Below are 57,671 nucleotides of genomic sequence, written 5' to 3' on the forward strand. Positions count from 1 at the left end.
TCTGCCTTTCCTCCTTTACTTTTTAAGTAAGCATTGTTTAACCTTATCGGTCACATGCTTGCTGGAAAGTTCATATTTATCAAGCAATGCATCATTTGCACCCGATTGTAAATTTTTATCCTGAACCCCTACGCGAAGCACGGGCACCGGGCAATGCTCAACAACCACTTCCGCGACCGCACTGCCCAAGCCGCCAATGATGCTGTGATCCTCCGCGGTAACAATAGCCCCTGTAGTCCGTGCGGCCTCAACAATCGCTTCTACGTCCAGAGGTTTAATTGAAGGCATATGCAGTACTGCTGCCGAGATGCCTTCCTCCTCCATATCTAATGCCGATTGCAGCGATCGGCCGGTTTGCGAGCCGGTAGAAATGATGGTGATATCAGTGCCTTCCTTCAGCGTAACTGCTTTGCCTAAACTAAACTTATAATCTTGGGTAAAAAGAGGAACTACGGGATCGCGGGTTAAGCGGATATATACGGGTCCCTTATATTCGTTAGCAAAATGAATCATTTGCTCCACTTCATACGAATCTCCCGGTGCAAGTACAACCATGTTGGGCAAGCTTCTCATGATCGCAATGTCTTCGATAGCTTGGTGAGTTTTCCCCGCGCAGCCGTTCAAAACCCCGGAGTAAGCTCCAAGCAGCTTCACATCCAGCCCCGGCTGTGCTACAACTACAGATATTTGATCCAAGCAGCGCTTCGTGAGAAAAGCGGCGAACGTCGAGGTCCACGGCTGCAAGCCCACCGTGGCCAAACCTGCGGCAACTCCTATCATGTTCTGTTCGGCAATGCCCATCTGGAGAAACTTGTGAGGCAATTGCTCAGCTACCGTATTGATTTTGGTAGAATTCGCAAGATCACCATCCAACACATAGACCTTCGAATCCTTCCTGGCAAGCTCCAAGATGACATCGCCAAGGATATCACGCATCGATTTCTGCTCAAGCATAAGTTTAGCCATTATAGGGCCACCTCCGCAGCGATTTCATTTAAGGCTTGTTCCAGTTCCAGCTTTGTAGGCACTTTGGAATGCCATAAGTAAGCGTTCTCCATAAAACTGATTCCTTTTCCTTTTACCGTGTTAGCGATAACAATCGTTGGTTTGCCTTCATTCGACTTGGCTTCACCGCAAGCCCGGACGATTTCTTCAAAATCGTGCCCGTCTATCGTTATAACAATCCACCCAAATGCCTCCCACTTGTTTTCCGGCGATTGAACTGGGCACTCCCGGCTCTTATCTCCTGCTTCCCACCCATATTGCTGCAGCTTATTGTAATCCATAAAAACAACCAGATTATCCAACCTGTAACGAGCAGCTACATCTGCTGCCTCCCATACTTGACCTTCCTGAGATTCCCCGTCACCGATGATGCAATATGTTGTAAAGGATTGTCCTGTCAGCTTGGCCCCCAATGCCATTCCGACAGCCGTCGAAATTCCTTGGCCTAAAGATCCTGTAGACATATCAAGCCCTGGCAGCACGTTCATATCCGGATGAGCCTGCAGTTTGGAATCGATTTTGTCGAACGTTTCCAGCTCTTCAACAGGCAGGTATCCTCGCAATGCCATGACCGTGTACAGCGCAATAGCTGAGTGTCCTTTGGAGAGAACAAAACGATCTCTATTTGCATGAAACGGTTGGTCGGGACGAATATTCATAACTTCAAAATATAGCGCGACCAGAAGATCCGTCACCGAAAGCGGACCTCCTACGTGTCCGGCATTGGCGAAATGTACGGTCTCCACAATTAATCTTCTTGCAGATGCTGCGGTCTGTTTTAACTTATTCAGCTGTGCTTCGGTAAGCTGCATATTCATTTAGAATTACCTCCTTCAATTGCCATTTGTATGCGTTATTATTTATGGTAAAAAACCTGTGCTTACTTATCCAGCCGGTACTTATTAATGACATCCCAGTTCAATCTTACTCCAAAACCAGGCCCCCTCGGAATTTCATAGTTACCGTTACGGAACGGATTTCTGTCCTCAATAAGATTGTAGAACATCGGGTCGCGGTCGGGATGGAACACTTCCAGGAACGTCCCTGTTGGTGCCGATCCAAGCAAATGCGCTGAAATCTGAGGCTCTTCATGATGCGCCATGTCGAACCCGAGCGCTGCAGCCGCTCCTGCAACTTGTCTCCAAACCGTAGGACCTCCGCTCCAGCTTGCATCATAATTGCATACATCGATCGTTCCATTCATCATAAACTCAATGCATTTAGCCGGCGAAACCTCGCTTTGGCCCGCTGCAACGGGAATCCCCGACATATTCCGGATATCCTTCATCGCATCCTTGTCGTAGCTCCATCTGCAAGGCTCTTCAAACCAACGAATATTGAGATTTTGGATACCTTTAGCAAACTTCAAAGCGTCTGCTCTGGACCAGCCTTGATTAGCATCTACAGCCAAGATAAAATCGTCGCCGGCTGCTTTGCGAGCCGTTTCCACACGTCTAATATCAACTTCAGGGGATCTCCCGCCGACTTTGAATTTGCAAGCTGCTACGCCCATCTCTTTATAATTCTCAATATCATGGAAGATTGCTTTTTCATCGCAATCCACTCCTTCCGTGTAATAACCGCCAATCAACATGACCGGCAAAGAGGTCTTGCTCCCTCCCCACAGCTGTACCAAAGGAAGATGCAACGTTTTCCCAATTGCATCGTGAACCGCGCTGTCCACACATGCAAGCGCATTCAAAGCAATTTTACGATCAGCAAGTATGTTATATGTAAGTGGGTATATCTTTTGCCAAATTGCATTCGAATTAAAAACGTTCTCCCCGATAATAAGCGGTGCGATATCATTATGGATCATGTTCACAATCGCATCGAGATGATCCATTTCATCCCCGTTATATATTTCGCCTATAATCCCGTCCTCAGTCTCAATCCGTGTTACTACGGTAACCCTATGGCTCATAAAATAATTGCTGCCTTTATAAATTTTGTTCAAAGGCATTTTAACCGGAATGGCTTCCACTTTTTTTATCCGCGATTGCATAGTTCTGTCTCCTCGATTATCAAATTGTAAGTAATGTTCAGATAACTGGAATCGTTTCCATTTCAATATAACAAGCGTCATGCATTCCCTTGCTAAACGGATCTGCATGATTCTCTTATAATGAATTCAGTTGGAACAATAACCGGCTTTAATGTACCGTAGATTCCAGGCTCCTCGATGTATTTGATCAAAATTCTCGATACGCTAGCCCCCATCTCGAGCAACGGTCTTCTAATCACTGTTACTGCCGGATTTAGGAGCTTAGTCAGTTCATAATCTTCAACGGTAATGATGGAAATATCCCTTGGGTATTCGAGCCCGTTATCCCTAATTGTTTGAAGTATGCCGTGAAACATCTGATTATTCAGCGATATGACTGCGGTCACATTGCCTCTTTGAATTTCCGGTAAAATATCAAGCATAATCAATCTGCCGGATTCGTCTGAAAATCTTCCTTCAAAAATCAAATTCTCATTTACAGGTTTTCCACAATCTTTGTACGCTTCTTTATACGCCTGAATACTAACCTTTGTAGGCCTGATTTCCCTACTTCCGCCGATAAGAGCGATTCCCTCATGCCCAAGAGACAATAAATAGTGGGCCGCTTTCTTAACAGAGGAATAATAATCCGTTAATATGCCAGACGCCAGTCCCGGAATGTCACGGTCTAAAGTAACAATCGGTACTTTAATATGGGTAAATAACTTCTGCAGCTCATTGTCATCCTCTCTAGGAACCGAAAGGATAATACCGTCAAAATTACGCCCCGACAAAAAAGAAGAAATTTTGTTAATAACATCATCATGACCGATGTCACACAAGGACAATGTATATCCAGAGTCGTCCAGCTCATTTTGTATACCTTTGGCAATTTGCGCAAAAGATATATTCGAAATATCAATAAAGAACGCGATATTTTTGTACTTGTTGGAACGCATGCTTTGGGCGGTTTGATCGGGAATATACCCCAACTGCTGAATGCTGTCGAATATTTTCTTCTTTGTTTTGGGGCTTATTCCTGCCGCTCCGTTAATAGCCCGGGACACGGTTCCCAGCCCAACTCCGGCATGAATAGCTACATCTTTAATTGTCACCTTCGTTAAATTATTCATTTTGATACACCATTCCTCAGCATTTGGAAACGTTTCCATCTGTATTATTACATTAGCCCGATTATTTGTCAATACATGGAGCAAAATTTAAAAAAACAGTTTTAAATGAACGCAGTAAGTTCCTTTGCGCTGCTCGCAGCTACTGTTACGGTTACGGTGTAACACTTCGTTGTTGAGCTTGATATACTTTTGAAGATAACAATTTTGAACCATCCGATTACAGTAAATGTAATTGGTATCGATTGTAATCCACTACACGAACCAAGGGAAGCTCTTTATACGGATTACGGTGAAACTACTAGTTTTGGAATTTGAGCCCCGAAAGATTTAAGCGGAACTGGGAGTTCCGTTATTCAAGCTGCCGCCTCCAATTTGAGGCGATAGCGGAAGCTAAACTTCCGTTATTTTGGGCGAACTACGGTAATATGAACAAAAACAGAGTGATAAAGGAACAATTTGTTCCGTTTTCTCTCTGTTTTTTGTGCTATCCAGGCGATAAAGGAACAATTACTTCCGCTGATTTGGCCCCACTTCCGTCCATGAATGACTCCGGAATCGCTCGGCTTGAGTCGAGCCAAAGTAGCGCAGCAAAAGAACATCCCCTTTCACTCTTCCCTTATTTTCCATGTATAACTCCGTTATTTCATCGAATACTACTATTACACCAATGAAAAGGAGTGATTACCAAATGGCAAACAATAATTCTTTAGTAGTACAACAAGCACAGGCAGCGATCAATCAACTGAAGTATGAAGTGGCCCAAGAGTTAGGTATTCAATTATCTCCAACTGGTTACAATGGCAACCTTGCAACACGCGATGCAGGAGCAATTGGTGGCAATATCACAAGACGTCTAGTGCAGATTGCAGAACAAAATCTTTCGAGCTTTAAACGCTGATCCATTCGTTTCGATTTAGACATACAGAAGGCTTGCATCGCTCTTACTACTAAGAGTGCTGCAAGTCTTTTTGGTTTTCTTTCGACATGGAGAGCTTCCGCGGGAGACTGCCGCCGCCCCCCTCTCAAAAAGTAAATATAAGGAGGAATCCACGCTATTTATGTCGAAATTCATTGTATGATGATGAGAATAAATAATAAAACCACCCTAAAAAATATAGCCATAATTCTATTACTTCTGAGTGTTCTTCTCAGCCTGCGATGGACTTGGTCCAAAGTTTTTTCTATATCGGAGCATTCTCCCGCTGTTAATGGAGTACTCGACATGCGCGGCTGGGATTTCAAGAAATCCGCTTCGATCCGATTGGATGGTGAGTGGCAGTTCTACCCTGCAAAATTAGTTTCTCAGCAGGATCTGCATCAGGTAGAAGATCAATCCCGTTATATTCAGGTTCCAGGAGACTGGAGTAGCGTGCTGACAAAAGGCTCAGATTCCTCGATTGGCTACGGAACATACCGGCTGCGCATTCTAGTCGATCCTCTGGAGCAGCCTGTCGCAATGTGGCTTCAAGGATTAGAAGCTTCTTCTGCTGTAGAAATCAATGGGTTCACTGAGGGGAACATAGGAAAACCTGCAGATAACGCCAGTGAGTACATACCCAGAAAAATTTCTTATACCGCTTCCTACCCTGCGAATGGTGTCCAAGAGCTAAATGTGCTCATACGAGTAGCTAACTTCGAGGATCCTTATAACGGGGGTATTCTGCAATCCATTCGCTTTGGCTCTCAGGCTGGCATCGACAGCCTGCGTTGGTATTCCATCGGATTTCAACTGGTAATGTTTATTGTTTTGCTGCTTCATGGATTGTATGCTTTCATCCTTTACTTGTTTAATCCTCATGAACGGACTTTTTTTATTATCGCTCTGTTAACACTGACTACCGGGGTTACGATTATGGCCGGTCATGATAACATTCTTTTTCTATGGCTCCCGATCGACTATGCATGGGCGTTAAAAGTAAGACAGGTCTCTCTCCTGTGGCATTCCCTTCTTATTCTTGTAGTATTCAGAAGGTTCTCTTCAGCACCGAAGAGTGTTTGGCTGCGTGCATTCACAACGATGCTCATTATTTTCTCAGTATTCCTGCTGGCAGCAACTGCTCCAATAATCTATGGAACGGCTGAATTAGGAATCCTTACTTTTTTCCATTTATTACCTTTTGTCTGGTTTATTTATATAACAGGAAAGATGATCTTCAGAAAGCAATCCGACAAGGACGACATCTTTTTGCTGATTTCCGCAGTAGGCGTTATGTCCAGCTTTATTTGGAGCTTATCGAATTATTTTCCTGTTTATTATCCAATCGATATTATTGCAGCCATCATTGGTTTTTCTACGTACTGGTTTAAAAAATATTTCCGGAATTCGAATGAAAATGCCAGACTTAATGAGCAGTTAAAAATAGCTGACAAGCTAAAAGACCAATTTCTCGCCAATACGTCGCATGAACTGAGGACACCGCTGCATGGGATTATGAATATTGCCCAAACCGTTGTCGCCAAGGAGAAAGAGAAGTTGAATGAGCGAAGCCTTAAGGATATGGAGCTGCTTATAACAATAAGCAACCGTATGTCGCATATGCTTGGCGATCTTCTCGACGTCGCGCGACTCCAGGAACATCGTATTGTGCTGCAGCAAGAGCCCTTGCAAATTCAATCGGTCGTTCCCGGCGTAATTAGTATGCTTAGATTTATGATTGATGGCAAGCCGATCCAACTGACTATGAATATCGAGGAATCGATGCCGCTGGTAATGGCCGATGAGAAAAGACTCGTGCAGATTTTGTATAATTTATTGCATAACGCCCTCAAGTATACGGAAGAAGGAACAATCTCCGTTTCTGCCGAGACGCGGGATGGACATGCCCTTATCCATGTCTCCGACACAGGGGTCGGCATGAATGAAGAAACACAGGCGCGAGCATTTCTCCCTTATGAACAAGGGTCTTATGGGATAAGCGATGGGAGAGGAATCGGACTTGGTTTAAGCATATGCAAGCAGCTGGTAGAATTGCATGGTGGTGCATTGACAGTTCGTTCCGAGCCGGGTAAAGGTTCCGTATTTAGTTTTGGTCTGCCCTTAGCTAAAGTCTCGGATCTGCCATTTTCGCAAAACCCTCTTCATCCCCACCAGATAATGAACAGAACCGAACACGGGCCAGCCGGATTGATTTTTCAGGACGCTGCAATTGGTGAAATGGCAACCTCCATACAGATCCCGCCGTTTTTGAATAACGGTAAGGTGAATATTCTTGCAGTTGATGATGACCCTGTCAATCTGAATGTGCTCGTTGGAATTCTCTCAGCAGAGCCTTATAACATCACTACAGCTAGTTCCGCTCGCGAGGTGTTGGAATTGCTTGGCACCCAACAATGGGATCTGCTGATTGCCGATGTCATGATGCCGCATATGTCAGGCTACGAGTTGACGCAGAAAGTAAGGGAGCATTACTCGGTAGCAGAGCTTCCCATATTGCTGCTGACTGCACGTAGTCAGCCTGCTGACATCTACACCGGATTCTCGGCAGGAGCCAACGACTATGTTACCAAGCCTGTAGACGCTCTAGAGCTCAAATACCGAATCAGGGCGTTGACCACGCTGAAGCAATCCATAAATGAAAGGTTACGTATGGAAGCTGCCTATCTACAGGCACAAATTCATCCTCATTTTCTTTTCAACACGCTTAATTCAATTATGGCACTTAGTGAAATTGACACCGAAAAGATGCGAAATCTGGGCGATTCTTTTACATCATTTTTACGGATCAGCTTTGATTTTTTAAATACTGGGGAACTGGTCGAGCTTGCTCATGAGCTGGAGCTTGCCAAAGCCTATTTGTATATCGAAAAAGAGCGGTTTGAGGACAGGCTGTCAATCGTATGGGAAGTTGAATCCAACATTAACTTGCTTCTGCCTCCGCTTTCCATACAGCCTTTGATTGAAAATGCTGTCAAGCACGGCCTCCTTAGTCAAAATAAAGGCGGCACGGTTCATATACGGATTGCTCGCCAAGATAGCTTCACACTTATTGAAGTAAAAGATAATGGCAAAGGTATGGAACAAGAAAAGGTATCTCAACTTTTGAGTCCAACAATAAAGGGCGAGGGCGGAATAGGACTTTCTAATACGAATCGACGATTGATACAATTGTATGGTCAAGGCTTGTCTATTTCCAGTAAGCCCAATGAAGGGACCACAGTGTCGTTTATTATTCCGGACAACCGGCATAAGCAGTAAACAAAAGAAAAAACGCCCCTTGACGGGGCGTTTCGGTTTAGGTCAGCGCTTAACTATTAATTTACAAATATTTATAGAAAAAGCCATAGAAAAACTATTGCATCGACAGTCACTCATACCCATTCTTTAATTTCGGATCAGATAATCGAATGCGCCTAAGGCTGCATTAGCACCCGACCCCATGGAAATAATAATCTGCTTGTACGGATTGTTTGTACAATCACCTGCAGCGAACACTCCAGGTACGCTCGTAGCACCATGGCTATTTACAACGATCTCCCCGATACGATTGCGTTCGACCGTATCACCTAACCAATCGGTATTTGGTACAAGACCGATCTGAACAAACACCCCTTGCAATTCAATATGCTGAACTGCACCTGTGTCGCGCTCAATGTAGGAAATACCGTTTACCTTATCAGTGCCTGTAATTTCTTTGGTTTGAACATTCTTTATAACCGTTACATTAGGCAGACTATATAGACGTTTTTGCAGTACAGCATCTGCCTTCAGCTCTGGCATAAACTCAAGAACAGTTACATGGCTCACAATACCTGCGAGATCAATTGCCGCCTCAATACCAGAATTACCGCCGCCAATAACCGCTACATGCTTTCCTGCAAACAAAGGACCGTCACAATGAGGACAGTATGCTACACCTATATTCTTGAACTCTGCTTCACCGGGCACACCAACATTACGCCAACGAGCACCTGTTGATAGAATTACGGTCTTACTCTTTAGAATAGCACCGTTTTCGAGTTCAACCTCGATTAATTCCTTTTTTTCTAAACGCTTGGCGCGCTGTAATTTCATTACATCAACGCCGTACTCCTTCACATGCTCTTCAAGACTCGCAGCGAGCTTGGGACCTTCGGTATATTTAACACTAATAAAGTTCTCAATACCGACGGTATCCATCACCTGACCACCAAAGCGTTCGGCAACAATGCCTGTGCGAATGCCCTTACGCGCTGCATAGATCGCTGTACTTGCACCGGCTGGACCGCCCCCAACTACAAGCACATCATATGGATCCTTGTTGGTAAAATCTGAAGCATCCGGAGCTTTACCTATCTTAGCAACAATTTCCTCGAGCGTCATACGGCCACTACCAAAAAATTCACCATTTAGGTAAACAGATGGCACTGCCATAATATTTTTGCTTTCCGCCTCTGCTTTAAACGCCGCGCCGTCAATCATGGTATGTGTAATGCCTGGATTGAGAATGCTCATCAAGTTCAGTGCCTGAACAACATCGGGGCAATTATGACAACTCAAGCTGATGTAAGATTCAAAATGATAGTCGCCGCTAATATTTTTAATCTGGGCAATTACATCCTGCTCAACTTTTGGAGCTCTCCCGCTAACCTGCAGCAAAGCTAACACTAAGGAAGTAAATTCATGTCCCAGAGGAATGCCAGCAAAAGTTACCCCAGTATCTTCGCCCACACGGTTCACACTAAAGCTCGGTGTTCTCGGCAGTTGTGTTTTTTCTACTGTAATTCTGGATGACATGCTGGATATTTCATCCACTAAAGCCAGCATGTCAGCAGATACAGCATCAGACTCGGCGCTAACTTTGATTAACACATCGCCTTCCATGAGCTGAAGGTATTGGTTTAATTGAGCTTTAATATCTGAGTCTAGTATCATTTAAAGTGCCCCTTAAATTTTTCCAACAAGATCAAGGCTTGGTCTAAGTGTTTGAGCGCCTTCTTGCCATTTGGCTGGGCAAACCTCACCCGGATTGTTTCGAACATACTGCGCTGCCTTAACCTTGCTAACAAGAATGCTTGCATCGCGGCCGATACCGCCAGCATTAATTTCAACAGTTTGGATGATACCATCCGGATCGATGATAAATGTACCACGATCAGCAAGACCGTCCTGCTCGATCAGCACATCGAAGTTACGGGAAATCGTATGTGAAGGATCACCGATCATAATGTAAGTAATTTTGCCAATCGTCTCTGAGCTGTCGTGCCATGCCTTATGTGTAAAATGGGTATCGGTTGAAACGGAATACACTTCAACACCAAGCCCTTTTAGAGTCTCATATTGATTTTGAAGATCCTCAAGCTCAGTTGGGCAAACGAATGTAAAATCTGCAGGGTAAAAGCAAACTACACTCCACTTACCTTTTAGATCAGCGTCTGAAACTTCGATAAACTTACCATTTTGAAAAGCGGATGCATTGAACGGTTTTACTTCAGTTCCAATTAGAGACATAATTAATTTTTCCTCCTAAATGTGGTTTGAGAATTATATATAGCTTTTCTAGGACCTACATACAGCACCTCTAGTAGTCTATAATAATTCTTGTTTAGTTATATAGACATGATATCACTGACAGCCTATTTGATCATGAAGGAACCATGAAGACAAGATGAAGCTTTGATGAAGATTTATGTTTTTCTTTGATCATGTCCGACTCCATTGGTTTGCTGCTGGGGCCATCATACATAGCTGCCTGTTGACATTACCCAATTAGCATTATCCCTTCTTTTCACAAAAAGTATTCTTCCTTCGGCCTTCTTCGGCAAAATGGATTGAACCGACAACGTAATAACGATATTGAAAGAAAAAAGCCGCTACCTTAATCGTAGCGGCGTTGGTGAGGTGGCTTAAAAGTCTGGAGCCGGAAGCCCCCACAGCCAGTCCGATGAAGGGGGCCGAACCGGGTGTTTACCGGTTCGGCCGCTTCACCGTCAACGAGGCGGAGGGCGAGCTGATTGTAGATGGGCAGCCTGTTTCTTGCCCGGCGCAGGTCTTCCAGCTGCTTCTGCACTTCTGCAAGTTTCCCGGAATCGTATTTTCCAAATCACAGCTCTACGACAAGGTTTGGGGGATTAACGGACAGTGCGATGACTCGACCGTGATGGTGCATATCCGGCGCATCCGGGAGCGGATCGAGATCGATCCCGGCAACCCTAAGCTGCTGCTGACCGTACGCGGTCTCGGCTACAAGCTGGTGAAGGAGCCGCAGGAGCGATGAAGATCCAGCGGCGCATGGCATTCCACTTCACGTATCAATTGATTTTCTATGCCCTGCTGATTGTGGCCATTACTCTGGTTGCCTGCATCATATTTTTCCAGAACATGACGAGTAATGAGATACGCCGGAACTTTCCGGTTGGCGTCCTGCAACAGATCGCTCAAGAAGCTCATTACAAGGGCGGGACGATTAAGATCTCTCCCGAGTGGGACAAGGTCATAGGAGAAAGGTCTCTGTCGGCAGGATGAACGACAAGGCATGCATCCGAGTAATCGATAATGGCAAAGGGATGGACGAGGAAACGCTGCATCATTTGTTCAGTCGCTACTACCGGGGAACGAATACTGTAGAATCGACGAATGGCTCCGGGCTCGGGATGAGTATCGCCAAAACCATTGTGGAGGCGCACGGCGGCGAAATTCAGGTGCAATCCAAAGTGTGGCAAGGCACGAAAATTGAGATCCTGCTGCCCTGCTGAGCCAAATATTCCATATATGCATGCGTATAAAATCCCGATGTATCAAGGCCTTGAGACACATCGGGACTGTCTTAGTTGTGACAAATCTATATAGTTCCAAATCGATGACAAACTACAACTCATTGTTAAGCCTGCCAATTATATTTTCGAAAAAAGAATGAAATAAAGCCAGTTTATCAACCGGCTAGTTACTGTGAGTTGTAATTCACTTTGGTATTACAAAACACCCCTTTAGAGGTGTTTTGTAATGATTATTTGGCATATGCTGTAATGACAATTGTCACAAATTGTTGAGAACAAATTTGTTATTAAACTTTAATGATTTCATACAGCACTCGGAGTTAATGTCATCAACGTAGAATCTATCAACTTCAATTCATTCTCAACTTCCTCAAGTCTATATCTTTTTGCCCCCACAACATCAGATGGAGTATTTGAAATGAATAAGAGATGCTTCTTAAATTCCCCCACGCACAACCTTATATTTCAATATATGGTATTTGTCATTTAAAACAAAAGGAAGCCTCATGGCTAACTCCTTTGAGCTCAGTTCGACCCAAGTGTATGATGAATTTAGAAGATAATGTTTAGAAAACAGTGTTGCTTATTTGAAGTTGATAAAGATTCAAGGGTCAAATGTTTCAATAAGCACGCCGTTGTTCAAAAATAGCGGAAAGAGACAAGAAGCAAACCGTCGATTCCGGCTTCTCTCGTTAAGCCTTCTTTGTAGCAGCAGAAGTAGGTCTCGTCAAATAACCACCTAAAAGCAGCATCACACCACTTGCAACAAAAATTATAGATAAACCAGCAACACCACCGATCCCCCCAAATACGGCGGGGATTAACGTTTGAGATACTCTATTGAATGTAATCCTCATCCCCAGCACTTCTCCTCTTCTCTCAAGAGGGCTGACCTGAATAGCATACGCCAGACTAAGCGGCTGCCCCAAACCGAGACTTCCGCCTAATATGGCCACTAAGCATGCAAGAACCCAAAAATAAGACGAAATTGGTGTTAAAAGATATATAATTCCACTTATATATAGTGACCACATTAGCACATGGCCTCGTCCGAATTGATTTACAAGATAGTGCTGGCCCATACGAATAATCATGGATGTGGCTCCCATTATGGAAAGGATGATACCAATAATGGTTGGACTCAACCCCATATTTTCACCTAACAAAGGAAAGTACGCTGAAAAGATTTCTTTACTTGATATAGCCAATCCGCTAGTGATTACCGCGTTTCGCAAATCTTTATTTTTCAACATTTTCCAAACACTTTCATCTGATTTTGTTTCTATGGGTGAGCATGATTTTTCTTTTGACACTTCCCACTGTTTTCGGCTAATTACATATATAGCAGCTACAGCGAATAATACTAGGAGGCCATTAACTCCATATGAATAAGCAAACCCTAATCTTTCATACATGTAAGTGCTAAATAAAGGTCCCAGCATAGCACCAAATGAAGCAAATAGCCCGAAAGTAGCGATTCGCTTATCTATGTCTTCTGCGCCATTGCCTACTCTCTTCTGTAAAGCCAACACTTGGCAGGTGAATGCAATGCCCATTAGCGCTTGAGAAAAAATAAACATAATCATGTTGGTATATATCAAAGGAAGTAGTATTGAAACAAATATGATAATGCATCCCAAAGACACCATATTTTTGATTCCGATCCTATCTATCCACTTCCCTATATGTACAGCTAAAATTGCTGGTAAAAATGCAAAAACTGCAACAATTAGTCCGATTTCAGTCGGTGATGCCCCTAATTTAAAGGAATATAAGGTGATAACAGGTTTAGTTCCAGCAATGACAAATTGATTAATGATATTTATAAAATTAATGATAAAAATGACCATAACGTTCTCCTAGCCTGATTTAAATTGACCCCCACCGTATCTTAACTAGTTGGATTAGGTAGGCTTCTAGAATATAATAGTCTAATTTGATTAATTATGAAAAAATAATTTTTTATGAGTTACAATCAATAAAACAAAATTCTCCTTTCTGGTGGGATGATTTAACCGTATTCCTAATTCCTAATACGAAGCCTGTTGAGCTTATACCTGTAACGCTGTCTATTCATCAGTTCCTTGACCTTTACAATTCATGATGTAAGATCAAATTAAGGATACTCCAACACAACGCAAAGAAAAAAAGATGGCCCACTGATCTGCCGCATAAGACAGAAAAAAAGGCAATCTTTATGTGACCCTAAAAGGATACATAAGCTCCTATTAACTCCCACTTTTGTCACCAAACCCTTAGTATGTCTCAAAAAAATCCAGACCGAAATAATTTATACTTTGTGATTTAAATCACATAATAATCCTTTAGTACATGGTACATTAAAGGTGTAGAGAGGAAGTAAACATCCTATAAGACGAAGGGAACGATATACCATGAAATCACAAAAACGATCCCGTTCTTAGCCGAAATAGATATAGCTTATTTTTTAGTGTAGTATGTGAAAATTTTCACCAATTATTTTTAGGAGATGATTAGCATGTTAGGAAAATGGCTTAGAGAAAATAAATATGCAGCAGGTATCCTGCTAATCGTAAGGTTGTATTTTGGATATGAATGGCTCACTCACGGATGGCAGAAGCTAACGGGCGGATTTACTGCCGAAGGCTTCTTAAATAACGCTGTTACTAAACCAGTAATAGACAAAGCAACCAATGAACTTGTTTATCCGACCTTCACCGCATTCATACAACACTTTGCTCTACCGAATGTTAAAATCATTAATTTCATGATTCCGCTCGGCGAATTCTTAGTCGGTCTTGGTTTGATTCTTGGTGTTTTGACTACAGCGGCAGCCTTCTTTGGACTCATGATGAACTTCATGTTCATGTTCGCGGGTACCGTAAGCACGAATCCTTGGTTCATTCTTATCGGTGGGATCTTGTTCATGGCAGGTGCGAACACTGGTAGATTCGGCATTGACCATTACCTGATGCCCTTCCTTCGCAAGCTGTTCACACACAAGAAAAATCCTACAGACCTAACAACTGGAACGGGTACGAAACACAAACCCTTACACGCTTAATCTAAATCCCTTTCGTAAACGCAGCTCCATCGGGGCTGCGTTTTTGACGTAAAAAGGCATGCAGTCTTGTATATATCTTTGTATCGCCATACTGCGGTATTGCGTTTATCGTACTCCGATAATAAAGAGTAGCTACTCCGAATTCAGGGACAGGCGCATTCTCCTTTAACACAATAACCTCTTCACCTCAAAGGACCTCCCATGGGTACTATTACCATTCCCCCATCCACTTCGCCTTCGATCACCTCGTAATATAAAACGAAGCACACCATCAATCCGAACCGGATTCATGATGTGCTTCAGTTGTTCTGTCGTACCCTTTATTGCTTATTAAAGATTCGGTACATGATCACTGCTGCTTCTGCTCTTGTAGTATTACCACGAGGGTTAAGGCGGCTTCCGTCTCCTGTCACTATGCCACCTTTAACCATGGAAGCGACACTTTCCTTTGCATAGGAAGCTACATCGGACTTATCTTTAAATGGTTCAAGATCGGATGTGCTGCCATGTTCACCAGACCCTAGTGTCAGTTGAAGTGCATTTGCGCAAAGCACAATCATATCCTGCCGTGATATTTTATCCTGTGGATTAAACCAGTTTTCCCCGATTCCGTCGCTTATGCCAACCTTCCTTGCAATGCCAAGCTCTTGATAGAAATAGTCTGACTTACTTACATCGCTGAAGTTGCCGTCAATGTCTGCGGAAATTCCCAGAGTTCTCACCAAAAGTACAAGGAAATCTGCTCTTGTTATGCTTTCGGCCGGCGAAAATGTAATATCCGACGTTCCGCTGATAACCCCTTTGGAAGCGAGCACTTCAATCTGCTTTTTCGCCCACCCGTAGCTGCTTATATCATCAAAAGTTTTATAATCGAAAGAGGGGGCATATTTGCCGAAATGCGTCGTTTTAAAAGTAACCATTCCCGTTGCTGTATCATATTTTCCATTCGGCACCTTCACCGCATTTCCATCCCCATCCAAATACAAGACGATGATATGCTCAGGGTCCTTCATTTCCTGATCTGATGGCTTAAACGGTATCGATATCGTAACGGCAGCTTCAGGGTTATCGTATTTTACTATCTGACCGTCAACCTTCATTTGAAGGTCCAGTATGGGCCTATCCCCGATAGTTTCCTTAACCACAAACTCAACAGGAAATGCGATTGTTGATGAAGCCGATACTTCGGAGGGCTTGAGTAAATTACCCGGCAGTTCTATCGTTGCAAACGGAGTCGTAATTGCTATCTTTTGCGTCTTATCTCCGTTTGTTACATAACTTGCGGGCAATACGGGTTCATATACTTTAGTACCGTCCACCTTTGGCACTTGAACTTTTACCGTCTTCACTCCATTATGATCCGCCGCCGCTTTTTCCAATGCATTTTTCAAATCGGCCGCGGAGATTTCCGCTTTTGCCGTTCCTGTCGACTTATCCAGCACTGCATCTACATTTATAGCAGATGAAGCATTAGTGACTTTGGGAGCTGTGGGGTCTATTGTCACTGTCTGAGTGGACGGTTCGTTGTTGGAGCTCCTGTTACTGCTGTTATCAGCCCTTCTGGTTATAGTAAGTATATACGTTTTCGTAGTACCGTCTTGTGCCGTTACAACGACGGATATCGTGTTAGCACCAAAGTTCAGATTCGCCGAGTAATTACCGCCTGACTCGGTCGAAACTCCGTTAACTGCTATGGCAGCATAAGCGGAATTGGCGATTGGAGCAATGGTTACAGCACTTACGGCATAACCGACATTTGCTGTGTAATTGGTTGTTTCCTTATCAAATAAGGGTGTCAGTATATCTGGAGTGACGATGAGACTTCTTAATGCAGCATCGCTGCTCAGCACCAAATCGTTCAAAACGGTCACATTAGCCACGGCCTCGTATACGCGATTGGTAACTGTGATGACCGAGCTTCCTGCGCGGACTGCTGTTATTTTCCCCGAAGCATCCACTGTCGCTACACTTGTATCGGATGATGCAAAAGTACTTGAACCTGTTACGTCCAAAGTATCTCCGTTTTCATAGCTTTGCGTAACTTTAATATTCCGAGCTTCACCAACATGGAGGCTGTACCCTGTCGTACCCAGCACGATACCTGTTGAATTGAACGTATCCACCATCATTACAGGCTCTCTTGCATCCGAAGGAGATACATTCGTTGTGCTGTTTGTAAAAAGTACTCCATCTGCATGCCTGACATAATAACCATAGGCCGGCAGATCTCCCCATATATTCGATTCGGGATACTGTCCGAGCGCATATTCAGGCGGATTTCCAGGCACTGTCGTTCTTCCGCCTTTGTATGTCATATTCACATTGTCGAAATAAATATTTTTTAATCGGTAGTTGGTACCATCCGACATGTTAGCGCCTGATATCGGAGAAGCCCAGGACGTGTTCATATTTTTTCCGATGATATCCTGGAACCGAACCGTATCCATCGTTCCCTTTTTAGCTTTATCGTCTTTTGTCGTACGGTCGCTTCTCTTAGCAAGAATGACAAAGAATGGGTTGCCTGCATCCTGAACATCAATTCTTTGGAAGGTAATGTTGGATACGTCTGCTCCGTCAACCGATTCCACGCACATGGCGCAGTATTTAACGCCCTTGACCATGATGTCTTCAAACCGGACATTTTTAAACGCCCCGTAACTGGCTGTTCCAAACTTCAAGCCGTTTGTACCCGAAGCGGTAACATTGGAATTTCGGACGAGCACGTCCTCAACTCCACGGCGTTTACCGCTTTTAATGCATATCGCATCGTCCCCGGTATTTACCGTTACCTCTTCAATCAATACGTGATGGGAATCGACAATATCAAAACCGTCCCTGTTGCTTGACAGCTTCACATCCAAGTAGATGTTTCTAATAATCAGATAATCGGTTTCCGCATTGACAACGGTCCACATGCCGGATTTCTTAATATATAAATTTTGCATGGTTACGTTGCTGCTAAGTACGGTATAAATAGCCATCGGCCTTGTAGGTTCGCTGCCTACGGCAAAGGAGTCGCCGCTTCCGTCGATGGTTCCTCCACCATCAATGGTCACATTTTCCACATGATCCGCATAAATCAGCGCTTTATTGCAATTGGCTGCAGGACCTAATTGTGTATTGTAAGTAAGCGGATTCGTGTCCGGATAATCGGCGGTGGACGAGCTGCCCTTTAAGGTAGCCGTGGAATCAATATAAAGGGTCATATTGCTCTTTAATTGGATCATCCCTGAAAGGAATATGCCGTCATGTAAGTAAACCGATCCGCCGGTGCCCGCAGCCTCTTCGATGGCAGCTTGTATCGCAGCTGTGTCCTTCGTCAGGCCGTCTCCTATGGCGCCGTAATTTTTAACATCGAATACCGGTGCCGGCGGCCCTCCGATGAAGGTTGCCTGGCTGTATACTTTAACATTGTCAAAGTAAAGCGTGCCGGTATTGCCAGCGTCGATGCCGAAGGATATTTTCCCTACATCCGAAGCCGGGGCCAAAAGGCTGATTCCGCCTACTTTTTTCATTCCGTCAATGTAAAGATCATACTTACTGGCGCCTGTATCGATCACCGCCCTAACGATATACCATTTGTCCGCATTGAAAGATACTCCTGTATTGGTCAACGACCCGTTTTTGTTGTATACAATGTTCCCGTCTTTGAATGCTATGGCCGCTATCGTATTGCCGTTACCGTCATAGATGTATGGGATGTACTTGGTTCCGGCTGTCTCCATGGCTTTAACCTTAGCTTCTATGGTCACTGTTCCGTTTAAAGATGAGAACTTCCTTGCAGCAGCTGCCGCATTCGTTCCAGTGCTTTTAGTTATCATGACGCTCTTATCGACCGGGAACGGGACTTCCTGCACGCTCACAGTACCGCCGGATGTATCTGCTACCCAGCCATTCGGTGTATCTCCTTTTTTATCGCGGTTAAAGTCATCCTTGACCGTAAAACCCGTAGCTGCTATCGGGAAATTCACAGGCGGAGCCGCACTAGTGGCAGTGACTTTACTGCTTTGCGCAGATTCGATCACTTGTCCTCCCGGAGTATCAAACACGGAGGATACCTTGTAATCGTAAGCGGTGTTAGGCGATATGCTGTTATCGATATATGCGGCAATGCCTGGCTGAGATTGTCCGACATAGCTGTACCGGCTATCTCCCGCTTTCGCTCTGTAGATGCTGTATTTCGTAACATTAGCCGCAGGGGTCCAGTTTAATGTTATGGAAGTGCTCCATTCAGCCCCTACGCTAAGTCCTTGAGGGACAGTTAGGGCCGAAATAGAGTTTACGGTCACAGTGGCCTGGACCTGGTACACACTTTGCCCTACTGTATATAATGCATTCAGCTGTGCAGTCCCTGCGCGGATAGCCGTAATTTTCCCTGTTCCGTCAATCGCGGCAACGCTGGACATGGAGGATGCAAACGTACTGCTGCTTGTTACATTCTGAGCGGCTCCGTCCGTGTCAACTGTATTCACTCTCGCATTAAAAGTGTCCCCTTCATAAAGGGTATAGGCCCGTTGGTCAAAGTTAATTCCTGTGATTTGAGCAGGAGGCAGCGTATATACTTTAAAGTTATCGACATAGCTTGTGGATGAGTCACTATTATCCGCTTTAAACATAACCCGTGTAATATTGGTTGTACCGTCAAAAGGAGTGACCAGGTCCGACCTGTCCACCGTTTGCTGAGCCCCGTCGATCCAAAGATCATACGTGTTGGCGTTCGTATTCACGATGATTTTAATGTTATACCACTGGTTCGGGACGAAAGGCTGCGTATTGATTTGCTGGGAAGCGCCGATCGCAACGAAATACCCGTTTCTAAGTCCGAATTTCATCACAGCCTTGTCTTTATTGTTGTAGATGTATGGAGACACGCTGAATTGCGCTCCATTCGTCATAATTCTGGCCTCTATCGCCACTTTCCCGGTAATTCCCGGAAATATATTGTCGGCTTGGGCGGCATCGCTTTTGCTCTTGACGTTCAGGCTCAAGCTTTTGTCCGCTGGGGAAGGAACTTCCGCTACAGTTACCGTTCCGGACCCCGCGTTCGTGCTGGTCCACCCGGCCGGGACCCGTCCCGTTGCAGCTCCGTTGAAGTCGTCATTGACAATAAACCCTGATGCCGCCGGTGTCTCGACACTTACTTTAGGACTTTGAGACGATTCGATCACTTGCCCTCCCGTAGTCGTAAATACGGACGAAACGATGTAATCATACGCTGTGCTTGCCGCTACGGTATTATCCGTAAAAGTGGTTGTTGTCGACTCTCCGACTTTGCTATACAGCCCGCTTCCTGCAGCTGCCCTGTATATATAGTATTTGGCCGCATTCAACGACGCAGACCAATTCAATTGCAGCAATGTGCCCGTCACTGTACCTGCGCTGAGCCCAGTCGGTGCCGTTAGAGCCGGAAGCGGATTGACAATCACCGTTGCCGATGCAGGGGTACCGTATACGCTATTTGAAACCGAGATTTGCGTTGTACCCTGATTGCGAGCAGTAACTCCCCCTGTTGATGGATCAACGGACGCAATTGTCGGATTTAAGGATGAAAAGACATTCCCGCTCGTTAACACTTGCTTGCTATTATCTGAATAAACGGCTTGAACTACAGCATTAAAAACATCGCCTTGATAAACGTTGTAGGTAGCCGAATCAAAAGCTAAACCGGTTACTACAGCCGTAGGCGTTGTTGTATATACTTTTAAATTGTCGTAGTAAATGGCGCCGGTGTTGTTTCCTGTATCCATTTTAAAGGTGACTTTTCCTACTGACCCGCCCGACGCAGCTGCCAGGCCCTGTCCGGTTAATTTGCTGATTCCGTTAATATACAGATCATAGATATCGCTGGATGTATTGATTACCATTTTGAGGTCATACCATGTGCCTTGAGTAAAGGCTTGTACATCTTGCTGGGTCGATCCGCTATTGGCCTTTATTTTTCCGCCGTTCAATTGCAACTTTACTATGGACGAGCCGGCCCCATTCGTTATATAAGGTGCAACCTGGGTTCCGGTCATAGTACCGCTAGACATAATGCTGGCTTCAACAATGACTAAGCCTTTTAACGGTTGGCTTGTAAAATCTAAGGATGACTCCGCCTTGGTCGTACTTGAAGTACTGGTCCTGTTAATTTTTACACTTCTGTTGGATGAATCGGGAACATCCTCCACCGTTACCGAACCGCCTGTCGTAGTGGTTGACCAGAAATTAGTATCCGCTACGCCATTGCCTGCCGAGGACCAATCCGCATAATTAGGTGCTTGACCTGTCGGAAAATGAGTACTGTTGTTAAAATTTTCATTCAGATAGATTTTGTCCGCCCCTGCCGCTTGCACGACCGTTGAGCCCAAGTCATATTGAGGCATCATACCTACTAACATAGCGACTATTAGTAAAATGCTTGATATTCTCTTCTTTCTCATCTATTTCGCCCTCTTCTCGCCTGATTCATCATCCTGCCGGATCATCACCGGCTCCAATCCGGCTGGTGCGTCAAATGAATCCATACGGTCCACCGTCAAATTGCGGACATGATCAGCGTACAGGCGACCCCGGTCGGAAATACTGTCCGACTGTTCATGTCGGATGCAGACATCGTTCAGAAGCAAACCATCAACATGCACAGCGATGAACTGGTATGGATGAACGGTATAATTGATCCTATCCGGATCGAGTTCAACGCGTCGGGCTCCCGGCGGTTTTGTCGGATCCGTCAAATTGCAAGGACCGGATACGTTCCATATGATATTGCGGAAACGTACATTCTCCACGGGCTGCGAAGGAACTCCTTCGATATAGCAGCGCCCTTTCGCCGATACGGTAATGTTATCAAAGGTGATGTTCCGGATGCGTCCAGCCTTCGGTTCCTTGTAATAACGGGGAGTAATGTCCAGTAAAATCGGAAATTCATTGCGTGCTTCAATGACCATGTTGCTGATTACCATATTCTCATATACGCTGCCATCCTTCATGTAAAGCGCAAGCGCCACATCTGTATTATGGATGATGCAGTTATTAAACGTGATGTTGCGAATCGGTCCGATCGCTTCCGTTCCGATTTTAAGAGCAGCATGCCGGGAGCTGAGGATACAGTTGGTAACTGTAATATTTTCGCACACGTCACCTTCCGTGCTTTTAATTACAATGCAATCGTCGCCGGTTTTGATGTTGCAGTCGCTGATAATGACGTTTTTGCAGCCGTCCGGATCAATCCCATCGGTATTGATTCGACCCATGTCGGCGAGGATAGTGACTCCCCGTACCATAACATCCTCGCAGCGCATCAGATGCAACGTCCAAAAGCAAGAATACTGCAAAGTAATGTCCAGAAATTTCGCATTTTTACAACCCCGGTAAAACATGAGCGCAGGCCGAAACTTCACCCCGGCAGCCACGGAAGGAGGCAGAGGGCTGGCGCCTCCGCCATCAATGATCCCTTGTCCGGTAATCGATATGTTTTCCACTTCATCGGCCCAGATCAAAGCTTGAATTTGTCCAGGCAAGTTTCCGTAAGGAGTCTTGCAAATTTCAGGATAGTGGGACGGATCATCAGCCCCTAGAATAACGGCGCCCATCTCCAGATGTAAACATATGTTCGACCTGATATGAATCGTTCCGCAAAGATAAGTTCCCTGCGGGACAACTACCATACCACCGCCGGATTGGCTGCATTCGTCGATAGCGGATTGGATTGCCTCATGATCCAGTGTATGTCCGTCTCCAATGGCGCCAAAATGTTTCACATTATAGCTCATAGTGATCTCCCTTCAAATTGGGTGATGATAGTACAGGCCCCAAAGATTGAAAACACATCTTCGGGGTCCTGTAATCAAATGTTTATTTATTTAAAAATTTATAGATGTCCTGGGTGAGAAACGCCTTGTCTTTGTTGTCCACATACCATTTGGCATACCAATCTTCCAATTGCTTGCCGCCGCCTTTCTCCCATACCGACTTCGCGTCAGAAAGTGCCTTGTCGATCGTGTAAGCCGATCCGCTGACTATCGACTTAGCCCAAAACCCGCTAATTTGCTGGGTAAGATCCGTGTTGATTTTGGCAAGATCCGCCGGCAACGTCGGCATGTGCTCGGAAAGAGTTAAATCAGGTATTGGCCGTTCCGGAGTTTCATAGGCTTCGCGCGCTTGCTTGATAAAGGTCAAATATGCCTGGTGGTCCGGCATCTTCGGATCGAAGGAGCTCTCCGTTTTGTTACAAGCCCCTACCAGGTCCGGCGAAGTTTGCATAGCAAGATCGGGTACGTAAACGAGCTCTTTTTTGTTTCTCTCCATATCGACCGGAATCGGGCAGCCGTTAGGTTCTTGCTTCCAATGGCTTCCTTCCAAACCGTATTTCATGACTTTAGCGGTATCCTTGGACGCCATAAAATCGATGTATTTGATGGCGGCTACGGGATCCTTCGCTCCCCGGTAAACGACGGTGGTCATTTGCGCCGGGTTGAGGAAATTCATGCTGAATTGGCCGAATTGCGTCTTAGGGAGCGGTACTGGCAAAATTTCTGCACTCGGAACATTTTTCTTCAGCGTCTGATAATTGTTCAAGCCGGGATTAAGCTGCTGGGAATGCTGCATCACATACATCCCCAGCTTACCGCTAAGCCAGTCCTGCTTAGCCTTTTCGCCGTTTTTGTCGGTAAGGTAATCTTTGTCCACTACCCCTTCGTCAAACAGCCGCTTTTTAAATTCGTTGCTTGCCTTCGCCCGGTCCCAATCGTATACGAATTTTCCATCCTTCACGACCCAGCCGACATCGCCATACATCTTGCTGATCCCCATGCCGCTATCGGAAGCGAGCGATATTCCGTACGTATTCTTTTTTCCATCGCCGTCAGGATCCTGTTCAGTAAACGCTTTGGCGATCTTAAACAGGTCCTCAGGTGTTTGCGGCATTTGCAAATTCAGCTTTTTCAGCCAATCGGCACGAATAATAAGGGAGTACATGGACATCGTTCCCTGCAAACGGCCAACTTCATACAGCTTGCCGTCCGGTTTCGTTCCCGCCTTTTTTAATTGAGGATATTGTGCCAGAAGTTGTTTGTAATTAGGCGCATACTTGTCAATTAAGTCATCCAGTGGCAGCAGCTGCTTTTGTTGATACAACAGATCGCGGTATTGCGGTTCGTACTCGTTGATGACGTCCGGGACATCCCCCGAAGCGAATAAAGTATTGAACTTGGTGATGGAATCAGTTCTTGGAATCAATACATATTTCACATTTGTAGGGCCGTTTGTATTGACCCAATCGGTCCACCGATTTTTATCCATCGTGCCTTCTTCCGCAGGAACACGTCCCCGATCGTAAAGGGAAACGGTTGCTGCTCCCCTAGCTTCCCCTTGTGCCGCCGTTTTTCCGTTATCCGATTTTTTTTGTTCCGTCTTACCATCTCCATCTCCGCAACCAACGAGCAAAGAACTGGACAAAGCGGTTACTGCAAGTACAGACACCCATTTTTGCGAACGACTGAACATTGTTTTGCCTCCCTGAAAAATTTTTTAGTGGTTATCATCATTTTTTGTGCTTAATATTGACCGAGCATGCTACCCTTTGATGGAGCCGATCATCACTCCTTTGACGAAATATTTTTGCAGAAGCGGATACACTGCCAGCATGGGCGCGATCATGACAACGATGGCTGCACTTTTGATGGAGTCCGGAGTAACCGCTTCCACGTCATCGGGCTGCAAATTGTTCATTTGCTGCAGCAGTTGCTGGCTTTGCACCATTTTCTGAACGAGAACGGTCAAGTTGAAAAACTTCGTATCATTAATGTAAATGAGCACGCTCATAAATGCATTCCAAAAACCGACCCCGTAAAACAGCCCTAATGTTGCGACAACCGGCAAAGAAAGCGGCAATATGACTTGTGCAAGCAATCTCAGCTCTCCGCAGCCGTCAATTCGGGCCGCTTCCTCCATCTCCGCAGGAATGTTTTCAAAAAAGGTACGCATCACAAGCATGTTGTACGTGCTAATAAGTCCAGGAAGCCATAGGGCGCCATACGAATTGACAAGGCCCAGCGACTTAACAAGTAAGAACGTTGGAATCAGCCCGCCGCTAAACAGCATGGTAAACACCATAGCCATAGTGAAAAATTTGCGGCCCCAAAAATATTTGCGCGATAACGGATATGCGGCCATGATGGTAAACAGCATGCTGAGCAGCACGCCGACCAGCGTAATGACTAAGCTGTTCTGAAAGGCCCGGAGAATGTTGGTGCCTTTGAGTAAAGCTTTATATGAATCCAAGTTAAAGCCGATGGGCCACAACGAAACGAATCCGGATGCCACCGCGTTCTGATTGCTGAGTGAAACGGCTACAATATTGATGATCGGCAGCAGACAGCTGAGTGCCACTAAAGTCAAGATGATATAATTGGCCGCATAAAACAGCGATTCGCCCTTTGTGTCGTTCATAACGATCCATCCTTTCTACCAAAGTCCTTGATCAAAGGCACGGGCAATTCGATTAGTGACTGCTACTAGAATAATCCCAATCAGCGATTCGAACAAACCCATTGCCGCGGTCACACTGAAGTTAGCTCCTTGCAACCCTATTTTGAAAATATACGTGCTGATTACCTCGGATACTTGGGAAACAACCTGGTTTTGCATCACGTATACATGATCGAATCCGACCTCCATAACATGACCCATCGATAAAATGAGCATTAACACAATCGTAGGGCGAATACCTGGGAGCGTAACATGCCAAATTTTCCGCCATTTTCCTGCTCCGTCCATATTTGCAGCCTCATATAAGCTCGGATCGATCATGGTGAGCGCAGCTAAATAAATGATGGCGCTAAACCCGGCTTCCTTCCATATGCTCGATCCGATGAAGATCGACATCCAAGGAACCTCATGATAGAGGAAGGCATAGCTAGGAAGGCCGGTCAGTTTCATCAAACCGTTAACAACGCCTGATTGCTCAGCAAATACCGTCACCACAATGCCGCCGACGATAATCCACGAAAGGAAGTGGGGAAGATAGACCAGCGTCTGCACCGCTTTTTTAAACCACAGCCTCCGTGCCTCGTTGAGCATAATAGCGAGAAGAATCGGAAAAGGAAAGCTTAGAAAAACACGGAGACAACTGAGAAGCATCGTGTTGTAGATGATGTCCCGCGTATGGGCGTTTTCAAACAAATATTTGAAATGCTTGAAGCCAACCCACTCGCTGCCGACTATCCCGTCAAAAAAGTTGTAATCCTTGAATGCAATGACTAAACCTAGCATTGGGATATACTTGAATACGAGATAAAACAGGATGACGGGCAAGAACATGGCCATGAGAGGAATGTTTTGTTTAATAATCCGTTTCCTGCGCAGTTTCACGTTCATGTCCGCATGCTTCATAGCGTCTTCAGACAAAAGGGGATGGACAGTGTTCATAAGAATAAATCACCTCTCTTTCGTTTGTAAAATCATCTGCTCGCAAATCCATCTTAACGGGAGTGGCCAGAGGCGTACATAGATATGTTTTAAGGCGATATGCAAAAACAAAAAACCTCCTTTCTCGGCTCGTTTCCTCGCAATAAGGAGTCGTTAAGCCTTGAAAAGAGGGCAGTATGCTTTTTGTGACAGAGTATGCAATTAAGCAAAATCAAGCTAACATCCCTTTTTTGTAATCACCCGGGGTGGTTCCGACATGCTTTTTGAATACGCGGATGAATGATACCGGTAAAGTATAGCCAACCTGAACAGATACGTCCTGGATGGTAAGATTCGTTCCCGTCAGAAGCTTCTTGGCCTGCTCTATCCGCATTTTGGTCAAGTAATCAATGAACTTCTCGCCGAATTCTTCTTTGAATAGCCGGCTTAAGTAGTTGGGGTGCAATTCGAATTGATCGCTTAGCGAGGTTAGACTAAGGTCGGGATCGGCAAAGTGCGATTCGATGTACGCCTTCATATCGCCAATTAGATGATAATGAGTTTTGCTTTCACGGATGCGGCGCATATCTTCGGCCGTTCGATTCAGCACATCATAAAAGCGCGCGTCCAGCTCCGCCACTGTATCGAATTGCTCCAATATCGCATTGTATTCAGGCAAACTTTGCTCCCAAACCTGATGCAATTCTTCGGATAATTCCATCGATTCGCGGTACATTTGGTAGGTCATATAATTCATCATGCTAATTAATTCGTCTTTGGGGATAGGCTCGGACTGAATCTCTTCAAACATCTTGGCATATTCTTGCTTCCAATTTTCGTCGCCAAGACGATACGATTGGGTAATAGCCCGGATTCTTTGCAGGTTTTTGAACATGTCCTTGTAAATTGGCTGTCTAACCATTTGGTTATGCTCCAACAACCGGTTGTTTCCGAGCGTTGATTTGTATTGCAGCGCCTCTAGCGCATCGTTGTATGCATCCGGAACCTCTTCCATTCGACGGGCGAGGGAGCTGACGCCGATCGTAATCGTAAACGGTAAATTGGCAGCCACCCAACGAATGGTTTCTTCTCCAACCATATGCATCTTATCGTTGTCTTCTATGCTATTGGCAATAGGGAACAACGCTCCCAACCGATGCGCATCGATCCATTCCGCCCATACCACACATGCATGATTCTGACAAACTTCCTTCAAAACGCTGCTTATGATAAATTTCAGAAGGTTTTGATCTTTCATGTTATAGGTTCTAATAAATTCTGAATACTTATCCATTTCCACCACAATGACGACAAAACCTTCGGAATCCCCTCTCAAGCCATAATGCTGAATTTCATCCGCCCACTTCGAAGGATCGTCCATAAGGTTGCCTTCGAGCAATTCTTGAAAGAAATGCTTGCTTCGATATACTTGATTTTCTTCATTCTGCTTCTTGTAATGTATCGACTGCTCAATTAAATTATCGATGCCTGACTCAATGAACTTGAACTCGTCGCTATCCGTTTTTCCCGCAAAAGCGAGATTACTGCCGTTCTGCGAATATTTGTAAATGTGGTTCATAATCATTTCGATCGGCTTGTAGTTTTTACGTGTAATATAAAAAACCCACAAACCTCCGGCTAATAGGGTAAGCATTCCAATGCTCATCCACACATAACTCAATACCGAGAATAATCCGAACAAATGCTTGTCTGAGAAACTACTATTTCCCACCCATTTCGTGTAATCCGAAGTCACCTTCGTATAAGGGAAAGGAAAGGCTTGTACGGTTGTATCCGCCATCCTTCCGCTGTTGCCGAATAAAAACAATCCATCCTGATCAAAGACATCAATTTGGCTTATCTTTGAATCAAGCATCGGCTGGACGAGCTGCCTAAGTGAATCCAATCGAATATTAACTATTATATAACCTTCATTTCCAAACGGTGGCATCATCCTTTTGACAAGAGTCACAACAGGCTTACTGGTTTGGACTTCTTCATTTTCTTTGTACATTCGCAAACCGGTATTTCGCCTCGGAACACCGTCTTGTATCAAATGCAGCAAAAATTTGCGATCCCCAAATTCAGCCATCGATGGTGAAGATTTTTCCGTAAGCAATTTTTGATCGGAATTGCGATACAAATAAACCGAATCGATCAATGGGACATACCGCAGCAGATCGTACAATACTTTCGATGCCTCAAAATCATTGAAGTACTTGCTTGTTGAGAAATCATTTCTGAAGAAAAGCTCCAACTTTTCGTTAGACATCACTTCTTTAGTGATCGTTTGATCTATCGAAATGAGGGAAGAGTCGAGTGTTTCAAGAATGCGTTTCACAAAAATTTCGTTCGCTTTTTTTGCCTCCTCTTTCGAGAACTCACTCATGGACATAAAGAAAATGAGAATCAGTATGGCTACGACAATAAAAAAAACAGGGAGATAAGAAAGCAGCAAACGGTTGCGCCAATTAATTCTCATAATACCTCCTCAAGGGATCGGTCTATCCTGATTTATTTTCATTATATCTAAAAGCTCGCTTAGCGGAAGTCACATGCGGATAGTCAAGCTTGGTTCCCTTTGTAAAAGTCACCTATTTTTCTTTTTGCATATCACATTAAAACATGTAAATATACACCAGCAGTCATCTCCATTACGATTAATTTGCAGCTCAAATTGCACTAAAAAACAATGTGAATGGGAGATGATAAGAATGATGAGGATGAAAATCTTTGTACATCCTTTGATCAAGGTACTGATCATTGCGAGTATGATGTTCGGCTTTTACCCAAGTGAGTATATGGTTAAGGCTGCGGGAACCACTACCGTAATCGTGGATACTTCCCTACCGGTGCCGCAAGGACTTTCAGTGGGAACGGTAAGAAGCACTTCGGTAGCCTTAACATGGACTACGGTTTCCGGCGCGACAAAATACAGTATATACAGGGCAGATGCGGGAAGCACACAATTTAATTATGTCGGGCAATCCCAGCCTGGAATCGCTACCTATATCGACAACAACATTTCACCAAGCACTACCTACGATTATAAAGTATCTTCCGTATTTGTCGATACAGGAGGACAAGCTAGCGAATCCCCACAAAGTACTAAGGTGACAGTGACGTCTGCAGCACCGCCGGCAAACTTCCCTACCTCCGCGACAGGTTATACGGTTAATGATAACTTTAACGGAAATACAACGGGAGCTGCGCCGTCCGGCTGGAACCCGAACACCTCGGGAGGCACGGTTACCGTTCAGGAAGTACCGTTCCCTACCGATAAGAGCGTGAAAATATACAAAAGCTCAACATCGAACGACGCCGCTGCTACCAGATGGTTTTCCTCCTTAAGCGGCAAGGTGACGGTTGAGGCAAAAGTAAAAACGACAGAAAATAATGGGGTTCGATACATCCCTAATATTTATGACAGCAACGGAAATAAAATAGCTTCTGTAGCTTTCTCGAACGGTAATATCGCGTATAACAATAACGGGACCTTAACCAATATTGATCCCTATGATGCTGATAAATGGTACATTATCAAAGTGGTGCTGGATACCACTGCCAATACGTATGACGTATTCGTAGACGGAATAAGAAAGGTAAGCTCCATTAACTTCCTGTACGCATCCAACAATGTCGGGCAGGCAGGTTTCAGAATCAATTCAGGTGATACCGGAACGCTTTATTTCGACAATGTCAAGGTATACAGTCAGTCCACTTTTATCGGAGGACCGCCATCACCGGTATTTGATGTGAAAAACTATGGGGCTAAAGGAGACGGCTCAACTAAGGATACTGCCGCCATACAGGCAGCCATTAACGCTGCTGCGGGCACGGGCGGGTCGGTTTATTTGCATGATGGCATTTTTTTGTCGGGGATGATCCAACTCAAGAGTAATATGACATTATACATTGACTATTCGGCAACCTTAAAAGGCAGTACCTCCATCTCGGATTATCCGGACACCCACCCGCTGACTTACAATACCCAATTGGGGCCCAACTCGAATGTCAATAAAGCTTTAATTTATGTAAACAACGTTGAGAATGTGAGAATTGACGGAGGCGGCAACATCGATGGCAATGGCGACTCGTTTACAACCGGCTCGGAGCCTCAAAGACCCTCAGCCATTTATACCGTACTAAGCAGCATGGTAACGATCCAAAATTTATACATCAAGAAATCAGGTATGTGGACCGTGGTGCTTGCAGAAACTGATTATTTGACATTAAGGAATTTGAGTTTACATGTCAATATATTAAGTAATAGGGACGGCATTGATATTGTTGATTCTAAGCATGTTTTGGTTGAAGACGTCACGGTGAATACCGGGGATGACGCCATTTGCATCAAGAGCGGCAAGCGTCGCGGAGTAGAGGACGTACTCGTCAAGAACTCCAATGTAACGGCTTCCAGTACAAACGGATTAAAATTCGGAACTGCCAGTTACGGAGCTTTCAAAAACGTTAAATTTCAGGATATCATGATCAAGGATGTAAAATATTGCGCTATGTGTGTCGAGTCCGTCGATGGGGCGGATGTAAAAGACATCACATTCCAGAATATCGACGTTCAAAATGCAGGAAATCCTTTTTTTGTCATCCTAGGGAAGAGAAGCGACCGTACTACCCAAGATGATGTACCTAAAACGGGAACCATGGATACGGTCAAATTCCAGAATATTATCGGGAAAAACATGAAAAATACGTGGGGCTCTCCGATTTCAGGCGCAAATATGTCGGACGGTACCAAATACAGAATAAAAAATATTTATTTCGATAATGTCAATATAACCTACAAAGGCGGTAAAACATCGGTGCCGGGAAATCCGCCGGAATATGCTCTTGGCCAATATCCCGAGTCCAATCTTTGGGGCGACCTTCCTGCATACGGGTATTACATCAGGCATGCGGATGGAGTTTTTTTTACAAACAGCAGCACAACGAATGTATCTCCCTCGGATGTAAGAAGCTCTACTATAAAAAATGATGTAAATTAGTCTGTGGTCCGACGCAAAAGTTCTGCAACAATAGATTGGGGAGGGGTAATGGTTTAGTTTTGTGATGGTTCAGCATAAATTAGAAAAAAAAGAGTCGTAAAACCGCGTAACTCCGTTCATTTTGGTTCTTATTAAATTGTAAGAAGTGATGTACCACGGGTTATCAACTTTTTCCAAATAATTTCCAGACTTATTAAACTTTCGCAAGAAATCATAATTTATTAAAACATAAAAAATCCCGATGTATCAAGGCTTTAAGCCACATCGGGACTAGTCTAAGTAGTGACAAAATTACGTTCCAAATCTATGACAAATGACGTTCCAAACGGTGACAAATTGAATTACAACTCACATAGTTACACAAATTATTGTTTGGTGAAACATCCGCTGCCGCATAGCTTCGAACAACACTACAGTTGCCGCCATTGCCGCATTAAGCGATTCCGCTCTGCCCTGCATCGGGATGCGAATTTGCTCGGTGGTTAAGGCTGTTACCTCCGGTGAGACGCCCTGCCCTTCGTTGCCGATTACGAACCATACAGGCTGGCGAAAGTCGAACTCGTAGCAATCCGATACTCCCTGCAGGCTCGTCGTTATAACGGCGACTCCATGTGCAGCCGCTTCGGGAAGAACCAACTGCAAATCGCCCTGAGCGATAGGCAGATGAAACATAGACCCCATCGTGGAACGTACGGTCTTGGGGTTATACAAGTCTACGGTTCCTTTACCCAGCAGGATTCCGGTTGCACCAACCGCATCGGCGCTGCGAATAATGGTACCCAGATTTCCCGGGTCCTGCATCCCGTCAATGACTACTACAAGTCCGGGCGTGACACCCGACTCTAGCAAATCTGCCGGCTCCCAATGGAGCTTGCGGAGCACGGCAAACACCGCCTGCGGCGTTAACGTATCCGTACATTTGCTCAGTACCGGCTCTGTTACCGCCAAGCATTCGATCCCTACAGCCGCTGCCCGCTCCAGCATTCCAGCAGGCAGCTCGCGGAGTCGCTCACCGGCGTAAACCAATGTATCTATAGCAGCTCCAGATGCTAACGCTTCCTGCACGAGATGCACACCTTCAATGATAAACTGCCCTTGCTTTTCTCTGCCCTTCTTATCGAGCAGCTGTGTCCATCCCTTGACTCGGGGATTTTGGACGGAGGTGATGATCGGAACTTCCTGCTTTGTCATATCTATTAGCTACTCCGTAAATGTTATTTCGAAATGTTGTAAATTTTCGTTTTTACCTACAATAATTAAGATATCATTTTCCTTAATCAAATCTTCTGCTTGGGGAGCAATATTGATATGAGTGCCTGTTTTAATTCCAATCACGTTGCAGCCGTATTTGGCACGGATGTCAAGCTGTCGCAGATTTTTACCAACCATAGTCCGTGTTGCCCGAATTTCGGCTATACTATGATCCTCTGAGAGCTCGATATAATCAATGATATTAGAAGAAATCAAATGATGCGCTACCCGCTGACCCATATCTCGCTCAGGATAAATCACTTTATCCGCACCGATTTTCTTGACTACTTTGCCATGCAGCTCATTTTGAGCCTTGACCACAACTTTAGGTACGCCCAATTCTTTTAAAATAATAGTTGTTAAAATACTCGACTGAATGTCTTCCCCAATGGCAACTACAACAACGTCAAAATTACGCAAGCCTAAGGCCCGAAGTGCTTCCTCATCCGTTGAATCCGCCTGCACCACATGTGTAACAATATGGGAAACCTCTTGTGTTCGCTGTTCGTTGCTATCAATGGCAAGCACTTCAAAACCAAGGCTGTGCAAAGTTTTAGCAACACTAGATCCGAATCGTCCCATCCCGATAACTGCAAATTGCTTTTTCATGAACATCATCCCCTCATTACCAAAGCTTAAGGTTACCACCTGACAACATAATTACTAGTATACCACAAAATGAATCCATCATTACTCAGCATGAAGCCCAACCGTTTGGTGCATATTAATTTAAGTAGAAAAGCATCTGATTGAAGCACTTTTGAAGCCATAAACCAAGAGACGATAAAGCGAGGAAACTTCCATGAATTTAAACCTGAGACAGGCGATCGTTCAGCGTATTTCAGACAAAAATGATGAAGAATTAATTGGCGTGGTTGAAGATTCCATAGGTGGACAAGAGCAGGTTTTGCCCGGATTGGGCGTATTGTTTGAAATGATCTGGCAGCACAGCGGAGAAGAACTGCACAATCAAATGATTACCTCCTTAAAAGAACATCTGGCAACAATCGAGACACCTGGCTGAGCCCCCCTCCCGGGAAACTTCACTCCATCAAAATCTGCAATTTTTAACTAAAAAAAGCCACGCAAGAGCCGTGAGTCAGAATCCACTTTCTTAGGAATCTGCTTCGGCTTGCTGTGGCTTTTCTATTTTAGTAAATTCGGTATAAAATGATTAGTCCAAAATGCCCTTAACCAGATTGCCCGGCATCGGCTTCGGTTTCTCGCAGCTGCTTTGCATAATGTAATGCTTGCCTTCCTTCGAAGCATCATGGAATCCATGCATCGCTTCCAAAATGTGATAGGCCAACTCACCATTTGCTCTGTTAGTGCGACCATTACGTATGGCGAATGCCATATCCAGTACGCCTAAACCGCGGCTGTTATCCGCATAACCATGTGTCAAAGGAATTTCGCTGAATTCCTTCGAATCCCAGCGTCTAACGCTCACGGGCCCTCCGAATGTATTCGGGTCGGGAACGCTGAGGGTGCCCTCACTGCCGTAAATTTCGATCCGCGGCAGCTGGGACCCTCCGAAGGCGTCGAAGCTTGTAATAATCGTACCGATTGCTCCGTTATGGAAGTCAAGTACACCGGCGATATGCGTCGGTGTTTCTACTTTAATTTTGCCGCCAAATTTTGGCTCGCTTGTGATGGTACGTTCCGGGTAAGAAATTTTAGCTGAACCGGTAACACGTTGAATAGGTCCCAGCATAGCAACCAAAGCAGTCAAATAATAAGGCCCCATATCGAACATAGGACCGCCGCCAAGGGCATAATAAAACTCAGGATCGGGATGCCAATGCTCATGTCCTTTTCCGATCATGAACGCGGAGGCTGCGACTGGAGTACCAATCCAGCCGTCTTCAATCAGCTTGATGCAGGTCTGGATTCCGCCGCCCAAGAATGTATCCGGCGCACTGCCTACAAGCTTGCCCTGTCGTTTGGCAACGGCCAAGATTTCCTGTCCTTCCTCACGAGTAACCGCAAGCGGCTTCTCTACATACACATGCTTGCCCGCTTCCAAAGCCTGAATGCAGACGCTCGCATGCGCTGCTGGAATCGTCAAATTGATAACCAGATCGATGTCCGGATCCGCCAACAGCTCTTCTACCGTATAAGCTTTCGCGATTCCGTGCTCCTCAGCGCTCGCTTGTGCGCGGGCTACATTCAAATCTGCGCAAGCCACAACCTCCAAAGCCGTGGAGAAGGCTCTGCAATTTTTAAAATAAATACTGCTGATTTTACCGCAGCCGATTATACCGATTCTTACTTTCTCCATAATGATTGGTTCCTCCCATTTATCCTACTCGTTACTGATTATTCCTGCAGATTCATACCAGCTTATAAAAGCTTAAGTTAGTTGCTGTCACCCATGCCCGAATATTTAATATCTCTAACAACGCCATTGGAGGCTGTCTTGCCTTCCGCTGCCCACAAAAAGCCGCGCCGCATCATTAACGTAACCTCCGGCATTTCAACAATGTTTGCTTTATGTCCAAGAGAGCAGTAATAAACGCGTCCAGCACCCCAGCGCTTCGTCCATACAACCGGCATATCGACGGCACCATTTGTTGAATGAGGTCCTTCTACGACAGGAAAACGGGTTGTAGCCAGCACTTCCACAGCCGGATCGATATGTAAGTAATACTGCTCACTTTTTACTGTAAAATCTTCAATTCCCGCCAAAATTGCACTTGAAGACTGTTTAATATTTACTACATATTCAACTCCGTCATTGCCCGGATGCGCCACCCATTGGCCCCCAGTCATGAACTGCCAATCCACATTATTGCGGAAGGAATCACACATGCCTCCATGGAGACCCGCAATTCCGACTCCGCTCTGCACGGCAGCGGTTACATTCTTTGCCCACTGCTTGTCGATTTCACCCATCGTCCATGAAGGTACAATCAGATCAAGCCCCAACAGCTTATCTGCATCTGCAAACGATTCCAACGTATCGGATACCTCAACTTCAAATCCTTCACTCACCAGAATACGATGAAAAATTTCCGATACTTCCTTCGGTTCATGGCCCTGCCATCCACCTTGCACGATCAATGCTTTTTTCATGCTGTACGCTCCTTTATACTTCGTCTATTTTGACCCAACGGCGCTCCGCAATCGAGCGATCGACAGCTTCCAATACTTCCTGACACTTAACACCATCTACAAAATTAGGGACAGGCTGGCGGTCTTCCTCCAGAGCTTGCATCAATTCAACGACTTCATGGACAAAAGTGTGCTCGTATCCTATGGTATGACCAGCCGGCCACCAAGCATCCATATAAGCATGAGCCGGATCGGTTGCCAGCACCCGACGGAATCCTTGTACATCCTCTGCATCGTCCGTAAAATATACCTGAAGCTCGTTCATCCGTTCGAAGTCGAACTTCACACTGCCTTTACTTCCATTAATTTCAAAAGAATTCGTGCAGCGATGCCCCGGAGCGAAACGAGTCGCTTCAAAGCTGCCCAACGCACCATTCTCAAAACGGCTCATAAACAGAGTCGCATCATCGACGGTTACAGCCCCTTTGGGCGCATCCTTACTGCCCTTGGCGCTGAGTCCTGTCATCGAGGTCGGCAATGGACGTTCCTTGATGAACGTCTCACTCATTCCGATAACCTCCGTCATACCGCCAATCAAATAATGTGACAAGTCGATCAAATGTGCGCCCAGATCGCCGTGTGAGCCTGAGCCGGCAATCTCCTTTTGCAGCCTCCATACAAGAGGGAAGTTCGGATCTACGATCCAATCCTGCAAAAACCATGCACGGAAATGATAGATTTGACCGAGGCGACCTTCGTCAATCAGCTTCTTCGCGAGTTGAACCGCAGGTGCAAACCGGTAATTGAAGCCTACCATGTGCTTGACGCCCGCTTCCTCGGCAGCTTTCAGCATCTCCCTCGAATCGGGAAGCGTCAGCGCAAGCGGCTTCTCGCAGAATAGATGCTTGCCAGCCTTGGCCGCGGCTAAGGCAATCTCCTTGTGCGCATCGCTTGGAGCGTTGATATCGATCAGATCGATATCATCCCGCTTCAGCAGCTCGCGCCAATCGGTTACGTACCCTTCCCAGCCGAATTGCTCGGCCGCCTGGGCCACACCCGCTTCATCGCGGCCGCATATCAGCTTCATCACAGGACGCGATGACTTCGGGAAAAACATATGTAAATCACGGTAAGCATGACTATGAGCCTTGCCCATAAACTTATAACCAACCATTCCAACATTGATCTGCTTCATCCCAATTCTCCTCCTATCATATTGTGGCAGGAGTCTGTTCGACGAAAGCAACCCATGAATTTGTATTCACGAAGATTAAATCGTCGAAAGGACTCCTGGATAGATTTCCTTCACTATGATTTATGGCAGGACTGCCTGATGATGAGCTCGGTTTCCAGCTTGAGCTGAAATCCCCCTGGCTCACCGTTCACCTGCTCCAGCAGCCGCTGTGCCGCCAGGCTGCCCATCTCATAGAATGGCACCGCTACACTCGTCAGCGGTGGATCCGTTACTCGGGCTGCGTCGGAATTATCGCAGCCAATTACAGCCACATCGCGGCCGGCTTCCCAGCCCAGCTCGCGCAGCCCTTGCATCAGCCCGATCGCCATCCGATCGTTCGCAGCGAACACAGCGTCGATCTCCTGACGACGCTCATATATTGCAGCAGCCGCACGATATCCGCTTGTGCGACTATAATTGCCTTCATAGTACAAATGCGCCAGCTTCTCCGGCTCCATCCCTGATTCCCGCATAGCTTGGATATATCCTTGCCGACGATCCCCGCTGTTGGAAAACTGCGAAGAGCCGTTTAAGAAAGCTATTCGGCTGTATCCCTTTTCCAGCAAATGCTTCACAGCACGGTAGCTGCCTGCTGTATGGTCCGCATCCACCTCATTGAACCGCTCGCCTGAGAAGTGCTGGTTGACCAAACAGAACGGATGCCCGCCCTCTTCCAGCTTCTTTAGCTGCAGCCTCTCGCGTGTCGTATCGGCAGCGCCCAGAATAATGCATGCGTCTACCTTTTGCGAACGAAAAACATCATTGTAATCGCTATCTTCATCTTGTGAACGGAACATCAAAAGCAGATCGTAGCCCATTTCCTTTACTTTTGCGCCTATTCCGCTTAATACCTCTGAGAAATAGTAGGTTGAAAACAGATGAACCTTAGGAACATAAGGAAGCACAACGCCCAAGTTACCGCTTCTGCGGCGGGCAAAGCTCTGAGCAATCGCATTGGGATGATAGTTTAGGGTCTTCGCTGCTTCCAGCACCCGCTGCTTCGTTTCTTCTTTCATCGGACCTATGCCGTTGAATACCCTCGAAACAGTAGCTTCGGATACTCCCGCTAACTCAGCAACTTCCTTTCTGGTTACAATAAGGATGTCCCCCCTTTATAGGATAAAATTTGAAAACAAATGATTTATGTACACGCGTTCATTTTCTCATGGAGTATGTATGTTGTCAATGCTCTTCTTACTGCTTTTTCGTTTCTCATCCCTTCATTTAGAATTCGGAAGGCCAGCCGTCAAGGGCCAGCCAATAATCCGCGTATCTGACCGTGTCACTCAAAATCTGCCATAAGCTTTGGCGTAACGATGAATTTTTCTAAAAATCCTCTTATCCTTCAGCTTGCAAAATATATACGGATCCGGACAAGTGTTGACTTCCAGCACCCACGGATGCAGGCGTTCATCCAGCGCAACATCCAAGCCTATTTCTTTAAGACGACGAAATCTGGAATGCAGCTGATGAGCTGTTTTCAAGCCAAGTGCATTAAGACGAGCAATATATTTACGCTTCTCATTTCCGGTCAGATAGGGTGACAATAAGGTCTCTATTGGCTTGAGCTTTCCTCCGTTGTGAACGTTCGTGACCACTTTTCTGGGATCACCCACACGGCCGATTACGCCGGTAGTCTCCCATTTTTTTTGCGGCGTTTGCTGTACCATAACACGGATATCAAAACGTCGATTGCGGTATTTTGTCAGATTGATACCCTTTTGCACTAAGTAAAGTCTATTTTTTGTACGTTTAAGAATGGAATTATACAGATCCTCAAAATTTGTAAAGCTCCTGACATCCAAACCATTCTGATAGCGGAAGCTCTCCCCGTCTTCCTCCGAACCTATTGAAGTCATTTCCACTTTCATAACTCCATTCCCATAGGTCCCTTTATCCGGCTTAATGTAAACCATTTTATATTTCCCCAGCAGCTCACGGAGCGATGCCCTTGATAATTTCATTGTATCTGGAATATACATTCTCATCTCGGGCTTCTTTAATAACACTTTTGTTTTCTTCCATTTGCTTATGACATAGCCTTGAGCTTTGCCGATTCCACTACCTGGAGCTTTACCTGAAACCTTCACTTTAACCTTGTCCTTGCTCTTGATAAAGGCTTTGCCCTTGATTGTGCGCATAATGTCCACCTTTCTCTAAATACCTAATTCCGCCAAAATCTAAACATCTTATTGTATGCGGTACAGATGCTCCTTGTCAGAGGCTAATGCCCAAATTAAAGGGCAGGTCCGTATGGCAAAAAAACAAAAAAATCGGCCTAATCGCAAATCTCTGCGAATTAGAACCGACTCTTTACTTAAGCTGATTTTGTATCTAGATCGAGCTGTTTTTCCTTTCGAAGTAAGTGAATAAAATATCGCATGTAGTAAGCAATCAGAACGAAGAAAATGCCTACCGTCAACGGATCTTTCGTGAAATCCTGCATAGAATTAGCCGCGGCAGCCTGCGCCGCCGGGCCTTGCAGATACATCCCGATCAATCTGTAGCCAATCCGGCTCATAAATAATACGAGCACAGCAACCTCTATTCCGATATGGGTGCAATAATACCAGCCGTCCTGCCTTTTCTCGAAACGCAGATGCTTGACCGCATAGTAGCTCAGCACCAAGCCGCCAGCCATCCCAACCACGTCCGCGACAAAATTGATAGGATGCAGCATCCCCATATAAAGGAATACGCAGCCCAGCACTCCAAACATTACAGACCGGAAAATCAGACGGGTTCGGGTCAGCTTTTGGAAACCAACCGAACGCTTAAACCTTCGATAGAGCATAAAAGCCATCAGCACCGTGAAGCCCGCTGTTATTGCAATATGCCGAACATCCATGGTTTTATCCTCCTAAGAGTCTCGTTATAGCGAAACTGCTTCGTAAGCCTTGCTTTGCCTTGTTAAGCTCAACTAACTTCATATGAAGCTACTCAAGCACAAAACAACTCAAGGCGCGTTCTCCAGAAATTTCGCGGTCGGATTTTTCTCCATCGCTGAACGCATTGCGTACTCGCTTTCGAATAACACGACGTAGTTGTCATCCTTATCCTTCACAAGCTGGGAATTAATACGGAATTTACTTGGATCAATTTTATCTTTATCGTCCACCAGCCAACGGGCAAACTGGAAGTTAGTCCGCTGCAGCATTACATCCACTCCGTATTCACCCTTCATCCGGTATTCAAATACTTCAAACTGAAGCTGGCCGACGACACCGAGAATCATATCCTCAAAGCCAATCGTTTTGAACACCTGAATGGTGCCTTCCTCCGTCAGCTGATCGACGCCCTTTTGAAACTGCTTATGCCTAAGGGCATTTTTCACAGTAACTTTCGAGAACAGCTCCGGTGAAAAGGTCGGCAGCTCATCGAACTGCACATTGCCACCTTGAGATAATGAATCACCAAGCCTAAATATACCTGGATCAAACAATCCGATGATATCGCCCGGATAGGCCTCTTCAACGATATCACGGTCTTGTGCAAGGAATTGTTGAGGCTGTGCCAGCTTAATATCCTTGCCTACGCGCACGTGCTTAACGGACATTCCACGCTCGAATTTACCTGAGCAAATACGCAGAAACGCGATCCGGTCACGATGGGCAGGATTCATGTTGGCTTGAATCTTAAAGATATAACCCGAAAATTTCTCGTTAAGAGGATCTATTTGGCCCTCGTTGCTCCGCCGCGGGGTAGGTGTCGGTGCCAGCTTCAGGAAATTCTCAAGAAACGTCTGCACACCGAAATTATTGACCGCACTGCCAAAAAATACAGGTGTCAGCTCACCTGAGCGTACCTTTTCAAAATCAAACTCATCCCCCGCTACATCGAGAAGCTCCAAATCCTGCACCAGCTGATCGTAGAAAAATTCGCCTGCAATTCCCTTAACAATATCATCCTCGTAGCCGCTTACCTTTTGCACTTGAATTTCCTTATGATCATCGCCCTGGAATAGCTCCACTTGTGTCTGCACCCGGTCATACACACCACGGAATTGTTTGCCTGAGCCGATCGGCCAGTTCATTGGATAGGAACGAATGCCCAATACTTGCTCCAGCTCCTCCAGCAAATCAAACGGATTCTGGCCTTCACGGTCGAGCTTGTTAATGAATGTAAAAATCGGAATTCCCCGTCTGCGGCATACCTGGAACAACTTCTTGGTCTGCGCCTCGACCCCTTTGGCCGAATCGATCAGCATTACCGCGCTGTCCGCAGCGGTTAAGGTCCGATAGGTATCTTCTGAGAAGTCTTGGTGACCAGGGGTATCCAGAATATTTACCCGATGGCCCTCATAATCAAACTGCATAACGCTTGACGTTACCGAGATCCCTCTCTGCTTCTCAATTTCCATCCAGTCGGATGTCGCGTGCTTGCTCGCTTTCCGGCCTTTAACCGTTCCAGCAAGGCGAATAGCGCCTCCAAACAGTAGCAGCTTCTCAGTTAATGTTGTTTTCCCCGCATCGGGGTGGGAAATAATTGCGAAGGTACGGCGTTTAAGTACCTCTTCTTGCATTTTTTGTGGTGTATCCATGCTCATTTGATTGAATTTCCTTCCTTGTCAATAAGTTAGCTTAATATTCCAATCCGCTTCCTTTAACCAACTGCGATTGCTGAATTCACGTCCCCGCACCGATACATGATCCTTGAATACTTGAACGTACAAGCCTTGCGATTTATCTTTGGTAGCATCATTCTGAAAATTACGGCCAAGCACCCGTCCAACGGATGAATTATGGAAGTAGTGGAATGTCTCTTTCACATAATGCTCTGTACCATTTTGAAAATCCTGATGCCTGTGACCGCAGAAGACAAACACATTTTTATAAAATTTCAACAGCTCGCGGAACTGCTTCGCCCGGATCAACTGATGGCTGCCGCCATCCGAACCAATAGGAGGCAGCGGCTGATGGGTCATAACAAACATCGGTTTACCGTTATATTTAGCAAGCTGCTCCTTGAACCAATCCATCTGCTCATCCGAATACCAAGCGCCTTCCCCAACCTCCGGCTTTTCCTGCACATATGCTTCCTGAGACATCACGATGAGCGGAAACCCTTTGAACACAGCGGTTTGGTAGGTCTTATCCATTTTGAAAAACTTCTGGAAGCGTTCGCGAGCCTGCCAATCCGTCTTTCCATTAGGAACCGTATCCTTGTTAAAGGCTCCCTTCTTATCGATCCAAATATCATAATAATCATGATTGCCCATGTTCGCATATAGGGGAGGCAGCTTGTAGGCTGACAACAGCTTTTGGAGCTCTGCGTAGCCGTCATCTCCTCCATAGTCCGTTAAATCACCTGTCAACACAATTGCATCAATAGGGGATTCGAACTTCTTTATATCCTCCAGCGCTTCCTTCATATGCTTGATTGTATTCGGATCATAGACTGAAATATGAAGATCACTCAGCAGCATAAACGAAAATAACGGGGATTTGTCATCCTCAGGCGTTGCTTTAGACTCAGGAGGTTCCTGCTTGGGTAAAGCTGCCACTGGATCGGATTTAGCTTTAACTACATTTTGAGATTCAATGGACCTTTGAAGCAATTTTACCAAAGCTGTAGTTGCTGCACTAATCATAACGATCAAACCAAGCATCCATCGGATAAAAGCCCGTCTGGACATAAAAAAATTCCCCCCACGCTAATAGCTCTCTGTTTATGGTCGAAACGAGTTGTGACACATTCTCCTTATTATATCCTGTTACGCCCTCGACTGCATCTTTTTTACATGGTCTATTTTTTGAAGATGCATGGAATTGACGGAAATTATAAAAAGATGTTGATGAGGAACTGAATTTGAATCTGGTCCCGGCTATTCCCGGGTAAGTCCCTTCAAACATTCCTGTTCACCGCCCTTAAACATATCGCCGAACCAGGCAGCACAAAAACCTCCAACCCCACCTAAGTGGAATTGGAGGTTTTCGCTGCCGGCATCTTTCTGCGCCCGCCTAACTATTCGTGTCCCGGCAAAAGTACCTTTAACGCCGCAGCCTCTATCCGTGGCAGCTTAAGCGGCGCCAGCTTGAAGAAATAGTGCCTGATGCCACATCAGGCTTCAACTGCTAACGTTGAATAAACTCCCAAGCTACTTCGCCCTCGTCTTGCCCGTTAACCGGCCACCAGCGGAAGCCATCCTCTTCAAGCAATTGATAGCTCTGTTCAGGTCCCCAAGTACCTGCTGGATATTGATGCAAATTATCCGAATTTTCACGCCAAGCAGCCGCAATTTTATCCACGTACTGCCAAGCCAAGGCTACCTCATCCCACCGCGTGAAATAGGTTGAATCTCCGCGGGCCGCATCATGCAGCAGACGCTCATAAGCTTCTGGTGTGTTCAAGCCAACCTGGCAGCTTTGGCAGAAATCCATCGCCACAGGTACGATAGTTCCTTCTGAACCAGGCTGCTTGGCATTCATTTTGAAATAAATGCCTTCCATAGGGTTAACGCGGAATACAAGCAGGTTGGGCTCCAGCTTATGCTTTTTGGAAAGGTACACGTTGTTCGGTACATTTTTAAACTCGACTACAACTTCCGTCGTTTTCACAGGCAGTCTTTTGCCCGTCCGAATGTAGAAAGGAACTCCAGCCCAGCGGAAATTATCTACAAATACACGCGCTGAGAAATACGTCTCTGTCGACGATTCCGGATTAACCTTATCCTCTTGGCGATAACCGGGGACATGCTTGCCTTTCATGTTTCCAGCCGCATATTGGCCTCGAACCGTATTGGCGCGCACCTCTTCATTGGACTGGAAGCCGCGTAACGAACGGAATACTTTTACCTTCTCATCACGGATGTCCTCTGGAGACAGACGACTTGGCGGCTCCATAGCCATCATTGCCAGCATTTGCAGCATATGATTCTGTCCCATGTCGCGCAGCGCACCGGAATGATCGTAATAACCGCCGCGATCCTCTACACCTACAGTTTCACTAAGCGTAATTTGAATGTTGGAAATAAACTTATTGTTCCACAGCGGCTCGAAAATCGCATTCGCAAATCGCAGCACATTGATGTTTTGCACCATTTCTTTACCTAAATAATGATCAATGCGGTAAACATCCTTTTCATCGAATACTTGACGAATTTCCGCATTCAGCTTTTCAGCCGATGGCAAGTCGTAGCCAAAAGGCTTCTCAATAACAAGACGCGCCCAACCCTGTGTTTCCAGTAAGCCGCCTTCTTTTAAATTATGTGATACATTGCCGAACAGCTCAGGTGCAAGCGCCAAGTAGAACAGACGGTTGCCGCCGACTTCAAACTTGGCATCCAAACGTTCGGTTATCTTACCCAGCTCCTTGAAGCCTTCAACGTCATTGATATCCAGCGACATATACTCGAAATGCTCAGCGAATGATTCCCATTGCTCATCCTTCGTCACATTGTATCTCGCAAATTCCTTGATGGAATCAAGAACATCCTGCCGGAACTGCTCGTTCGTGCGTGACCTCCGCGCTAATCCGACTACAGCAAAACGGTCTCCCAGCTTACGTTCACGATATAAGCTGTAAATCGCGGGGTATAGCTTGCGGCGAGCCAAATCTCCTGTTGCCCCGAAAAGCAAAAATACGGTATTGGTCATTATTTTCATCATTCTTTCATTATGTATTTTTAAATCCTTGTCATCTACTATACCAAACAAATTTAAGCATAGCGAAATTAGTGCTTAGATTCAATCTAATTCTGTATAAAATGTTCTTATAATTAGGCTCCAGTCTCCTAGGCAATTGTCCAATCGCCCGGTTTCCTGATGCATACTCTGGAAGTATAAAAGCTGGAGGTGAGAAAATGAGGCACATACACCCAATTAATGAGGAAAAATGCAGGGAGCATTACGGTAAACCCGTACTTATAATATTGAAGGATGGCGGAGAGATTGTGGGTATTTTAACCAAACTGGACAATGGTCAGATTACTCTTAACGGAGAGGCTACTGCTGCAACAAACAGATTCAGATCAACAAAGAAATCATCCGTCAAACGCAACAAAAATAAAGCAAAAGCAAGGGTTTCTTTCTCCCCTTCCCCCTTCACTCCAAATCCTTTCGGTAGATCAATTGTGCTTGATTTGGCATTCGTTGCACTGCTCTTCGCATTTATTTAACGAAATCTTCAACGAACAGGTGGAGAGACCAAGCGGTTAAGCTCACCTTAAATGTAAAGAGGCAAGAAAAAGGAGACATGGCATCAGTGCCTTGTCTCCTGGATGAAAAGATGATCAATAAGCCCTCTAATGGTTACATAGATTGGAAACGATGCTGATGCAGCCGCTTAACCATTAAATAGCATTTTATTGTGGAATCATAATGGGCCGCCTCATAATGCCTAGAGGAATAAAATTGTTGAGCCGACCGGTTTGCTTCATCCACCCAAAGACACACTTCATTGTATCCCGCCTGAAGAGCTACACGCTCCGCATGCTCCAGCAGCCTGGAACCAAGCCCTCTGCCTTGAGAACGGGGATGGACCGCCAGCATATCCACGAACATTGCATGCTTCTCAAACTTTAGAGAAATGAATCCGGATGGTGAACGTCCCCCATTCAAGGCTATAAACGTAGTGCAACGACGAAGCCTCGCCCGGACTGTTGCCATATCCACACGCAAATTCGGCTGTGTTTTGCGTGCAAAGGGAACGAGCAGCAAAACAATCAAATTCCAAATTGCTTTATCATCTTGCTTAGGGATGCGCTTGCGAATCAATTGAAATCGCCTCCATGGATAAAGATGTACTCTATCCTATGAAGCCGGGGAAGGCTATGCTATTACTTCAAATATTTTTTCCCTACAAAAGCCAAAAACAATACGCATACAACAACTATAAGGATGATTACCAACGTTTGTACCCAATCCATGTTTAAAGCTCCTTTGAATGAGTTAATTAGTCATCATACAGGAAACTAATATTTTATGTCAAGAAGCAATTTACGAAATTTAACTAACTGTTGTATAATTAAGGAAAATGTATTCTTTTTTAAGAACGTGAGGTGAAGGATATGCTTACTAATGTGACGCAAGTATCACGAACATATCGGACCCAGGCGCTTTGGTATGCTTCCGAAGATGCTTGGAAGCGTGCCGTCAAACAACCTGGATCTTTATCATCCAGGGCTCCAAGCACCACCACTCCTTACGAGGAAGGGAACGGTTATATTCGATTTGCGCTCTCTACAGCACGCAGCGTATCAAGCGTACTAACAGCAGCCCATCAGCTGAGGCAAACGGGTGACAAGCTGATCTATGACTCCCACTCATCTTCTATGGACAGCCGTGCCATGACTCAAGAAGAAAGCGTCCTGCAGCATGAACTCCCGTTCGCAGACATAAATGAAGGCCCATTCGAGCCTGTTGAACCTTCCAATGGATCAGGTATAGTGTCCCTCAAACATGAGGTGCAGGAGCTGGTCGACCGTTATAACGGACTTCATACCGCCATTCACGATAGAACACCGCCATTGAAGAATGGCACAGCCGATCCACTGATGAGCAAGCTAGCCGGTATTTCATTAAAGGAGCTTGGCATTCAGCCAAATAGCGATGGTACACTAACTCTCAACACCGATGCTTTAGAAGATCAGGCGACCGACGACTTCAATCGGTATCAGTTTAAGCTTCGTGGACCGAACGGCTTTGCCCGTGCATTAACAGATGCTGCACAGCAGCTTCTCACTCAGCCTTCCGAGCAGCTGCTCGACAAGCATCAAGGATTGTTCCAAGCTTTTACCAACTACAGGCTTCAAGCCTGGGACAACAGCCCAATCCGAACCTACCTGCCAGTTCCCTTAAAGGGAATGCTGCTGAACAGCTACTTTTAACGGTTAAATTTAAAAAGACGTTCCGTTTCGTTTAAACGAACTCCGGGTCGTCTTTTTTTGCAGCTAATTATTCTCCATCAAGCCAATTCTCTCAACTCATTCTTACGTAATTCAAGCGCTTGCTGCAGCGCAGCCTGCTTAACCTTAGCTTTCCTTGCAATCTCCGGGGTGTGAAACCATTCATTCTGCTTATATAAAACCAAAAGCGCCTGTTCAGCGGCCCTCTTGGCCTGATCGCCATCATTCAACATATAAAAAGCAACTTGATAGCAATAGCTTTCATACTGGCGGAGTAAATCCACCTTCTCATTAGGCGTTAACGGAACAGAGTCCGTGCATTTAATTGCTTCGGCACTTGCGGCCATCACGCCACCTCCTAAGTACTTCCCTGTGGAAAGCCTGCATCGTAAGTATAAGGTTTTACGGTACAATTTCTACACATTTTTCCCTCATATTATATAGACGATACAAACCTCCATTTTCTTTCACTTTTTTCAAAAAAAAATAAAAAAATTAAGAAAAACGCCTTGCAGGCGGGTTGCATACCGGAGCAGTCACCGGAGGTGACGACCAGGGCGGACGCTATCGCTCTTCCATCCCACATCCATTCCCTCTTTGTTCTACTCTGTACTTTCTGCTGATTTTTCCATATGACATGGCAGCTTAGCGAACCCTACGCAATTATCAGGAAAATGTCACGTTATTTCTCCGAAAAATACCTTTCTAAGCCCTATAACTGGAATTTCTCATGCTAATTCTACGGATTTTGGCTGATCTCATCCCTATCACCTTTATTAGCAGGGTTTTTTCCAGTTAGCTTGCTTTCAAACGATATCCGGGCCGGATTAACGGGAGGATTTCCATCTATCGTCATTCTTTCGGCAGCCGTAAGAGTATCCTGGTTCCTTTTCCTTTACCATTGAAAGCAACCTTTAAACATATGTTCTCGCTCCATGACTTAAACAACATTAGAATGGGTACCCACTCTTTATCGCTAAAAAGCACTGAATTTTCACAAAAAAAAACGCCGTTCCTTTTAATCAGGAACAACGTCTCTTTGCATTACTTTTCAGCACCTTGCAGGATAATACAGCATCATTCGAATTAATGATCAATCATGGTCATGCGATTCCCCTATATGTGCAACGATCTGCCTTTTAAGCTTGAGGAAAGCATCTGAATCCCTGCCATCCGGACTGCTTCTTAAGCCAGCAGGGATTTGCACGGTTTGTTTGATACGCCCAGGATGCGCCTGCATGACATACACCCGCTGCGATAGGAATATCGCTTCCTCGATATCATGTGTAATAAACACAACCGTCGTTTTTTCCTTCTCCCACAGGTTCAGCAGCATCTCCTGCATGGAATTTTTCGTCTGTGGGTCCAATGCCCCAAACGGCTCATCCATGAGCAGCACCTCAGGATTGTTAGCCAACGCTCTCGCAATCGCCACACGCTGCTTCATCCCGCCTGAAAGCTCCTTCGGAAACGACTTGGCAAACTTCGTCAGCTGTACCAGCTCCATGAAATGGTCCGCGATTTGCCGTTTTTCGAACAAGGGTACGCCCTTCAGCGTCAGACCAAATTCAATGTTTTGCCGCACAGTCAGCCATGGAAACAACGTGTACGATTGAAACACCATTCCTCTGTCAACGCCTGGCCCATCGATTTCCTTACCTGAGATATACAACTCACCTGAGCTCGCTTCCTCCAATCCGGCAAGAATCCGCAATAGCGACGATTTCCCGCAGCCGGACGGTCCTACAAAACTGACGAACTCATTCTCGCGAATATCGAAGGATACCGGATCGAGTGCGGTAAAAGCTCCCTTTTTCCCTCCATACACCTTCGTAATTCCTTTAGCTTCAATCTTGATTGGACCCGTGAGACCCATGAAATCAGCTTTTTCACTTACTTGCATAGCTGCATTTGCGCTTACTATCATCTTTTAAGCCCTCCCTTCCTGCCAAGGAAAAAAGCGTTTGTGACAAAAAGCGAATACCCGGTCCGTCACCAATCCAAGCAGCCCGATTATAATAATGCCGACAAATATCATATCTGTGTTCAAAAACCGCTGCGCCTTCATGATCGAAAATCCAAGTCCGCTGTTCGCCGCAACCAACTCCGCTACAACCAGGTACGTCCAGGCCCAGCCAATAATCAATCTCAATGTATTCATTAAATCAGGGAGCAATGCAGGAATCAGCACCTTCTCAATCACCTGCCAGCGCTTCGCCCCCATCGTGTAGGAAACCTGCAGCAGATCGTTCGAAACCGCCCTTGTATTATCCGCAACCATCAGAATCAGCTGAAAAAAACAGCCTACAAAAATAACCATTATCTTCGCGCCCTCACCTATACCCGCCCACACCATGATCAGCGGCACGAACGCTGTTGCCGGCATATAACGGATAAACTCGGTCGGAGGTACGACAATGGATTCTGCAATCCGAAATGTACCTGCCAAGATGCCGAGTGGGATACCAAGAGCACAAGCTAACAGAAAGCCCATACCTACACGATATATACTAATCCCTATATGCTCCCAGAAGGCAGGATTAAACAGCTGTGTAAGCAATTGAATCAGAACTTGGTCCGGTGTCGGTAAAAAAGTGCGTCCCACCACATTCCCATAGCTGAATATACTCCAGATCAATAGCAGCAGGACGAATATGCCGGCTACACCGAACGTATACGCTGAACGGCTCAGCTCCCCGCGAATTTGAAATAAGCGAAGCCTTCTTTTTTTCATGTGTGTTCCTCCTAAGGGTTTCGCTTTAGCGAAACCGACTTCGTAAGCGTCAGCCCCGCTTCGCTTCCTACTTCCGCTGTTTAACCACAGCTTCTATGAAGCTGCTGTCGATAACCGATTCCAGCTTAGGAATGGACGATAGCATTTCCAGCCCTTTCAGGAACTCTCCTGTCTTTTGGCCTGTATAAAACAACGATGTATAATCCTCATCTTTTTGAAAAGCTTTCAGATTGTCCTCAGGTGTAAATATTTTCACGCTATCAACGCCTTTTTTGTACTCATCCAGCGGAGTTTCTGCCGCCTTAGCCATAATTTTTAAAGATTCCTCCGGATTCTTTTTCCAATAGTCCAACGCATCGAACCACGCATGAATAATCTTTTTTACATCCTCGGGACGACCCTTTGTAAATTCTTCTTTAAAAACTAATAAATCAGGTATGAGTCCAGGCGTATCCTTAGAGGAAAACAGCAGCTTTCCTTTACCTTCTTCAATTGCTTTACTCAAAAATGGCTCCCATAGTACAGCAGCATCCAAATTGCCGGCAATAAAAGCAGGGCCTGCATCATTCACCGTCATGTTCACATAGTTAACATCCTTCTCCTTCAAGCCCGACTTGCCCAAAGCTGTCAGCATCAACAAATGATCGACGGTACCGAGCTCAGTTGCCACTTTCTTTCCTTTTAGATCCTGCAAAGACTGAATTCCCGGTTTGACTACAATACCGTCTCCTCCGAATGAATTATCGTTCACCAATACAGCCTTCAGAGGAATATTTTTGCTCGCAGGAGCTAATGTATCGCTTAACGTTTGACTGTTTGCATCGACTTTGCCTGTAGCTAAAGCGGCTAGTGAATCACTGTAGACCGGAAACCATACCAATTCTACATTGACTCCATTTTTCTCAAAGAAGCCTTTTTCCTTGACCAAGTACCAAACAAACCAGCCCGGCCACGGGCTTAAAGCCAGTTTAACCGGAGCCCCGCTTTTCCCATCTGTAGAAGCTCCCGCTGCGGGTTGATTTGCGTTACATCCACTTAGAAGAACTGTTCCGACTAACAACAAACAAGTGATCCACAGTGTGATTTTTCTCATCTTTATACCCTCCCGAAATTCGAGTAGAAAAAAGCCCGGGAAGATATCAAAGATATCTCTCCCGGGCTTTTCTCCCTCCGTGTGCACGAAACCATTCGTGTGTCCTCTCTCGGACCAGTCCAACCGATAATAGTTGCGGAACCCTAGAAAACATGTGGTTATGCTGTTACCTGTATCATACACGCGGGCTTTTAACATGTCAAGTAACATTACATAAAACTTAAATAAATGCGTTTAATCTCATAAAAGTATTGAAAAACTCGTTATAAATGTTATCATATATAACATTAACTAACATTTGTTATATGCAAAAGAATAGGAGGAGACATTCTACCATGACCGCAGCAGCTATTAAGACAGCAGCATTGCATCATTTTGCACGAAACGGTTACGAAGGCACTCCTTTATCCGACATTGCCAAAGAAGTGGGCATCAAGACACCTTCTCTTTACGCTCATTTTAAAAGCAAAGAGGAGCTGTTCATGAAGCTGTTCGAGGATGTCCTCTTAGAGCAGTCGTGCCGGACTCAGCAGCTGATTGATTCATTAAAAGCGTGCTCGGTGGAACAAACATTATTTCGAATTTTGCAGGATTCATGCGACAATTACTTGCTTAGCGAGGAGAAAATTACGTTTATAAAGAGGGTCATGCTGTTTCCGCCCGCTTTCTTACAAGAGAAAATTCACCAGAAATTTCTTGAAACCGAGCGAACTCTAACCGATTCACTGCAAATGATTTTCAAAAAAGGGATTCTTGAAGGAACTATCAAAGAAGAGCCTGTCGAGGATTTGATTGCGTCCTATTTATGTTTGATGGACGGAAGCTTTCTACAGTTGTTTTATTATGGTAAAGAGTATTTTGAGAGCCGTTTGCAGAGCATTTGGCGGATCTACTGGGACGGTATCACCGCCGCTTGTGCTGCTACTCGACCAAACCATTCTTAAATGCGTATATTGCCGCCTGTGTGCGATCTTCAACACCCAGCTTGGCCAAGATATTGGTCACATGAAATTTGACTGTTTTAATACCAATAAACAACTCGTCCGCTACATCCTGATTCGATTTACCGGAAGCGATCAGTCTCAGAACCTCCATCTCACGGTCCGTTAAATCCTCATGCGCCGGGGCTACAAGCTTGGGTTGACGGAAGCGGTTCATAATTTTCGAAGCAACCTGTGATTCCAGGATCGACTGTCCTTTAACTGCAGCGCGGATAGCCGATGCTATTTCTGCCGCGCGTGACGTTTTAAGCAAATAACTGAAAGCCCCCGCTTCAATAACCGGGTACATTTTTTCATCATCCAAAAAGCTGGTTAACACAATAACCTTACAATCGGGGTACAGCTGAAGCAGACGACGAGTCGTTTCAATCCCGTCCATCCCTTCCATAACCAAGTCCATTAATACAACATGCGGCTTGTATTCCTGCGCGAGGCGTATGCCATCTGCTCCGTTACTTGCCTCCCCTACTACCTCAATATCATCTTCAGTGCTTAGTACAGCAGCCAAACCAATCCGTACCATTTCATGGTCATCCACCAGCAGCACTTTAATCGCCGTCTCGTTCTCCAACTTCATCTCCCCCTTTAGTCATAATAGGTACCCGTATATCAATCCGTGTGCCTTTACCCGGAGCCGTAATCAGGTTTAATGATCCACCAATCTCATTGACTCGTTCCTTCATGGTGACAATGCCGTAGGATGAGTGTTTTTTAACATCCAGCTCGAAGCCTACACCATCATCGCGGATAAGCAACCGTATGGAATCCGCAGACGGCTGCAGCAGCTTAACCTCCAACTTAGTCGCCTTGGAATGGCGAAGCGCATTGGACATGGCCTCTTGCACAATTCGGAATAAATGATCCTCAATGCCCTTGGGCAGCTGAATATCTTCTGCAAGCTCCCATGTAATTTCCATCGGCACTTTAGCCGTCAATTCCTGCAGCAACTCCACTAAGCCTTCCGATAACCGCTTGCCTTCAAGATGGACAGGCCTTAAATGCAGCAGCAGCGCACGCATTTCCGACTGCGCAACAGATGCCATTTCCTCAATTAGATGAATCTGCCGCTGCGCCTTGTCAAAATCCTTATCGAGCGTCCGGCCGACGGCCGTTGCCGTCATTGAAATTGCGAACAGCTGCTGACTCACAGCATCATGCAGCTCTCTTGCCAAACGCTGCCGTTCCTCCACAATCGCTGAATATTTGGCTTTTTGCGCTAATTGGGCGTTATTACTGGATAATCGCTGCAGCGATGTTACCTGCTCTTCCCACTTCTTCGTAATGCCATTAAGCTGTTCACCAAGCCGACCTATCTCGTCCTCGCCCAGATTGGGCACTGTACGGCTCAAATTCCCTTTTTCCAGAGAAAGCATAGCCTCTCTGAGCAGCTCCAGTCTCCGCCTTATTTTGCTGCTGTACCACAGACCATATGTACCCCCCATTATCACCACGATGACGATAAGGGTCAGACTTAGCTTTACGCCCTCCTGCCAAGAGTCGAACTGCTTAATATAGCCATTGGAGTGAAGAAAGTACACAATAACGCCAAACAAAACAAGGCTGAGCCCCATCGACTCACCCATGCTTTGCCATATCATATTGGTCAGACGTTTATCATGCCTTTCCATTGACTAAGTACCTCCCGGTTAACCCGCTTGCGGCTTATAGGCTAAACTAGCTACACAATTTTTATATCAATATCTGCGATGATGTAAGAAATCATCAATTTAACTTGATTATCTGCCGTTTCGTAATTGGCTGATTGCCATACCGTTTTATTTAAAATGCCTGATTCTTTATTCGGACCGACATCCGATTCCCCGAACACTACTGAGGAAACGACGGATACTCCCATATCCTCAGGTACAATAATATCTACATCAGCAATTACGCCCTGCAGCACGATGGTAGTTTCCCTTTGTTCTGGAATTGCATAGGTCAGATCAATCTGCAGTTCTCCAATGACATTCCATATTGAGCTGTTTCTAAGAACCCATGGTTCCTTACCCCACTTAATGCTTTCGATAAGGCTTTTCTTGACGTAGCTTTCATTGCGATGCAGCTGCTTGGAACGTATATAGAAAAATCCGAGGGATATAAGTATGACGGCAATTAGCAGCGAAATGTTACCGCCCATTAAAATAACAGCCCCTATGCCAATTAAAACATAACCTTTACGCGGCGAAGCTGAACGAAGTTTATTAATACCAACAAAAATGAGCACAAGAGCCAGCACGGTAAAAAAGCCCCAATGATTGTTCGCAAGCAAGAATACGCCTACCCCTATCAAAATGAGCGCCACATTGCGGTTGTGGTTTCGATTACGGTTACGGTTTCCATAAAATTTTTTCATCCGTGCTGCCTCCTTTCTTGTGCAAATTCTTGTTGGTATTCTGGAAGATTGTTTGAAGGAACAAAGGCTGTGAATTGTTCTTCATCGAATAGTTAACTTCAGGAAAGGGATGGCATTCCACCACTCTTGAAATCCACGTTGCCTTAAAATTATTTAGTGGTAGCAACATAGATTTCAAAGGCGGCCGTAAACTTTCCATGCCATTCCCTTATCCTTCCGTAACCGGATGAATAACAATTCACAAAACCAAGACAATCAAACAAACTTCCAGATAGTTGGTGTAGTTAGAGAGAAAAGCCATAGCGGCGAAGAATCGGCCCTATGGCTTTAAGCCCTAACTAGCATATCACAATTTGAATCTTCCTCAAAGAGGATTTTCCCTCTCCCAAATGAGACTGTATTCTAGGCGAGCTGCTTATTATTGCGATTTCTCAGCGCTCATTTTCTCCTTCAGCAATTGCAATTGATCATCGACCTTTTGCTGCTTCGCTGCGTCAGCTGCTTGGTAAGTAGTTGTGCCTGCATAACCGCCTGTCGGATAGCCACTTACATAAGGTTTACCGGCAATTTCAGCTTCAACCTCAAGCGTCACAATTTTTTCCTCCATACGACGGAAGCCTTTAGCCGCGTTGCCGCCTTCGATAACATTGCTTGCTGTCACCTCAGCCATTTGGCGCTTTGCTCTTGCCAATTGTGCACGAGAGATAAGCTCGCTGCGCTTATTGCGCATTTGATAGAATGCATCCTTCATCTCATGCAGCTGTTGAACCAATCCTTCAGCTTGCAGTTTGGATTGCTCATGCGATTCCGCATACTCAGAGATTTTGGCTTCGTAATAAAGCTTCTGCTCTAAGGCTTGGCGTGCGGTAGCCTCTTGTCCATTCTTCAACGCTTCCTTCGCTTGCTCCTCACGTTGTCCAGTCAGACGAATCGCTTCTTCAAGACGCTCCTTCACCTTGCGCTCATTAGCAATTTGACGGGCAACTGTAACTTCCGCTTGCGCAATTTCTTCCTCCATGTCACGCAAATATTGATTCAGCATTACGATAGGATCCTCAACTTTATCCAATACCTCGTGAATAGATGCTTTCGTCATATCTTTAATTCTGGAAAATACGCCCATGGTTTACACTTCTCCTTTTGTTTGTTGGTTTTTTTCATAACTAGCCACTTTTGCGCGCAGCTCTTCTATTTCTCTCCACATGGCTTTCTTCTCAATGTCTTTCATTTTATCGTCAAAATCAGTTCCGGCTTGTCCTTGTCCTTGCTGTCCTTCAAATGGATTATATTGCGCCTCATATTCGCGGCGATCTCCATATTGGTATTTGTTAGAGCCACAGTGACGCTTTTTACCGCCGCCCCACTGTTTTCCCCATTGCTGCCATGCTGCATCACCATTCCATCCGCCTTGCCCATGACCTCCTTCGAAGCCGTAGCCCGGACCAAAGGGACCTCCTGCAAAAGGTTCTTTTGGAATAACAATTACTGCCAAGAAGTACAGAGGAATAACAACGCCTCCGGAGAAGAATGCCGTAATTACCAGCAGCAAACGAATCCAAGTAGAATCGATGCCAAACACCTCGGCCAAGCCGCCACTTAGGCCGGTTATCATACGGTCACTGCGTGAACGGTATAACTTCTTCATTATCGCATCCAGCCTTCCTTTTCTAGTTTCGATTTAAGCTTTGCCATCTCATGATCCAGAATCTGAGCTGCGGCATTACCCGCAGACATTACAGCTTCTTTACCATACGAGCGGACTTCACGCAGAGTGCGTGCCGATAGCTCCATATCAGCGACCCGCTCCTCGAGCCGGTCGAACATCCGCGGCGGAGTACCGCCTGGGCCGACGCCCATTCCGCGCATCCGCTCATTCATACGCTGCTGCAGCCGCAAGCTTTCGAGGCGCGCGATGTAGTAGCTGCGCTTCGATGCGACTTCATCGAAGTCGGCCTTCAACTGCTGCAGCTGCTGCTCAAGCTCGACAATACCGAGCTTGCTCTGCTCGTACAGCGTCTTATACTGAGCGCTGCGTTCTTCTTGCTGCAGCTTCTCTTGGAGTGCTATGCGAGCCATCTCCTCCTCGCCAGCCTTCAACGCAACCAACGCTTGCTGCTCGCGGCGCTCCTTGAGCTGTGTTGCGGAGATGTAGGTCTGTCTCAGCGTTGCCGCATGTGACAGGCATTGCTGTAACAGCCGCTCTGATTCGCGGATTTGATCCGCTTGGGCTCCTAAGTACTTATCTATCAAACGAACCGGATCTTCCGATTGCTCCAGCATCTCATTAAAGCTTGCTACTGTAATGTCTCTAAACCTCTTACCTAAACTCATGCTCTAACCACCTTTTCTCCAAATTCCTCTAACCCTTTCGTCTACACTCTTTCGCTCTATTCAACATTCATCTTAATAAACGTTTGATTTCTTCTTGAGAAGCGAAAATCCGTAGATGATCAACCCAATTGCCAGGGCAATCGCGATTAAGCCAGATAATTTAGCCATCAGGGTCAAACCACCAATTGCTATTAAGATGAATCCGATAAAGGATTTACCGTTTTTCAATCCCAACCAACCAAGGCCGATCATAGCAACCGGGAATAAATAACCCATCAAGTGTCCGGTATGAACGCCAAATTTATTTAACAGTATCAATGCGCCTAGCAAAATGAGCAGCAGCGCCAAGCCAATATGCCGATTCATTTTCATTTATGTATTCACCGCCTTTCGTTGTAATGTCGTTTGCTTATGTTCTTATTCTAGGGTTTTTGAGTCTTTTTCAAAACGGACCTGCGGCGGTTTTTGCACCTAGACCAAAGTCGGGGCCGAGGTCCGACCTAAGGCGACTGCTGCCCATTCCTTACAAGAAACCCATGTCCCTTCACAACGGTAGTCATGCATGAACGTGGTTTAATATTGCAATACTAATCGGAAAGCAGCCGAAAAATAAAAAAAACCCCATCTGCTATTTTCTCAGCAGTGAGGGTTACCCATAACTATGGATTTTTTAGAACAAAGAAATCCAGGGTCAATTTATTGCTTAGAAGAAATCAGGTAGATACGTCGAGCGATGAGGAATAAGAGCCTCCAGATGACTTACAGCGGCCTCTTCACCCTTCAAACGTTCAATCTGATTCATAAAGGAAGGGCGCCGGTAGCCCATGAACATGGCGGTCAATGTAGAAATATTACAAGATAAGTCACAGATTGGTTCATCGTTACCATCTTTCGCCGGCAGCTCTTTAGCCTCAATTCGGGCATTCCCATCAGAATCAACCTCAATGACGAACAACCCATTGTTCCAGCTTGCATGCGCATCGGTCACAAACATTGTCAAACGGCCACCATTCCCTGACGTATCCTTGGCAAAAGGAAACTGCTCCATAAATGGCTTCACATCCACAATACGCGCCATAAAATAAGGGATGATCTCCTGTTTGATCCGAGGATTATCAAGCACAAATGGCAGCTGGTCATCGAGCGGCGCGTTTAAAGTCACCTTATCAATCATAGAATCGTGATCAGCGATGAAGCGCCATAATCCTTTTGCTGCTCTCAAATTTAATGAAACGAGTTCATGAATTTGAAGCACCGACTCTTTCACTTGGTAATGAACGTAACCGCTCGCCCTTCCATCGGCATCATAATATACAGCGGCCGAACCTTTCCTGTTGGCAAAAATACGCCGTTTCCACCAAGCCTCATCTCGGTCCAATGATCCATTATATCTCGATGCATATTCGCTATAAATACGGTTCAACAGTTCAATATCCTCACCAACCCGAGCTACATGTCCCGGTTGTGGAGGCAGCTTAGGAAGCAGCGCTGTAGGAATCTCATACTTCTTTGTTTCCGTATAAGTCTC

47 protein-coding genes, 1 pseudogene and 1 riboswitch (1 of these 49 only partly in view) are annotated in these 57,671 nt (G+C 45.4%); of the genes and pseudogenes, 11 read left to right on the top strand and 37 right to left on the bottom strand.

Annotation, left to right across the window (positions count from 1 at the left end; translation table 11 throughout):
- Positions 1 to 15: 15 nt before the first annotated feature.
- The 4 genes from ACFQ0C_RS22865 to ACFQ0C_RS22880 all read right to left on the bottom strand — a co-directional run bounded on the left by ACFQ0C_RS22865 (position 16) and on the right by ACFQ0C_RS22880 (position 4,122).
- Positions 16 to 966: a transketolase family protein gene (locus ACFQ0C_RS22865; protein WP_379369921.1), complete on the bottom strand. Its 951-nt coding sequence runs from the start codon at positions 964 to 966 to the stop codon at positions 16 to 18.
- The gene (locus ACFQ0C_RS22870) at positions 966 to 1,823 is read right to left on the bottom strand and encodes a transketolase (protein WP_379369923.1); all 858 of its coding nucleotides are present in this window, start codon (positions 1,821 to 1,823) and stop codon (positions 966 to 968) included. Before ACFQ0C_RS22870 ends, ACFQ0C_RS22865 begins: the two co-directional genes overlap by 1 nt.
- Positions 1,824 to 1,885: 62 nt before the next feature.
- Entirely contained in the window at positions 1,886 to 3,010 is a 1,125-nt protein-coding gene (locus ACFQ0C_RS22875; protein ID WP_379369925.1) for a mandelate racemase/muconate lactonizing enzyme family protein, read from the bottom strand.
- A 92-nt stretch (positions 3,011 to 3,102) separates the two neighbouring features.
- Positions 3,103 to 4,122 (bottom strand): LacI family DNA-binding transcriptional regulator, encoded by a 1,020-nt coding sequence (locus ACFQ0C_RS22880; protein WP_379369927.1) that lies wholly within the window; start codon positions 4,120 to 4,122, stop codon positions 3,103 to 3,105.
- A gap of 688 nt (positions 4,123 to 4,810) precedes the next feature.
- On the opposite strand from ACFQ0C_RS22880, the gene ACFQ0C_RS22885 reads away from it, so the two are divergent.
- Together ACFQ0C_RS22885 and ACFQ0C_RS22890 are read left to right on the top strand one after the other, a co-directional pair.
- Complete coding sequence (locus ACFQ0C_RS22885; RefSeq protein WP_171654113.1) at positions 4,811 to 5,020, top strand: alpha/beta-type small acid-soluble spore protein; 210 nt, start codon at positions 4,811 to 4,813, stop codon at positions 5,018 to 5,020.
- A 324-nt stretch (positions 5,021 to 5,344) separates the two neighbouring features.
- A complete protein-coding gene (locus tag ACFQ0C_RS22890; protein ID WP_379369930.1) occupies positions 5,345 to 8,317 on the top strand; it encodes a hybrid sensor histidine kinase/response regulator in 2,973 nt (990 codons plus the stop codon).
- Positions 8,318 to 8,443: 126 nt separating this feature from the next.
- Here the strand turns inward: ACFQ0C_RS22890 and ahpF are convergent, their stop codons facing one another.
- Together ahpF and ahpC are read right to left on the bottom strand one after the other, a co-directional pair.
- The gene (ahpF, locus tag ACFQ0C_RS22895; protein ID WP_379369932.1) at positions 8,444 to 9,973 is read right to left on the bottom strand and encodes an alkyl hydroperoxide reductase subunit F; all 1,530 of its coding nucleotides are present in this window, start codon (positions 9,971 to 9,973) and stop codon (positions 8,444 to 8,446) included.
- A 12-nt stretch (positions 9,974 to 9,985) separates the two neighbouring features.
- Positions 9,986 to 10,549: an alkyl hydroperoxide reductase subunit C gene (gene ahpC / locus ACFQ0C_RS22900; protein ID WP_258214752.1), complete on the bottom strand. Its 564-nt coding sequence runs from the start codon at positions 10,547 to 10,549 to the stop codon at positions 9,986 to 9,988.
- Positions 10,550 to 11,009: 460 nt separating this feature from the next.
- Here ahpC and ACFQ0C_RS22905 point away from each other — a divergent pair.
- The 3 genes and pseudogenes from ACFQ0C_RS22905 to ACFQ0C_RS22915 all read left to right on the top strand — a co-directional run.
- Positions 11,010 to 11,315: pseudogene (locus tag ACFQ0C_RS22905) on the top strand (winged helix-turn-helix domain-containing protein); the annotation flags it as partial.
- Entirely contained in the window at positions 11,312 to 11,563 is a 252-nt protein-coding gene (locus tag ACFQ0C_RS22910; RefSeq protein ID WP_379369934.1) for a hypothetical protein, read from the top strand. The pseudogene ACFQ0C_RS22905 and the gene ACFQ0C_RS22910, both read left to right, overlap by 4 nt.
- Positions 11,560 to 11,793: a sensor histidine kinase gene (locus ACFQ0C_RS22915; RefSeq protein WP_379369936.1), complete on the top strand. Its 234-nt coding sequence runs from the start codon at positions 11,560 to 11,562 to the stop codon at positions 11,791 to 11,793. Before ACFQ0C_RS22910 ends, ACFQ0C_RS22915 begins: the two co-directional genes overlap by 4 nt.
- 713 nt (positions 11,794 to 12,506) lie before the next feature.
- Here ACFQ0C_RS22915 and ACFQ0C_RS22920 read toward each other — a convergent pair.
- Entirely contained in the window at positions 12,507 to 13,664 is a 1,158-nt protein-coding gene (locus tag ACFQ0C_RS22920) for an MFS transporter (protein WP_379369938.1), read from the bottom strand.
- A gap of 647 nt (positions 13,665 to 14,311) precedes the next feature.
- Here ACFQ0C_RS22920 and ACFQ0C_RS22925 point away from each other — a divergent pair.
- Positions 14,312 to 14,857, top strand: a complete 546-nt coding sequence (locus tag ACFQ0C_RS22925; protein WP_379369940.1) for a DoxX family protein — start codon at positions 14,312 to 14,314, stop codon at positions 14,855 to 14,857.
- Positions 14,858 to 15,177: 320 nt separating this feature from the next.
- On the opposite strand, the gene ACFQ0C_RS22930 is transcribed toward ACFQ0C_RS22925, so the two are convergent.
- The 6 genes from ACFQ0C_RS22930 to ACFQ0C_RS22955 all read right to left on the bottom strand — a co-directional run bounded on the left by ACFQ0C_RS22930 (position 15,178) and on the right by ACFQ0C_RS22955 (position 28,727).
- Complete coding sequence (locus ACFQ0C_RS22930; protein ID WP_379369943.1) at positions 15,178 to 21,279, bottom strand: S-layer homology domain-containing protein; 6,102 nt, start codon at positions 21,277 to 21,279, stop codon at positions 15,178 to 15,180.
- Entirely contained in the window at positions 21,280 to 22,611 is a 1,332-nt protein-coding gene (locus ACFQ0C_RS22935; protein ID WP_379369945.1) for a glycoside hydrolase family 28 protein, read from the bottom strand.
- Positions 22,612 to 22,693: 82 nt separating this feature from the next.
- Positions 22,694 to 24,343 (bottom strand): extracellular solute-binding protein, encoded by a 1,650-nt coding sequence (locus ACFQ0C_RS22940; protein WP_379369947.1) that lies wholly within the window; start codon positions 24,341 to 24,343, stop codon positions 22,694 to 22,696.
- Positions 24,344 to 24,412: 69 nt separating this feature from the next.
- Positions 24,413 to 25,288, bottom strand: a complete 876-nt coding sequence (locus ACFQ0C_RS22945; protein ID WP_379369949.1) for a carbohydrate ABC transporter permease — start codon at positions 25,286 to 25,288, stop codon at positions 24,413 to 24,415.
- A 15-nt stretch (positions 25,289 to 25,303) separates the two neighbouring features.
- Positions 25,304 to 26,266: an ABC transporter permease gene (locus ACFQ0C_RS22950; RefSeq protein WP_171655756.1), complete on the bottom strand. Its 963-nt coding sequence runs from the start codon at positions 26,264 to 26,266 to the stop codon at positions 25,304 to 25,306.
- Positions 26,267 to 26,477: 211 nt separating this feature from the next.
- Positions 26,478 to 28,727, bottom strand: a complete 2,250-nt coding sequence (locus ACFQ0C_RS22955) for a helix-turn-helix domain-containing protein (RefSeq protein WP_379369952.1) — start codon at positions 28,725 to 28,727, stop codon at positions 26,478 to 26,480.
- Between the two features lie 232 nt (positions 28,728 to 28,959).
- Between ACFQ0C_RS22955 and ACFQ0C_RS22960 the strand changes: the two genes are divergently transcribed.
- Positions 28,960 to 31,248, top strand: coding sequence for a glycoside hydrolase family 28 protein (locus tag ACFQ0C_RS22960; RefSeq protein ID WP_379369954.1), 2,289 nt, complete (start codon positions 28,960 to 28,962; stop codon positions 31,246 to 31,248).
- A 348-nt stretch (positions 31,249 to 31,596) separates the two neighbouring features.
- On the opposite strand, the gene ACFQ0C_RS22965 is transcribed toward ACFQ0C_RS22960, so the two are convergent.
- Positions 31,597 to 32,439, bottom strand: a complete 843-nt coding sequence (locus ACFQ0C_RS22965; RefSeq protein ID WP_379369956.1) for a TrmH family RNA methyltransferase — start codon at positions 32,437 to 32,439, stop codon at positions 31,597 to 31,599.
- A gap of 9 nt (positions 32,440 to 32,448) precedes the next feature.
- On the bottom strand, positions 32,449 to 33,108 hold the full coding sequence (locus tag ACFQ0C_RS22970) for a potassium channel family protein (RefSeq protein ID WP_379369958.1): 660 nt from the start codon (positions 33,106 to 33,108) through the stop codon (positions 32,449 to 32,451).
- A 193-nt stretch (positions 33,109 to 33,301) separates the two neighbouring features.
- Here ACFQ0C_RS22970 and sspI point away from each other — a divergent pair, with 193 nt between their 5' ends.
- Positions 33,302 to 33,523, top strand: coding sequence for a small acid-soluble spore protein SspI (sspI, locus tag ACFQ0C_RS22975; protein ID WP_258214792.1), 222 nt, complete (start codon positions 33,302 to 33,304; stop codon positions 33,521 to 33,523).
- A 150-nt stretch (positions 33,524 to 33,673) separates the two neighbouring features.
- On the opposite strand, the gene ACFQ0C_RS22980 is transcribed toward sspI, so the two are convergent.
- The 9 genes from ACFQ0C_RS22980 to zwf all read right to left on the bottom strand — a co-directional run bounded on the left by ACFQ0C_RS22980 (position 33,674) and on the right by zwf (position 44,382).
- Entirely contained in the window at positions 33,674 to 34,780 is a 1,107-nt protein-coding gene (locus ACFQ0C_RS22980; protein WP_379369960.1) for a Gfo/Idh/MocA family protein, read from the bottom strand.
- 77 nt (positions 34,781 to 34,857) lie between these two features.
- On the bottom strand, positions 34,858 to 35,574 hold the full coding sequence (locus ACFQ0C_RS22985; RefSeq protein ID WP_379369963.1) for a ThuA domain-containing protein: 717 nt from the start codon (positions 35,572 to 35,574) through the stop codon (positions 34,858 to 34,860).
- 13 nt (positions 35,575 to 35,587) lie between these two features.
- Complete coding sequence (locus ACFQ0C_RS22990) at positions 35,588 to 36,748, bottom strand: Gfo/Idh/MocA family protein (protein WP_379369965.1); 1,161 nt, start codon at positions 36,746 to 36,748, stop codon at positions 35,588 to 35,590.
- A gap of 113 nt (positions 36,749 to 36,861) precedes the next feature.
- Positions 36,862 to 37,890 (bottom strand): LacI family DNA-binding transcriptional regulator, encoded by a 1,029-nt coding sequence (locus ACFQ0C_RS22995; protein WP_379370017.1) that lies wholly within the window; start codon positions 37,888 to 37,890, stop codon positions 36,862 to 36,864.
- Positions 37,891 to 38,073: 183 nt separating this feature from the next.
- Entirely contained in the window at positions 38,074 to 38,928 is an 855-nt protein-coding gene (locus ACFQ0C_RS23000) for a YheC/YheD family protein (RefSeq protein ID WP_379369967.1), read from the bottom strand.
- Positions 38,929 to 39,104: 176 nt separating this feature from the next.
- The gene (locus tag ACFQ0C_RS23005) at positions 39,105 to 39,635 is read right to left on the bottom strand and encodes a CcdC protein domain-containing protein (protein ID WP_379369969.1); all 531 of its coding nucleotides are present in this window, start codon (positions 39,633 to 39,635) and stop codon (positions 39,105 to 39,107) included.
- Positions 39,636 to 39,743: 108 nt separating this feature from the next.
- A complete protein-coding gene (locus tag ACFQ0C_RS23010; protein ID WP_379370019.1) occupies positions 39,744 to 41,327 on the bottom strand; it encodes a peptide chain release factor 3 in 1,584 nt (527 codons plus the stop codon).
- Positions 41,328 to 41,354: 27 nt separating this feature from the next.
- Positions 41,355 to 42,422, bottom strand: a complete 1,068-nt coding sequence (locus tag ACFQ0C_RS23015; protein WP_379369971.1) for a metallophosphoesterase family protein — start codon at positions 42,420 to 42,422, stop codon at positions 41,355 to 41,357.
- A 439-nt stretch (positions 42,423 to 42,861) separates the two neighbouring features.
- On the bottom strand, positions 42,862 to 44,382 hold the full coding sequence (gene zwf / locus ACFQ0C_RS23020; protein WP_258214800.1) for a glucose-6-phosphate dehydrogenase: 1,521 nt from the start codon (positions 44,380 to 44,382) through the stop codon (positions 42,862 to 42,864).
- A 206-nt stretch (positions 44,383 to 44,588) separates the two neighbouring features.
- Here zwf and ACFQ0C_RS23025 point away from each other — a divergent pair, with 206 nt between their 5' ends.
- The gene (locus ACFQ0C_RS23025; RefSeq protein WP_379369973.1) at positions 44,589 to 44,903 is read left to right on the top strand and encodes an LSm family protein; all 315 of its coding nucleotides are present in this window, start codon (positions 44,589 to 44,591) and stop codon (positions 44,901 to 44,903) included.
- Between the two features lie 133 nt (positions 44,904 to 45,036).
- Here ACFQ0C_RS23025 and ACFQ0C_RS23030 read toward each other — a convergent pair whose 3' ends face one another.
- Entirely contained in the window at positions 45,037 to 45,501 is a 465-nt protein-coding gene (locus ACFQ0C_RS23030; protein ID WP_258214802.1) for a GNAT family N-acetyltransferase, read from the bottom strand.
- A 293-nt stretch (positions 45,502 to 45,794) separates the two neighbouring features.
- On the opposite strand from ACFQ0C_RS23030, the gene ACFQ0C_RS23035 reads away from it, so the two are divergent.
- Positions 45,795 to 46,613 (top strand): hypothetical protein, encoded by an 819-nt coding sequence (locus tag ACFQ0C_RS23035; protein ID WP_379369975.1) that lies wholly within the window; start codon positions 45,795 to 45,797, stop codon positions 46,611 to 46,613.
- 77 nt (positions 46,614 to 46,690) lie between these two features.
- On the opposite strand, the gene ACFQ0C_RS23040 is transcribed toward ACFQ0C_RS23035, so the two are convergent.
- The 4 genes from ACFQ0C_RS23040 to ACFQ0C_RS23055 form a co-directional block, all read right to left on the bottom strand.
- Positions 46,691 to 46,978: a hypothetical protein gene (locus ACFQ0C_RS23040; RefSeq protein WP_379369977.1), complete on the bottom strand. Its 288-nt coding sequence runs from the start codon at positions 46,976 to 46,978 to the stop codon at positions 46,691 to 46,693.
- 746 nt (positions 46,979 to 47,724) lie between these two features.
- The gene (locus ACFQ0C_RS23045) at positions 47,725 to 48,558 is read right to left on the bottom strand and encodes an ABC transporter ATP-binding protein (RefSeq protein WP_379369979.1); all 834 of its coding nucleotides are present in this window, start codon (positions 48,556 to 48,558) and stop codon (positions 47,725 to 47,727) included.
- A gap of 3 nt (positions 48,559 to 48,561) precedes the next feature.
- Positions 48,562 to 49,365 (bottom strand): ABC transporter permease, encoded by an 804-nt coding sequence (locus ACFQ0C_RS23050; RefSeq protein WP_379369981.1) that lies wholly within the window; start codon positions 49,363 to 49,365, stop codon positions 48,562 to 48,564.
- Positions 49,366 to 49,432: 67 nt separating this feature from the next.
- Positions 49,433 to 50,458: an ABC transporter substrate-binding protein gene (locus tag ACFQ0C_RS23055; RefSeq protein WP_379369983.1), complete on the bottom strand. Its 1,026-nt coding sequence runs from the start codon at positions 50,456 to 50,458 to the stop codon at positions 49,433 to 49,435.
- 56 nt (positions 50,459 to 50,514) lie between these two features.
- A riboswitch (guanidine-I (ykkC/yxkD leader) is annotated at positions 50,515 to 50,616 on the bottom strand.
- A gap of 177 nt (positions 50,617 to 50,793) precedes the next feature.
- Between ACFQ0C_RS23055 and ACFQ0C_RS23060 the strand changes: the two genes are divergently transcribed.
- The gene (locus tag ACFQ0C_RS23060) at positions 50,794 to 51,402 is read left to right on the top strand and encodes a TetR/AcrR family transcriptional regulator (protein ID WP_379369985.1); all 609 of its coding nucleotides are present in this window, start codon (positions 50,794 to 50,796) and stop codon (positions 51,400 to 51,402) included.
- Here ACFQ0C_RS23060 and ACFQ0C_RS23065 read toward each other — a convergent pair.
- From ACFQ0C_RS23065 to ACFQ0C_RS23100, 8 genes are all read right to left on the bottom strand, one after another.
- Positions 51,380 to 52,030 (bottom strand): response regulator transcription factor, encoded by a 651-nt coding sequence (locus tag ACFQ0C_RS23065; RefSeq protein ID WP_379369987.1) that lies wholly within the window; start codon positions 52,028 to 52,030, stop codon positions 51,380 to 51,382. The two genes, ACFQ0C_RS23060 and ACFQ0C_RS23065, sit on opposite strands and share 23 nt — an antisense overlap.
- Positions 52,008 to 53,087: a HAMP domain-containing sensor histidine kinase gene (locus ACFQ0C_RS23070; protein ID WP_379369989.1), complete on the bottom strand. Its 1,080-nt coding sequence runs from the start codon at positions 53,085 to 53,087 to the stop codon at positions 52,008 to 52,010. Before ACFQ0C_RS23070 ends, ACFQ0C_RS23065 begins: the two co-directional genes overlap by 23 nt.
- Positions 53,088 to 53,137: 50 nt before the next feature.
- Positions 53,138 to 53,812 carry a cell wall-active antibiotics response protein LiaF gene (liaF, locus tag ACFQ0C_RS23075; RefSeq protein ID WP_379369991.1) on the bottom strand — a complete coding sequence of 225 codons (675 nt, stop codon included), beginning with the start codon at positions 53,810 to 53,812 and terminating at the stop codon, positions 53,138 to 53,140.
- Positions 53,813 to 54,230: 418 nt separating this feature from the next.
- Positions 54,231 to 54,935 (bottom strand): PspA/IM30 family protein, encoded by a 705-nt coding sequence (locus ACFQ0C_RS23080; RefSeq protein ID WP_258214811.1) that lies wholly within the window; start codon positions 54,933 to 54,935, stop codon positions 54,231 to 54,233.
- 3 nt (positions 54,936 to 54,938) lie between these two features.
- A complete protein-coding gene (locus ACFQ0C_RS23085; protein ID WP_258214812.1) occupies positions 54,939 to 55,457 on the bottom strand; it encodes a PspC domain-containing protein in 519 nt (172 codons plus the stop codon).
- Entirely contained in the window at positions 55,457 to 56,143 is a 687-nt protein-coding gene (locus tag ACFQ0C_RS23090; protein ID WP_258214813.1) for a PspA/IM30 family protein, read from the bottom strand. Before ACFQ0C_RS23090 ends, ACFQ0C_RS23085 begins: the two co-directional genes overlap by 1 nt.
- A gap of 72 nt (positions 56,144 to 56,215) precedes the next feature.
- Positions 56,216 to 56,515, bottom strand: coding sequence for a LiaF transmembrane domain-containing protein (locus tag ACFQ0C_RS23095; protein ID WP_258214814.1), 300 nt, complete (start codon positions 56,513 to 56,515; stop codon positions 56,216 to 56,218).
- A 331-nt stretch (positions 56,516 to 56,846) separates the two neighbouring features.
- A protein-coding gene (locus ACFQ0C_RS23100) for a GNAT family N-acetyltransferase (RefSeq protein WP_379369995.1) crosses the window boundary here: on the bottom strand, positions 56,847 to 57,671 show its 3' portion. The gene runs 381 nt beyond the window's last position; only the last 825 of its 1,206 coding nucleotides appear in the window; its start codon lies beyond the right edge, outside the window; the stop codon is at positions 56,847 to 56,849.

The organism is Paenibacillus sp. GCM10027630 (genome assembly GCF_042676305.1).
Lineage (GTDB): Bacteria > Bacillota > Bacilli > Paenibacillales > NBRC-103111 > Paenibacillus_S.

Coding starts and splice junctions, on each gene's coding strand:
- ACFQ0C_RS22865 (WP_379369921.1), bottom strand. CDS start 966: ATGGCTAAACTTATGCTTGAGCAGAAATCGATGCGTGATATCCTTGGC.
- ACFQ0C_RS22870 (WP_379369923.1), bottom strand. CDS start 1,823: ATGAATATGCAGCTTACCGAAGCACAGCTGAATAAGTTAAAACAGACC.
- ACFQ0C_RS22875 (WP_379369925.1), bottom strand. CDS start 3,010: ATGCAATCGCGGATAAAAAAAGTGGAAGCCATTCCGGTTAAAATGCCT.
- ACFQ0C_RS22880 (WP_379369927.1), bottom strand. CDS start 4,122: ATGAATAATTTAACGAAGGTGACAATTAAAGATGTAGCTATTCATGCC.
- ACFQ0C_RS22885 (WP_171654113.1), top strand. CDS start 4,811: ATGGCAAACAATAATTCTTTAGTAGTACAACAAGCACAGGCAGCGATC.
- ACFQ0C_RS22890 (WP_379369930.1), top strand. CDS start 5,345: ATGCGCGGCTGGGATTTCAAGAAATCCGCTTCGATCCGATTGGATGGT.
- ahpF (WP_379369932.1), bottom strand. CDS start 9,973: ATGATACTAGACTCAGATATTAAAGCTCAATTAAACCAATACCTTCAG.
- ahpC (WP_258214752.1), bottom strand. CDS start 10,549: ATGTCTCTAATTGGAACTGAAGTAAAACCGTTCAATGCATCCGCTTTT.
- ACFQ0C_RS22910 (WP_379369934.1), top strand. CDS start 11,312: ATGAAGATCCAGCGGCGCATGGCATTCCACTTCACGTATCAATTGATT.
- ACFQ0C_RS22915 (WP_379369936.1), top strand. CDS start 11,560: ATGAACGACAAGGCATGCATCCGAGTAATCGATAATGGCAAAGGGATG.
- ACFQ0C_RS22920 (WP_379369938.1), bottom strand. CDS start 13,664: ATGGTCATTTTTATCATTAATTTTATAAATATCATTAATCAATTTGTC.
- ACFQ0C_RS22925 (WP_379369940.1), top strand. CDS start 14,312: ATGTTAGGAAAATGGCTTAGAGAAAATAAATATGCAGCAGGTATCCTG.
- ACFQ0C_RS22930 (WP_379369943.1), bottom strand. CDS start 21,279: ATGAGAAAGAAGAGAATATCAAGCATTTTACTAATAGTCGCTATGTTA.
- ACFQ0C_RS22935 (WP_379369945.1), bottom strand. CDS start 22,611: ATGAGCTATAATGTGAAACATTTTGGCGCCATTGGAGACGGACATACA.
- ACFQ0C_RS22940 (WP_379369947.1), bottom strand. CDS start 24,343: ATGTTCAGTCGTTCGCAAAAATGGGTGTCTGTACTTGCAGTAACCGCT.
- ACFQ0C_RS22945 (WP_379369949.1), bottom strand. CDS start 25,288: ATGAACGACACAAAGGGCGAATCGCTGTTTTATGCGGCCAATTATATC.
- ACFQ0C_RS22950 (WP_171655756.1), bottom strand. CDS start 26,266: ATGAACACTGTCCATCCCCTTTTGTCTGAAGACGCTATGAAGCATGCG.
- ACFQ0C_RS22955 (WP_379369952.1), bottom strand. CDS start 28,727: ATGAGAATTAATTGGCGCAACCGTTTGCTGCTTTCTTATCTCCCTGTT.
- ACFQ0C_RS22960 (WP_379369954.1), top strand. CDS start 28,960: ATGATGAGGATGAAAATCTTTGTACATCCTTTGATCAAGGTACTGATC.
- ACFQ0C_RS22965 (WP_379369956.1), bottom strand. CDS start 32,439: ATGACAAAGCAGGAAGTTCCGATCATCACCTCCGTCCAAAATCCCCGA.
- ACFQ0C_RS22970 (WP_379369958.1), bottom strand. CDS start 33,108: ATGAAAAAGCAATTTGCAGTTATCGGGATGGGACGATTCGGATCTAGT.
- sspI (WP_258214792.1), top strand. CDS start 33,302: ATGAATTTAAACCTGAGACAGGCGATCGTTCAGCGTATTTCAGACAAA.
- ACFQ0C_RS22980 (WP_379369960.1), bottom strand. CDS start 34,780: ATGGAGAAAGTAAGAATCGGTATAATCGGCTGCGGTAAAATCAGCAGT.
- ACFQ0C_RS22985 (WP_379369963.1), bottom strand. CDS start 35,574: ATGAAAAAAGCATTGATCGTGCAAGGTGGATGGCAGGGCCATGAACCG.
- ACFQ0C_RS22990 (WP_379369965.1), bottom strand. CDS start 36,748: ATGAAGCAGATCAATGTTGGAATGGTTGGTTATAAGTTTATGGGCAAG.
- ACFQ0C_RS23000 (WP_379369967.1), bottom strand. CDS start 38,928: ATGCGCACAATCAAGGGCAAAGCCTTTATCAAGAGCAAGGACAAGGTT.
- ACFQ0C_RS23005 (WP_379369969.1), bottom strand. CDS start 39,635: ATGGATGTTCGGCATATTGCAATAACAGCGGGCTTCACGGTGCTGATG.
- ACFQ0C_RS23010 (WP_379370019.1), bottom strand. CDS start 41,327: ATGGATACACCACAAAAAATGCAAGAAGAGGTACTTAAACGCCGTACC.
- ACFQ0C_RS23015 (WP_379369971.1), bottom strand. CDS start 42,422: ATGTCCAGACGGGCTTTTATCCGATGGATGCTTGGTTTGATCGTTATG.
- zwf (WP_258214800.1), bottom strand. CDS start 44,382: ATGACCAATACCGTATTTTTGCTTTTCGGGGCAACAGGAGATTTGGCT.
- ACFQ0C_RS23025 (WP_379369973.1), top strand. CDS start 44,589: ATGAGGCACATACACCCAATTAATGAGGAAAAATGCAGGGAGCATTAC.
- ACFQ0C_RS23035 (WP_379369975.1), top strand. CDS start 45,795: ATGCTTACTAATGTGACGCAAGTATCACGAACATATCGGACCCAGGCG.
- ACFQ0C_RS23040 (WP_379369977.1), bottom strand. CDS start 46,978: ATGGCCGCAAGTGCCGAAGCAATTAAATGCACGGACTCTGTTCCGTTA.
- ACFQ0C_RS23045 (WP_379369979.1), bottom strand. CDS start 48,558: ATGATAGTAAGCGCAAATGCAGCTATGCAAGTAAGTGAAAAAGCTGAT.
- ACFQ0C_RS23050 (WP_379369981.1), bottom strand. CDS start 49,365: ATGAAAAAAAGAAGGCTTCGCTTATTTCAAATTCGCGGGGAGCTGAGC.
- ACFQ0C_RS23055 (WP_379369983.1), bottom strand. CDS start 50,458: ATGAGAAAAATCACACTGTGGATCACTTGTTTGTTGTTAGTCGGAACA.
- ACFQ0C_RS23060 (WP_379369985.1), top strand. CDS start 50,794: ATGACCGCAGCAGCTATTAAGACAGCAGCATTGCATCATTTTGCACGA.
- ACFQ0C_RS23070 (WP_379369989.1), bottom strand. CDS start 53,087: ATGGAAAGGCATGATAAACGTCTGACCAATATGATATGGCAAAGCATG.
- liaF (WP_379369991.1), bottom strand. CDS start 53,812: ATGAAAAAATTTTATGGAAACCGTAACCGTAATCGAAACCACAACCGC.
- ACFQ0C_RS23080 (WP_258214811.1), bottom strand. CDS start 54,935: ATGGGCGTATTTTCCAGAATTAAAGATATGACGAAAGCATCTATTCAC.
- ACFQ0C_RS23085 (WP_258214812.1), bottom strand. CDS start 55,457: ATGAAGAAGTTATACCGTTCACGCAGTGACCGTATGATAACCGGCCTA.
- ACFQ0C_RS23090 (WP_258214813.1), bottom strand. CDS start 56,143: ATGAGTTTAGGTAAGAGGTTTAGAGACATTACAGTAGCAAGCTTTAAT.
- ACFQ0C_RS23095 (WP_258214814.1), bottom strand. CDS start 56,515: ATGAAAATGAATCGGCATATTGGCTTGGCGCTGCTGCTCATTTTGCTA.